Origin of the sequence: Streptomyces roseus, from assembly GCF_001044425.1 — a bacterium.
GTDB classification, from domain to species: Bacteria; Actinomycetota; Actinomycetes; order Streptomycetales; family Streptomycetaceae; genus Streptomyces; species Streptomyces roseus.
This window is the reverse complement of the sequence record NZ_LFML01000161.1, coordinates 51,845-108,485: the sequence shown is the minus strand read 5'-3', so window position 1 is coordinate 108,485 and position 56,641 is coordinate 51,845. Positions and strand designations below refer to the sequence as shown.

General features: G+C 72.4%; 51 protein-coding genes and 2 pseudogenes (1 of these 53 only partly in view). 25 read left to right on the top strand and 28 right to left on the bottom strand.

Going from position 1 to position 56,641, the window contains the following annotated elements:
* From ACS04_RS33580 to ACS04_RS33565, 4 genes are all read right to left on the bottom strand, one after another.
* Positions 1-275 carry the 5' end (the start) of an RNA polymerase sigma factor gene (locus tag ACS04_RS33580; RefSeq protein WP_245236682.1) on the bottom strand. The gene continues 871 nt to the left of window position 1, outside the view, so 275 of the gene's 1,146 nt are visible here — the first part of the coding sequence; it begins with the start codon at positions 273-275; its stop codon lies beyond the left edge, outside the window.
* Positions 276-461: 186 nt separating this feature from the next.
* Positions 462-2,543, bottom strand: a complete 2,082-nt coding sequence (locus ACS04_RS33575) for a molybdopterin oxidoreductase family protein (RefSeq protein WP_048480646.1) — start codon at positions 2,541-2,543, stop codon at positions 462-464.
* 103 nt (positions 2,544-2,646) lie between these two features.
* Positions 2,647-3,411 carry an SDR family oxidoreductase gene (locus tag ACS04_RS33570; protein WP_048480645.1) on the bottom strand — a complete coding sequence of 255 codons (765 nt, stop codon included), beginning with the start codon at positions 3,409-3,411 and terminating at the stop codon, positions 2,647-2,649.
* Positions 3,412-3,473: 62 nt separating this feature from the next.
* Positions 3,474-4,130, bottom strand: coding sequence for a SanA/YdcF family protein (locus tag ACS04_RS33565; protein ID WP_048480710.1), 657 nt, complete (start codon positions 4,128-4,130; stop codon positions 3,474-3,476).
* Between the two features lie 434 nt (positions 4,131-4,564).
* Between ACS04_RS33565 and ACS04_RS33560 the strand changes: the two genes are divergently transcribed.
* From ACS04_RS33560 to dnaG, 4 genes are all read left to right on the top strand, one after another.
* A complete protein-coding gene (locus ACS04_RS33560; protein ID WP_048480644.1) occupies positions 4,565-5,338 on the top strand; it encodes a sirohydrochlorin chelatase in 774 nt (257 codons plus the stop codon).
* A gap of 73 nt (positions 5,339-5,411) precedes the next feature.
* On the top strand, positions 5,412-6,752 hold the full coding sequence (locus tag ACS04_RS33555; protein WP_048480643.1) for a deoxyguanosinetriphosphate triphosphohydrolase: 1,341 nt from the start codon (positions 5,412-5,414) through the stop codon (positions 6,750-6,752).
* Between the two features lie 93 nt (positions 6,753-6,845).
* A complete protein-coding gene (locus ACS04_RS33550) occupies positions 6,846-8,120 on the top strand; it encodes an NAD(P)/FAD-dependent oxidoreductase (RefSeq protein WP_048480642.1) in 1,275 nt (424 codons plus the stop codon).
* A gap of 34 nt (positions 8,121-8,154) precedes the next feature.
* Positions 8,155-10,074 carry a DNA primase gene (dnaG, locus tag ACS04_RS33545; protein WP_048480641.1) on the top strand — a complete coding sequence of 640 codons (1,920 nt, stop codon included), beginning with the start codon at positions 8,155-8,157 and terminating at the stop codon, positions 10,072-10,074.
* A 25-nt stretch (positions 10,075-10,099) separates the two neighbouring features.
* Here dnaG and ACS04_RS33540 read toward each other — a convergent pair whose 3' ends face one another.
* Together ACS04_RS33540 and cutA are read right to left on the bottom strand one after the other, a co-directional pair.
* Positions 10,100-10,579 (bottom strand): gamma-glutamylcyclotransferase family protein, encoded by a 480-nt coding sequence (locus ACS04_RS33540; RefSeq protein WP_048480640.1) that lies wholly within the window; start codon positions 10,577-10,579, stop codon positions 10,100-10,102.
* A complete protein-coding gene (gene cutA / locus ACS04_RS33535; protein WP_398023468.1) occupies positions 10,576-10,881 on the bottom strand; it encodes a divalent-cation tolerance protein CutA in 306 nt (101 codons plus the stop codon). The genes ACS04_RS33540 and cutA overlap by 4 nt, the downstream gene beginning before the upstream one ends.
* 285 nt (positions 10,882-11,166) lie before the next feature.
* Here cutA and ACS04_RS33530 point away from each other — a divergent pair, with 285 nt between their 5' ends.
* The 4 genes from ACS04_RS33530 to ACS04_RS33515 all read left to right on the top strand — a co-directional run bounded on the left by ACS04_RS33530 (position 11,167) and on the right by ACS04_RS33515 (position 14,749).
* Positions 11,167-11,877: a hypothetical protein gene (locus tag ACS04_RS33530; RefSeq protein WP_048480639.1), complete on the top strand. Its 711-nt coding sequence runs from the start codon at positions 11,167-11,169 to the stop codon at positions 11,875-11,877.
* Positions 11,874-13,157 carry a sensor histidine kinase gene (locus tag ACS04_RS33525; RefSeq protein ID WP_048480638.1) on the top strand — a complete coding sequence of 428 codons (1,284 nt, stop codon included), beginning with the start codon at positions 11,874-11,876 and terminating at the stop codon, positions 13,155-13,157. The genes ACS04_RS33530 and ACS04_RS33525 overlap by 4 nt, the downstream gene beginning before the upstream one ends.
* A 245-nt stretch (positions 13,158-13,402) precedes the next feature.
* A complete protein-coding gene (locus ACS04_RS33520) occupies positions 13,403-13,945 on the top strand; it encodes a hypothetical protein (RefSeq protein ID WP_048480637.1) in 543 nt (180 codons plus the stop codon).
* Positions 13,946-14,128: 183 nt separating this feature from the next.
* Entirely contained in the window at positions 14,129-14,749 is a 621-nt protein-coding gene (locus ACS04_RS33515) for a class F sortase (RefSeq protein WP_048480636.1), read from the top strand.
* A 40-nt stretch (positions 14,750-14,789) separates the two neighbouring features.
* Here ACS04_RS33515 and ACS04_RS33510 read toward each other — a convergent pair whose 3' ends face one another.
* On the bottom strand, positions 14,790-15,566 hold the full coding sequence (locus tag ACS04_RS33510) for a sulfite exporter TauE/SafE family protein (RefSeq protein WP_048480708.1): 777 nt from the start codon (positions 15,564-15,566) through the stop codon (positions 14,790-14,792).
* A gap of 273 nt (positions 15,567-15,839) precedes the next feature.
* Between ACS04_RS33510 and ACS04_RS33505 the strand changes: the two genes are divergently transcribed.
* The 3 genes from ACS04_RS33505 to nirD are packed head-to-tail and all read left to right on the top strand — an operon-like array spanning position 15,840 to position 20,049.
* Positions 15,840-17,153, top strand: coding sequence for an NAD(P)/FAD-dependent oxidoreductase (locus ACS04_RS33505; protein ID WP_209441837.1), 1,314 nt, complete (start codon positions 15,840-15,842; stop codon positions 17,151-17,153).
* Positions 17,154-17,155: 2 nt separating this feature from the next.
* On the top strand, positions 17,156-19,708 hold the full coding sequence (nirB, locus tag ACS04_RS33500) for a nitrite reductase large subunit NirB (protein WP_048480635.1): 2,553 nt from the start codon (positions 17,156-17,158) through the stop codon (positions 19,706-19,708).
* Entirely contained in the window at positions 19,705-20,049 is a 345-nt protein-coding gene (nirD, locus tag ACS04_RS33495; protein ID WP_048480634.1) for a nitrite reductase small subunit NirD, read from the top strand. Before nirB ends, nirD begins: the two co-directional genes overlap by 4 nt.
* Positions 20,050-20,055: 6 nt before the next feature.
* Here the strand turns inward: nirD and ACS04_RS33490 are convergent, their stop codons facing one another.
* The 5 genes from ACS04_RS33490 to dusB form a co-directional block, all read right to left on the bottom strand.
* Positions 20,056-20,460 (bottom strand): VOC family protein, encoded by a 405-nt coding sequence (locus ACS04_RS33490; protein ID WP_048480633.1) that lies wholly within the window; start codon positions 20,458-20,460, stop codon positions 20,056-20,058.
* A 133-nt stretch (positions 20,461-20,593) separates the two neighbouring features.
* Positions 20,594-21,058 (bottom strand): group III truncated hemoglobin, encoded by a 465-nt coding sequence (locus tag ACS04_RS33485; RefSeq protein ID WP_048480632.1) that lies wholly within the window; start codon positions 21,056-21,058, stop codon positions 20,594-20,596.
* Between the two features lie 217 nt (positions 21,059-21,275).
* Positions 21,276-22,328 carry an ArsR/SmtB family transcription factor gene (locus tag ACS04_RS33480; RefSeq protein ID WP_053081096.1) on the bottom strand — a complete coding sequence of 351 codons (1,053 nt, stop codon included), beginning with the start codon at positions 22,326-22,328 and terminating at the stop codon, positions 21,276-21,278.
* 388 nt (positions 22,329-22,716) lie between these two features.
* Complete coding sequence (ppdK, locus tag ACS04_RS33475) at positions 22,717-25,425, bottom strand: pyruvate, phosphate dikinase (RefSeq protein WP_048480631.1); 2,709 nt, start codon at positions 25,423-25,425, stop codon at positions 22,717-22,719.
* A gap of 376 nt (positions 25,426-25,801) precedes the next feature.
* The gene (dusB, locus tag ACS04_RS33470; RefSeq protein WP_048480630.1) at positions 25,802-26,944 is read right to left on the bottom strand and encodes a tRNA dihydrouridine synthase DusB; all 1,143 of its coding nucleotides are present in this window, start codon (positions 26,942-26,944) and stop codon (positions 25,802-25,804) included.
* Positions 26,945-27,008: 64 nt separating this feature from the next.
* Here dusB and ACS04_RS33465 point away from each other — a divergent pair, with 64 nt between their 5' ends.
* Positions 27,009-28,460, top strand: a complete 1,452-nt coding sequence (locus ACS04_RS33465; protein WP_209441836.1) for a DHA2 family efflux MFS transporter permease subunit — start codon at positions 27,009-27,011, stop codon at positions 28,458-28,460.
* A gap of 248 nt (positions 28,461-28,708) precedes the next feature.
* Here ACS04_RS33465 and ACS04_RS40570 read toward each other — a convergent pair.
* A pseudogene (locus ACS04_RS40570) lies at positions 28,709-28,909 on the bottom strand (MarR family transcriptional regulator); the annotation flags it as partial.
* Positions 28,910-28,962: 53 nt separating this feature from the next.
* Between ACS04_RS40570 and ACS04_RS33455 the strand changes: the two are divergent.
* The 4 genes and pseudogenes from ACS04_RS33455 to ACS04_RS33440 all read left to right on the top strand — a co-directional run.
* Positions 28,963-29,127 (top strand): annotated as a pseudogene (locus ACS04_RS33455) (DoxX family protein); the annotation flags it as partial.
* 57 nt (positions 29,128-29,184) lie between these two features.
* The gene (locus ACS04_RS33450) at positions 29,185-30,213 is read left to right on the top strand and encodes an aldo/keto reductase (RefSeq protein ID WP_048480628.1); all 1,029 of its coding nucleotides are present in this window, start codon (positions 29,185-29,187) and stop codon (positions 30,211-30,213) included.
* A 21-nt stretch (positions 30,214-30,234) separates the two neighbouring features.
* Positions 30,235-30,828 (top strand): TetR/AcrR family transcriptional regulator, encoded by a 594-nt coding sequence (locus tag ACS04_RS33445; protein ID WP_048480627.1) that lies wholly within the window; start codon positions 30,235-30,237, stop codon positions 30,826-30,828.
* A gap of 143 nt (positions 30,829-30,971) precedes the next feature.
* Positions 30,972-31,697, top strand: coding sequence for a VC0807 family protein (locus ACS04_RS33440; protein ID WP_048480626.1), 726 nt, complete (start codon positions 30,972-30,974; stop codon positions 31,695-31,697).
* 92 nt (positions 31,698-31,789) lie between these two features.
* Here the strand turns inward: ACS04_RS33440 and ACS04_RS33435 are convergent, their stop codons facing one another.
* Entirely contained in the window at positions 31,790-33,172 is a 1,383-nt protein-coding gene (locus tag ACS04_RS33435; protein WP_048480625.1) for a glycine--tRNA ligase, read from the bottom strand.
* A 155-nt stretch (positions 33,173-33,327) separates the two neighbouring features.
* Between ACS04_RS33435 and ACS04_RS33430 the strand changes: the two genes are divergently transcribed.
* From ACS04_RS33430 to ACS04_RS33415, 4 genes are all read left to right on the top strand, one after another.
* Positions 33,328-34,308: a metal ABC transporter substrate-binding protein gene (locus ACS04_RS33430; protein WP_048480624.1), complete on the top strand. Its 981-nt coding sequence runs from the start codon at positions 33,328-33,330 to the stop codon at positions 34,306-34,308.
* 23 nt (positions 34,309-34,331) lie between these two features.
* Positions 34,332-35,123, top strand: a complete 792-nt coding sequence (locus tag ACS04_RS33425; protein ID WP_048480623.1) for a metal ABC transporter ATP-binding protein — start codon at positions 34,332-34,334, stop codon at positions 35,121-35,123.
* A complete protein-coding gene (locus tag ACS04_RS33420; protein ID WP_048480622.1) occupies positions 35,123-35,989 on the top strand; it encodes a metal ABC transporter permease in 867 nt (288 codons plus the stop codon). The genes ACS04_RS33425 and ACS04_RS33420 overlap by 1 nt, the downstream gene beginning before the upstream one ends.
* Before the next feature lie 61 nt (positions 35,990-36,050).
* A complete protein-coding gene (locus tag ACS04_RS33415) occupies positions 36,051-36,488 on the top strand; it encodes a Fur family transcriptional regulator (RefSeq protein ID WP_078865624.1) in 438 nt (145 codons plus the stop codon).
* Positions 36,489-36,613: 125 nt separating this feature from the next.
* Here the strand turns inward: ACS04_RS33415 and ACS04_RS33410 are convergent, their stop codons facing one another.
* The 5 genes from ACS04_RS33410 to leuA all read right to left on the bottom strand — a co-directional run bounded on the left by ACS04_RS33410 (position 36,614) and on the right by leuA (position 43,096).
* Complete coding sequence (locus ACS04_RS33410; RefSeq protein WP_048480620.1) at positions 36,614-37,438, bottom strand: isoprenyl transferase; 825 nt, start codon at positions 37,436-37,438, stop codon at positions 36,614-36,616.
* An 11-nt stretch (positions 37,439-37,449) separates the two neighbouring features.
* Positions 37,450-38,196, bottom strand: coding sequence for a DNA repair protein RecO (gene recO / locus ACS04_RS33405; protein ID WP_048480619.1), 747 nt, complete (start codon positions 38,194-38,196; stop codon positions 37,450-37,452).
* A gap of 86 nt (positions 38,197-38,282) precedes the next feature.
* Positions 38,283-39,851, bottom strand: coding sequence for a nucleobase:cation symporter-2 family protein (locus ACS04_RS33400; RefSeq protein ID WP_167352616.1), 1,569 nt, complete (start codon positions 39,849-39,851; stop codon positions 38,283-38,285).
* Positions 39,852-40,349: 498 nt separating this feature from the next.
* On the bottom strand, positions 40,350-41,045 hold the full coding sequence (locus tag ACS04_RS33395; RefSeq protein WP_048480618.1) for a TerB family tellurite resistance protein: 696 nt from the start codon (positions 41,043-41,045) through the stop codon (positions 40,350-40,352).
* 287 nt (positions 41,046-41,332) lie between these two features.
* Complete coding sequence (gene leuA / locus ACS04_RS33390; RefSeq protein WP_048480617.1) at positions 41,333-43,096, bottom strand: 2-isopropylmalate synthase; 1,764 nt, start codon at positions 43,094-43,096, stop codon at positions 41,333-41,335.
* Between the two features lie 364 nt (positions 43,097-43,460).
* On the opposite strand from leuA, the gene ACS04_RS33385 reads away from it, so the two are divergent.
* From ACS04_RS33385 to ACS04_RS33375, 3 genes are all read left to right on the top strand, one after another.
* Positions 43,461-44,525: a M4 family metallopeptidase gene (locus ACS04_RS33385; protein WP_048480616.1), complete on the top strand. Its 1,065-nt coding sequence runs from the start codon at positions 43,461-43,463 to the stop codon at positions 44,523-44,525.
* 10 nt (positions 44,526-44,535) lie between these two features.
* Entirely contained in the window at positions 44,536-44,805 is a 270-nt protein-coding gene (locus ACS04_RS33380; RefSeq protein ID WP_048480615.1) for a protealysin inhibitor emfourin, read from the top strand.
* A gap of 92 nt (positions 44,806-44,897) precedes the next feature.
* Positions 44,898-45,569 (top strand): class I SAM-dependent methyltransferase, encoded by a 672-nt coding sequence (locus tag ACS04_RS33375; protein ID WP_048480614.1) that lies wholly within the window; start codon positions 44,898-44,900, stop codon positions 45,567-45,569.
* A 135-nt stretch (positions 45,570-45,704) separates the two neighbouring features.
* Here ACS04_RS33375 and era read toward each other — a convergent pair whose 3' ends face one another.
* The 3 genes from era to ACS04_RS33360 all read right to left on the bottom strand — a co-directional run bounded on the left by era (position 45,705) and on the right by ACS04_RS33360 (position 48,956).
* The gene (gene era, locus ACS04_RS33370) at positions 45,705-46,655 is read right to left on the bottom strand and encodes a GTPase Era (protein WP_048480613.1); all 951 of its coding nucleotides are present in this window, start codon (positions 46,653-46,655) and stop codon (positions 45,705-45,707) included.
* Between the two features lie 56 nt (positions 46,656-46,711).
* A complete protein-coding gene (locus ACS04_RS33365) occupies positions 46,712-47,866 on the bottom strand; it encodes a beta-xylosidase (RefSeq protein ID WP_107438779.1) in 1,155 nt (384 codons plus the stop codon).
* A gap of 97 nt (positions 47,867-47,963) precedes the next feature.
* Positions 47,964-48,956 (bottom strand): GlxA family transcriptional regulator, encoded by a 993-nt coding sequence (locus tag ACS04_RS33360; protein WP_048480611.1) that lies wholly within the window; start codon positions 48,954-48,956, stop codon positions 47,964-47,966.
* 71 nt (positions 48,957-49,027) lie between these two features.
* On the opposite strand from ACS04_RS33360, the gene ACS04_RS33355 reads away from it, so the two are divergent.
* A complete protein-coding gene (locus tag ACS04_RS33355) occupies positions 49,028-50,332 on the top strand; it encodes an MFS transporter (protein ID WP_048480610.1) in 1,305 nt (434 codons plus the stop codon).
* A gap of 37 nt (positions 50,333-50,369) precedes the next feature.
* On the opposite strand, the gene ACS04_RS33350 is transcribed toward ACS04_RS33355, so the two are convergent.
* From ACS04_RS33350 to ACS04_RS33325, 6 genes are all read right to left on the bottom strand, one after another.
* On the bottom strand, positions 50,370-50,726 hold the full coding sequence (locus tag ACS04_RS33350; RefSeq protein ID WP_048480609.1) for a cytidine deaminase: 357 nt from the start codon (positions 50,724-50,726) through the stop codon (positions 50,370-50,372).
* Between the two features lie 80 nt (positions 50,727-50,806).
* Positions 50,807-51,160 carry an MmcQ/YjbR family DNA-binding protein gene (locus tag ACS04_RS33345; RefSeq protein ID WP_048480608.1) on the bottom strand — a complete coding sequence of 118 codons (354 nt, stop codon included), beginning with the start codon at positions 51,158-51,160 and terminating at the stop codon, positions 50,807-50,809.
* Positions 51,157-52,464 (bottom strand): hemolysin family protein, encoded by a 1,308-nt coding sequence (locus tag ACS04_RS33340; RefSeq protein WP_048480607.1) that lies wholly within the window; start codon positions 52,462-52,464, stop codon positions 51,157-51,159. The genes ACS04_RS33345 and ACS04_RS33340 overlap by 4 nt, the downstream gene beginning before the upstream one ends.
* Positions 52,461-52,958, bottom strand: coding sequence for an rRNA maturation RNase YbeY (gene ybeY / locus ACS04_RS33335; RefSeq protein ID WP_048480606.1), 498 nt, complete (start codon positions 52,956-52,958; stop codon positions 52,461-52,463). The genes ACS04_RS33340 and ybeY overlap by 4 nt, the downstream gene beginning before the upstream one ends.
* Before the next feature lie 13 nt (positions 52,959-52,971).
* A complete protein-coding gene (locus ACS04_RS33330) occupies positions 52,972-54,018 on the bottom strand; it encodes a PhoH family protein (RefSeq protein WP_078865622.1) in 1,047 nt (348 codons plus the stop codon).
* 186 nt (positions 54,019-54,204) lie between these two features.
* Entirely contained in the window at positions 54,205-55,380 is a 1,176-nt protein-coding gene (locus ACS04_RS33325) for a carbohydrate kinase family protein (protein ID WP_078865621.1), read from the bottom strand.
* Between the two features lie 164 nt (positions 55,381-55,544).
* Here ACS04_RS33325 and ACS04_RS33320 point away from each other — a divergent pair.
* Positions 55,545-56,641, top strand: a 1,097-nt coding sequence (locus ACS04_RS33320; protein ID WP_048480604.1) for an MFS transporter, incomplete at its 3' end; no start/stop codon positions are given.

The following is a 56,641-nucleotide window of genomic DNA, read 5'->3' as shown; positions in this document are numbered from 1 at the left end:
ATCTCGCGCAGGTACTGGCGGAACAGGTCGGCGGAGGGGCCGGCTCCGCCGGTGTCGGCGCGCCGCCGCGGCTCGGGCACCTGCTCGATGAGCTCCAGTACCTCGGGCTCTTCGGGCTCCTCGTCCACGGCCTCCACCTCGGGCTCCTCACGCGTGGTGGCCTCGGTGTCGTGGACGGGCGGGCTCGCGTTGACGGTCAGGATCCGGGTCTGCACGGGGGCGACCTCCAGGGCTCCGAGGACGGGGGCACCGGACCTCAGTGTGGGGTACGGCACATCGCTGCCACGAGGGGCGTGCGAGCACTTTCTGAGTCCGGTGCGTGACCGGATGGTTACCCGTCGCCGGTAATCCCGATGCGGACCGGACACATGTCCGAGAAGCCCGGCGCCGCGCGAACGCCCCCGGAACCCTGGGCCTGGGGGCGCTCGTGCCGGTGTACGGCGGCGGGACGTGACCGGCGCTCAGGCCGGCTCCACGCGGACCGCGCACACCTTGAACTCCGGCATCCGGGAGACCGGGTCGAGGGCCGGGTTGGTCAGGGTGTTGGCGCGGCCCTCGCCCGGCCAGTGGAAGGGCATGAAGACCGTGTCCGCGCGGATCGTGTCCGTGATGCGCGCCGGTGCCACGGCGCGGCCGCGGCGGGAGACGACCGCGAGCGGGGCCCCCTCGACCGCGCCGATACGGGTCGCCAGGCGCGGGTGGAGCTCCACGAAGGGGCCGGGGGCGGCCGCGTTGAGCTCGTCCACGCGGCGGGTCTGGGCGCCCGACTGGTACTGGGCGACGACGCGGCCGGTGGTGAGCAGCAGCGGGTACTCGGCGTCGGGGACCTCGCCGGCCTCGCGGTGGGTGACGGGTGCGAAGCGGGCCCGGCCGTCCTCGGTGGCGAAGCGGTCCAGGAACAGGCGCGGGGTACCGGCGTGGTCCTCGTCCGGGCAGGGCCAGAAGACGCCGTTCTCGGCTTCGATGCGGGCGTAGGAGATGCCCGAGTAGTCCGCCGGGCCGCCGGCGGAGGCGCGGCGGAGCTCCTCGAAGACTTCCTCGGGGTCGGTCGGGAAGCCCTTCCCGGTGCCGAGGCGGGTGGCCAGGTCGTGCAGGACGTCCAGGTCGGTACGGACACCCGGGGGCGGGGTCAGGGCCCGGCGGCGCAGCAGGACGCGGCCTTCGAGGCTGGTGGTGGTGCCGGTCTCCTCCGCCCACTGGGTGACCGGTAGGACCACGTCGGCGAGGGCGGCCGTCTCGGAGAGGACCACGTCCGCCACGGCCAGGAAGTCCAGGGAGCGGATGCGCTCTTCGACGTGGGCGGCGCGGGGGGCCGAGACCACCGGGTTGGACCCCATGAGGAGCAGGGCCTTCACCTCCGTGCCGAGGGCGTCGAGGAGTTCGTAGGCACTGCGGCCGGGGCCGGGCAGGCTCTCGGGGTCGACCCCCCAGACCTCGGCCACGTGCGCCCGCGCGGCCGGGTCGGTGAGCTTGCGGTAGCCGGGGAGCTGGTCGGCCTTCTGGCCGTGCTCGCGGCCGCCTTGGCCGTTGCCCTGGCCGGTGAGGCAGCCGTACCCGGACAGCGGGCGGCCGGCGCGGCCGGTGGCCAGGCAGAGGTTGATCCACGCGCCGACGGTGTCGGTGCCCTTGGACTGCTGCTCGGGCCCCCGGGCGGTCAGCACCATCGCGGAGGCCGGGTCACAGAACAGGGCGACCGCCTCGCGAAGTTTGGGGACGGGCACGCCGGTGATCCGCTCCACCAGCTCCGGCCAGTGCGCCATGGCCGCGGCGCGGGCCTGCGGCCAGCCGGTGGTGCGTCCGGCGATGAACTCCTCGTCGGTGCGCCCCTCGGCGACGACCAGGTGCAGCAGGCCCAAGGCCAGGGCGAGGTCCGTGCCGGGGCGGGGTGCCAGGTGCAGGTCGGCCTGGTCGGCGGTGCGGGTGCGGCGCGGGTCGACGACGATCAGCGTGCCGCCGTTCGCCTGGAGTTCGGTGAAGTAACGCAGGGCGGGGGGCATGGTCTCGGCGGGGTTGGAGCCGACGAGGATGACGCAGCCGGTCCGCGGGACGTCTTCCAGGGGGAAGGGCAGTCCGCGGTCCAGGCCGAAGGCCCGCTGGTGGGCGGCGGCGGCCGAGGACATGCAGAAGCGGCCGTTGTAGTCGATCTGCGAGGTGCGCAGGGCGACCCGGGCGAACTTGCCGAGCGCGTAGGCCTTTTCGTTGGTCAGCCCGCCGCCCCCGAACACCCCGACCGCGTCGGGTCCGTGCGTACGGCCCGTGCGGGCGAGGCCCTCGGCCACGGCGTCGAGCGCCTCCTCCCAGGTGGCCGGCTCCAGCCGTCCGGTGGCGTGGGTGCGGACGAGCGGCCCGGTCAGGCGCACCCGGGAGGAGAGCACGGCGGGGGCGGTCCGCCCCTTGCCGCACAGCGCCCCCCGGTTCACGGGGAAATCGGCCCGCTCCTCCACCACCACGCCCGCGCCACCCGGCAGGGGGCGGAGATTCATCCCGCACTGCAGCGCGCAGTACGGGCAGTGCGTGGCGGTGGCGGAATCCGGGGTGCGCATACGGCCCAGCCTGCGCCGCCGGTGTTACGCAGGCGGCCGCCTCCGGTTACGCCTCCCGTACGGGCGCCTCAGCGCGGCCGCCGCCGCCCGGTGAGGACCGGCGCTACCGCACGCCGGGGTTCGGTATCGGCGGGCCCGCCGTCCAGCCGCCGTCCACGGCCAGCTCGGCGCCCGTCATGTACGCGGCGGCGTCGGAGAGGAGGAAGGCGACGGCCGCGGCCGTCTCCTCCGGGGCACCGACGCGGCCCAGCGGGGCGCCGGGGAACCCGCCCTCGCCGGCCCGGATGCCGATCGGAGCGGTCATCGGGGTCAGCGTCATGCCCGGGTGCACCGAGTTGACGCGGATCCCCGCCTCGGCGAGCTCGACCGCGCCGATCTTCGACAGGCCGCGCACGCCCCACTTGGAGGCTCCGTACCCGGCGGTGAGCGCCAGGCCCATGAGCCCGGCCGCCGAGGAGATGTTGACGATGGAGCCGCCGCCGCTCGCCCGCAGCAGCGGTATCGCGGTCTTGATGCCGATGAAGGTGCCGACCAGGTTGATCTCGACGACCTGCCGGAAGTGCTCGACGCTCTCGTGCTCCAGGAGCTGCCCGGTGGCTATGCCGGCGTTGTTCACCAGGCCGTCGATCCGCCCGAACTCGGCCACTGCGTGGTCGAGGGCGGCCTGCCAGTCGGCCTCGCTCGTGACGTCGTGCCGCAGGAACCGCGCCGCGCCGCCCAGCTTCTCGGCCGTCGAGGCGCCCTCCGCCTCCAGCACGTCGGTGATGAGCACGCTGCCGCCCCCGTCCACGACGGCCCGCGCGGCCGCCGCGCCCAGCCCGCGCGCTCCCCCGGTGATGACGACGGTCTTGCCGGTCAGATCCACCACAGCCATGGTCCACACCCCTGACGAAGCCATATGACTAATCGGCATACCCGGCCGACGGTGCGTCAGTCTGCCAGAGCGGCCAGGACCCGCGACACCCCCTGCTCCTTCGGCCCCAGGAAGCGCGGATCCGGCTTGAAGGCCGCGTCCAGAGCGGCCTTGCCCGCCGCGAACACCTCCCGCGTGCCGCCGTAGTACCAGGTCGCGTCGTGCTCGTCGTCCACCCCGACGCCGTACGCATCCAGCCCCGCCGCGCCGCACAGCGCGACGGCCCGGCGTATGTGGAAGCCCTGGCTGATCAGCACGGCCCGCTCCACCCCGAAGATCTCCTTGGCCCGGATGCAGGAGTCCCACGTGTCGAACCCGGCGTAGTCGCTGACGACGCGCTCGTCCGGCACCCCGTGCGCCGTCAGGTACGTCCGCATCGCGTCGGGCTCGTCGTACTCGGTGCGGCCGTTGTCCCCGGTGACGAGCACGACTTTGACCTTGCCCGTGCGGTACAGCTCCACCGCCGCGTCGAGCCGTCGGGCCAGGTACGGGGTCGGCCGGCCGTTCCACAGCCCCGCCCCGAAGACCATCGCCACCTCGGCGGCCGGAGCGTCGGCCGTGCTCCGCAACCGGTCCGCGGCCGCCGCGTGCGTCCAGGCCGAGGGCAGCAGGAACAGCACGCACGCGGCCACCACCGCCCGGACGGCCCGCCGCCGCCCCGCCACCGTCCTCATCCAGCCCGGCGACGGCTTCCGCTCCCCCGCCGGCTTTCGCCGACCCGCCGGCTTCCGCTCCCCCTCCGGCTTCCGCTCTCCGGCCGGCCCCCACATCCGCTTCATGTCGATCCCCCCGTTGCGCCACACCTCGTTCGCACACATTGACGATCTACGCCCGGGTCACAGTTCCCCGGCCCCCGCCTTTCACTCGTACGAATGAGCGGGTGAGCCGCCGGTAAAGACCCGTCACCCCTGCGCAACGCCACCGACATCTGCGGCCCGCAGGATCGGTGCATGACGGAGCTGGTGCACCCTCCCGAGTCCCTGTCCCTCCCTCTTCCCCCCGCCACCGCCACGGAGCTGCTGACCCGGATCACCGCCCAACTCGGCACACAGCTCAGCGGTCTGCGCCCCTGGTGCCCGGCGGGGGGCCGGTCCGACGGAGCCCCCTCATGCGTCCCACCCTCGTCGCCGTCGCCCACGGCAGCCGCGACCCCCGTGCCCTCCCCGCCGCCTCGGCCCTCCTCGACCGGATCCGCGAGCTCCGCCCCCGCCTCGACGTCCGGCTCGGCCACATCGAGCTGAACCGGCCGCTGCTCGGCGAGGCCCTCCGGGAGGCGACCGGCGCGGCCGTCCTCGTGCCGCTGCTCCTCGGCCGCGGCCACCACGTCAAGCGCGACCTCCCCGCGGCCGCCGCCCGCGCCACCCACCTCGACACCCGCGTCGCCGCCCCGCTCGGCCCGCACCCGCTGTTGGTGGAGGCCCTGTACGAGCGACTCCTGGAGGCCGGCTGGGTCCCCGGGGCCGGCACCGCCGTCGTCCTCGCCGCCGCCGGCTCCCGCGACCCCGAAGCGGCGGCCGACACCCGCCGCACCGCCGTCCTGCTCTCCGAACGCCTCGGCGGCGCACCCGTCGTACCGGCCTACGCCTCCGCCGCCGTCCCCACCGTCCCCGACGCCGTCCGCGCCCTCGCCGCCCGCGGCCACCACCGGATCGCGGTGGCCTCGTACTTCACCGCCCCCGGCCGCTTCGCCGCCCAGTGCGCCGCGTCCGCGCCCGGCCCCGCGTCCGCGCCGCTCGGCGACCACCCGGCCCTGGCCCGCCTGGTACTGCGGCGCTACGACGAGGCGCTGGCCCGGCAGCGCACCTCCCCGCCCTCCCCGCCCTCCCCGCCCTCCCCGCTCTCCCCGCTCTCCGCGACCGCCCTCGAACCGGCCACGGCGTAAGACCCCGCCCGCGCGAATTGCTCAGATTGATCGCATTGTCGGTGTTCCCGGTTACCGTCTGAGCATGGAAGGCATGGAACGCACCGGTACCGCACCCGCCCCGCACCCCGACCCGGACGCCCCCGGCGCCCCGTACGACGCGTCCGACACCGAGCGCTGGGCCGCCGAGCCCGACAAACGGCCCGGCCGGACCGCCTTCCAGCGCGACCGGGCCCGCGTACTGCACTCCGCCGCGCTGCGCCGCCTCGCCGGGAAGACCCAGGTGGTCACCCCCGGCAGCCGCTCGTACGACTGGGACGCCAGCCCCCGGACCCGGCTGACGCACTCCCTGGAGTGCGCCCAGGTCGGCCGCGAGCTCGGCGCGGCCCTCGGCTGCGATCCCGACCTGGTCGAGGCCGCCTGCCTCTCGCACGACATGGGCCACCCGCCCTTCGGCCACAACGGCGAGGAGGCGCTGAACGAGTTCGCCAAGGACTGCGGCGGCTTCGAGGGCAACGCCCAGTCGCTGCGCCTGCTGACCCGCCTGGAGCCGAAGCGGTTCGTGCCCGACCCGGCCACCGGCGAGCTCGTCAGCGTCGGCCTCAACCTCACCCGGGCCTGTCTGGACGCCGCCACGAAGTACCCCTGGGCCCGCGGCGGCCACCCCACCGATCCCGACTCGGTCAAGTTCGGCGCGTACGAGGACGACCTGCCGGTCTTCGAGTGGCTGCGGCGCGGCGCGCCCGCGGACCGCAAGTGCTTCGAGGCGCAGGTGATGGACTGGTCGGACGACGTGGCCTACTCCGTCCACGACTTCGAGGACGGACTGCACGCCGGGCACCTCGACCCGAACCTCCTCTTCGCCGAGCCCGAGCGCACGGCCATCTGGCAGGTCGCGATCGGCCGGTACGTGCCGGCCGACACCGGGCCCGAGGAGCTGCGCGAGGCCCTCGACCGGCTGATGGAGCAGGAGTGGTGGCCCCACGGGTACGACGGTTCGGCCGTGGCCCAGGCCCGCCTCAAGGACGCCACCAGCCAGCTGATCGGCCGGTTCTGCCTGGCCGCCGAGGGCGCCACCCGCGAGGCGTACGGCTCCGGCCGGCTGACCCGGTACGCGGCGGAGCTGGTCGTCCCGCGCGAGGCGCGCAACGAGTGCGCGGTCCTCAAGGCGGTGGCCGACCTGTACGTGATGCAGCGCGACGAGCAGGAGCGGCTCCGCGCCGACCAGCGCATCGTCCTGGCCGAACTCGCCGAGGCCCTCAGCGCCCGCGCCCCCGAGGGGCTGGACCCGCAGTTCCGGGCGATCTTCGACGAGGCGCCCGACGACAGAGCGCGCAAACGGGCGGTCATCGACCAGATCGCGGCGCTCACGGACGCCTCCGCGCGCTCCCTGCACGCCCGGCTCACACGGCGCGCGCGCCGTGCGGTCGGGTGAGCCGATCGGGCCATTCCCCCTTCACGCGGCAGGCTCAGTGCGGGACGCTCGCATGTGGTCGCATGTGGCGGAGAGGTTATGAGGAGGCATCAGGTGGTCGACGCACACCGGACATTCGTCATCGTCGGCGCAGGGCTCGCCGGGGCCAAAGCGGCGGAGACGCTGAGGTCCGAGGGGTTCACGGGGCGGGTGATCCTGGTCGGCGACGAGCGCGACCATCCCTACGAACGGCCCCCGCTCTCCAAGGGGTACCTGCAGGGCAAGGAGGAGCGCGACAGCGTCTTCGTCCACGAGCCGTCGTGGTACGCGAAGGCCGACATCGAGCTGCACCTCGGCCAGCCCGCGGTCCAGCTGGACCGGGAGGCCCGCAAGATCGTCCTCGGTGACGGCACGGCGCTGCACTACGACAAGCTGCTGCTGGCCACCGGGGCCGAGCCGCGCCGCCTCGACATCCCGGGCACGGGCCTGGTCGGGGTGCACCACCTGCGCCGGCTCGCGCACGCCGAGCGGCTGAAGGGCGTACTGGCCACCCTCGGCCGGGACAACGGCCACCTGCTGATCGCGGGCGCCGGGTGGATCGGCCTGGAGGTCGCCGCCGCGGCCCGCGCGTACGGGGCCGAGGTCACCGTGGTCGAGCCGCTGGCCACGCCGCTGCACGCGGTGCTCGGCCCGGAGATCGGCCGCCTCTTCGGTGACCTGCACGCGGAACACGGGGTCCGCTTCCACTTCGGGGCGCGGCTCACCGAGATCGTCGGGCACGACGGCATGGTGCTCGCGGCCCGCACCGACGACGGGGAGGAACATCCGGCGCACGCCGTGCTCGCGGCGATCGGGGCGGCGCCGCGGACGGCCCTCGCCGAGACCTCCGGGCTCGCGCTGGTCGACCGCCAGCACGGCGGCGGCATCGCGGTGGACGCCTCGCTGCGCACCAGCGATCCGAACGTGTTCGCCGTCGGGGACGTGGCCGCCGCGCACCACCCGCTGCTCGGGACCCGGCTGCGGGTCGAGCACTGGGCGAATGCCCTCAACGGGGGCCCGGCCGCGGCGCGGGCGATGCTGGGCCAGGAGGTCTCGTACGACCGGGTGCCGTACTTCTTCTCCGACCAGTACGACGTGGGTCTGGAGTACTCGGGCTACGCCCCGGCGGGCGGCTACGACCAGGTGCTGATCCGCGGGGACGTGGCCAAGCGGGAGTTCATCGCGTTCTGGCTGTCGGACGGGCGGGTGCTCGCCGGAATGAACGTGAATGTGTGGGATGTCACCGAACACATCCAGGCCCTGATCCGGTCGAAGACCCCGGTCGACCGCGAGGCCTTGGCGGACCCGTCCATTCCGCTGGACTCCCTGGTGGGGGCGGAGGGGGCCTGACGGGTTTGCGGGCGCCCGGCCGTAGACTTCACGGGTGGCAGGACGGATCAACGACGACGATGTGAAGGCGGTACGGGACGCGGTCCCGATCGACGCCGTGGTCTCCGACTACCTCCAGCTGCGCAACGCGGGCGGCGGCAACCTCAAGGGCCTGTGTCCCTTCCACGACGAGAAGTCCCCGTCCTTCCAGGTCAGCCCCAGCAAGGGTCTCTACCACTGCTTCGGCTGCCAGGCGGGCGGGGACACCCTCGACTTCATCATGAAGATCGACCACCTCTCCTTCTCGGAGGCCGTCGAGCGCCTGGCCGGGCAGGCCGGCATCACCCTCCGGTACGAGGAGGGCGGGTACACCGCCGGCACCAGCGGGCGTGGCGAGCGCATCCGGCTGGTCGAGGCGCACAAGGCCGCCGCCCAGTTCTACGTCGAGCAGCTGGGCAGCGCCGAGGCCGAGATCGGCCGCAGGTTCCTCGCGGAGCGCGGCTTCGACCAGGCGGCGGCCGAGCACTTCAGCGTCGGGTACAGCCCGGCCGGCTGGGACCACCTGACCCGCTTCCTGCGCGGCAAGGGCTTCAGCGACAAGGAGCTGATCACCTCCGGCCTGGCCCAGGACAGCCGCAGCGGCAAGCCCATCGACCGCTTCCGCGGCCGGCTGATGTGGCCGATCCGCGACATCAGCGGCGAGGTGGTCGGCTTCGGCGCGCGCAAGCTGCGCGACGACGACAACGGGCCGAAGTACCTGAACACCCCCGAGACGGCGATCTACAAGAAGTCCCAGGTGCTGTACGGCATCGACCTGGCGAAGAAGGAGATCGCGAAGACCTCGCGGGCCGTGGTGGTCGAGGGCTACACGGACGTGATGGCCTGCCACATGGCCGGGGTCACCACCGCGATCGCGACCTGCGGCACCGCCTTCGGCGGCGACCACATCAAGATCCTGCGCCGCCTGCTGATGGACAACGCGACGGCCGAGGTGATCTTCACCTTCGACGGGGACGCGGCCGGCCAGAAGGCCGCGCTCCGCGCCTTCGAGGACGACCAGAAGTTCGCCGCCGAGACCTCCATCACCATCGCCCCCGGCGGCATGGACCCGTGCGACCTGCGCCTGGCGCAGGGGGACGCGGCGGTGGCGGGGCTGGTGGAGGCCCGTACCCCGCTGTTCGAGTTCGCGCTGCGGCACATCGTGGCCCGCCACAACCTGGAGAACCCGGCGGGCCGGGCGGCCGCGCTGGACGAGGCGGCCCCGGTCGTCGCCAACATCAAGAACATCGCGATCCAGCACGAGTCGGCGGTCCAGCTCGCCGGGATGCTCGGCATCCGCGACGAGCAGTTCGTCGTCAAGCGGGTCGCGCAGCTGGCGCGCTGGGCGCGGGAGCGGGGCGGCCAGGGCGGCGGGCAGCAGCAGGGCCGCGGCCGGCCCTCGCCGTCGGCCCCGTACGAGGCGGCTCCCGCGCCGAGCGCCCCCGCGGGCGGCGGACCCGCGCTGAACCTGCGCAGCCCCGCGCACCGCACCGAGCGCGAGCTGCTCAAGCTGGCGCTCCAGCGGCCGGCCCTGGTCTCGCCGGCCTTCGACGCGTACGGGGTCGACGAGTTCACGGCCCCGCCGTACGCGGCGGTCCGCGAGGCCATCCAGTCCGCGGGCGGCGCCTCCCTGGGCACCGACGACTACCTGGCCCGGGTCCGCGACGCCGCGCCGAACGACACGGTCCGCGCGCTGGTCACCGAGCTGGCGGTCGAGGCCATCCACGCCAAGACCGTGGACGAGGTGTACGCCGGGGTCCAGCTGGTCCAGGTCCGGCTGCGCGCGGTCGACCGCCGGGTCCACGAGATCCAGGGCACCATGTCGCGCCTGGGCACCCAGGCCCCGCCGGAGCAGCTCGCGGCGGTCCAGGAGGAGCTCTGGACCCTCCAGCAGTACGGGCAGCGCCTGCGCAACCGCGGCGCCGAGGGACTCTGAAGCCGGGGCCTCCACCACAAGGCCTCTACAGCGAGGGCCTCCACAACGAGGGCCTCTCCAGGCCGTCGGCCCGCTGACCTCGCGGCCACCCCCGGCGGAACCAGTCGCCGCCCGGTATCTCGGTGCCGGACGCGCGCAGCTTGCGGGCCAGCAGCGGGGCGGCCAGGTAGACCCAGGCGGCGGTCCGGGTGCCGTCGGGGCGCAGCGCGTCGCGGCGGACCCGGTCGTAGACGTTCAGCGGCCGGTCGGGGCCGTGGTACTCCTCCAGCCGGTCCAGTTCGGCCAGCAGCGTCCCGTACGCGCCGGGGGCCGCGGTGACCAGCTCGCCGACGATCTCCGACCCCGGGTGCGGGACCGCGTACGGGTAGCCGGGGCCGTCGTACAGGAGGGCGTCCGGCAGCCGGGCGGGCTCCTCGGCGGCCGTGCGGCCCCGCAGGAACAGGTCGTGGTTGACCGCGCCCGGGCGCAGGGTCCCGTACACGAAGAAGGGGAGTTCGGCGGTCATCCGGCCTTCACCTCGGCGGCGACCCATGCCAGGTAGCGTTCGCTCCCCCGCACCACGGGGGTGGCGATGATCTCCGGTGTGTCGTACGGGTGGTCGGCGGTCAGCCGGGCCTCCAGGGCCGGGTAGGCGGCCTCCGTGGTCTTGAACAGGACCTGCCACTCCTGCGAGGTCTCCAGCGCGTCCCGCCAGTGGTGGACGGAGGTCACCGGCCCGTTGATCTGCGCGCAGGCGGCCAGCCGCTCCTCCACCGCGGTGCGGGCGAGCGCCGCGGCCTCCTCCGCCGAGTCGACCGTGGTCAGCACGGTCAGGACGGTCGCCTCGGCGGGCGCCGGATCCTGCGACGGGCGCGACGGGCGCTGCGGAGGCTGCGGAGGCTGCGAGTGCGACGGGTGTGGCGGCTGCGGCCGATCGGCTGATGTCACGGGGCCCTCCCTCGGATACGCCGGACAGCACACGGTCCGGGACTTTGGTCCCGATTCTGCCGGTGCCCCTCCACCGTACGCACCGCTGTTACACAACCTCGCGTTGCCCGTGACCGTCGCGGACTACCGTCGTTCCGTCCCGGCTCAGAACCCCTTTGGCTCCTCATGACGCGACCCACCCGCCCCCTCGCCGCCGCCCTCCTGTGCGCCGTCCTCTGCGCGCTCGCCGTCGGCGGCTGCTCCGCACCCGGCGGGCTGGGGACCGGCGAGCCCGCACCGCCCGTATCGGCCCAGCTGCGGCCCGAGTCGCTCTGGCCGCTGTGGACCGACCGGTCCGTCTCGGGGCCGGGCACCTCGGTCGGCACCCGGGAGCTCCCGCCGCAGCCGTTGGAGAACGCGCCCGAGGTGGGGCCCGGCGGGCTCCCCGCGGTGAACGTGCAGGACGTCGTACGCGCCGACCAGCAGATGAAGGCGTTCGCGGACAAGGGCTGGATCAGCGCGCCCGGCAAGGTCGGGATGCGCCCGCCCGTCTTCCGCGACCTCACCGGCGACGGGGACCGGGACCTGATCGTCGCGGCCGACGCCGAGACGGGCCGCACCGCGCTGACCGTCTACACCGCCCGAGCGAACCGGATCGTCCCCATCCTCTTCACCGTCGGCCGCCGGCTGGCCGCCGAGACGATCGGCGGCGACCTCCTGCTGCGCACCGCCGCCGCCGACGGCTCCGAACAGGCGGTCCGCTACCACTGGGACGGCGAGCGGATGCGGGTGGTCAGCGACGAGCGGCGCTACAGCAAGTCGGTGCCGGGCTGCGCCGGCGACCTGGCCACCCCGCAGCCGAAGCGCACCGACACGTACGGCCGGGTGTGCGAATGAGGCCCGCTCTGGTCCGCTGCCGCCACCTCCTGCGGGCCCTCGGCCTGCGCTGGAAGATCTCGATCCTGCTCGCGGTCGGCTGCTCGCTGGTCGCCGTGACCATCGGCGTACTGATCCACCAGGCGCGGGCGCAGCAGGTGGGCGACGGCGCCCGGGAGGGCGCGCTCGCACAGCTGATCCGCGTACGCCAGGTGTACGAGCTGACCGGGCGGCTGGACGAGGACAAGGTCGGCGAGGCCGACGCGCGGATCGACTGCCCGCAGCTGCCGGGGCCGCTGCGCCGGGCGGCCCTGGCGGGTCAGCGCACCACCTATCTGGACCTGGACGGGCCGGATCCGGCGGTGTGGGCGGCCCGGCCGGTCGGCGGGGACCACGTGCTCCACGTGCTGTCCGTCCGCCGGTCGTTGGCCGCCGAGCAGGCCGAACTGGTCGAGCTGGACCAGCAGCTGGCGGCCTCGGGTGCCGGGGTCGTGACGCTCGCGGCGCTCGGCGGCGCGCTGATGGCGAGCCGGCTGAGCAAGGACCTGCGGACGGCCGCCGAGACGGCCCGCCGGATCAGCGAGGGCGAACTGGACGCGCGGATCGGGGGCTCCGGCGTGCCGGGGAGCCGCAACGAGGTCGCCGAGCTGTCCTCGGCGGTCGACACGATGGCGGCCAGCCTCCAGCAGCGGCTGGAAGCGGAGCAGCGGTTCACGGCGGACGTGGCGCACGAGCTGCGGACCCCGCTGACGGGGCTGCACACCGCGGCCGAGCTGCTGCCGGCGGGGCGGCCCACGGAGCTGGTGCGGGACCGGGTCGCGGCGCTGCGGGCGCTTACCGAGGACCTGCTGGAGGTGGCGCGGCTGGATGCGTGCCGGGAGGAGGCGCAGCTCGGGGCGCACGCGCTCGGCCCGCTGGTGGCGGCCATCACGCAGCGGTCGGGGGTGACGGCGCGGGTGCTCGGCGCGGACAGCCCGGAGATGGTCCGCACCGACGTCCGGCGCCTGGAGCGGATCCTGACGAACCTGCTGGTAAACGCCCGTCGGCATGGCGTGGGGCCGGTCACGGTGACGGTCTGCGGGAACGCGGTGACGGTACGGGACCACGGTCCGGGCTTCCCCGTGAAGCTGCTGCGCGAGGGGCCGCAGCGGTTCCTGACGGGCGCGGCCGAGCGGGGGCAGGGGACGGGGCTGGGCCTGACGATCGCGTTCGGTCAGGCGCAGGTGATCGGGGCGCGGGTGACGCTGTCGAACCCGGCTCCGGCGGGGGCGGCGGCGACGGTGACACTGCCCGCCGCGTGAGCCGCGAGCCGGGACGGGACGGGACTGCCCGGCGGTGTCCGCGCGGTCCCGCCCGTCCGCGCCGCCCGGAACACGCTGCCGGCCCTGCCTCACCCGGACGGCGCGACTCCCCCCGATGGCCGCATTCGAGGTCGTGACCTGCGGAAACGGCACCGGTGCGGCTGGACCTGACGAAACATCAGCAGGCGAGTTGCGGCCGGGCCGGGTTTGCTCGGGATCACGACCCCGTGTCTCCAGGAGCCTCCATGCGCCGACGCACCGCCCACGTGCTCACCGCCACCGCGCTCACCGCCGCCGCGTTCACGGGCCCGGTCGCCGGGGCGGTCGCCGCCGCGGAGCTCGGTACGGCGGGTTTCGCGCCCGGCGACTTCGCGAAGCTCGAAGTCTGGCCGAAAAACGCCGTTCCCGGGGCCAGTGTCACCGTAAACACCACCGCCTGCGGCGTCGGCGGCCACGCCGACGGAGATGCCACCACGGTCGGCGGTGGCCGTTTCAAGCTGGTCCCCGGCACCCATAAAGAAGTGGTCATCGGACAATTCCAAATCGCCCGCGGCATTCGCCCGGGCACGTACAGCATTGGCGCGACCTGCGCCGACGGGAAATACGCCACCGGCGATCTCGTCGTCACCGAACGCGGCCCCAAGGGCCACGTCCGTACCGGGGTGGGTGGCGGTACGACCACCACCGTCGACCCCACCAAGATCACGGCGGGAGCGGTCGTGCTGGCCGCGGCCGCCGTGGGCGGTACCTGGCTCCTGCGTCGCCGGGCGAGCGGCACGCGGAGCTGACGGGCGCCCACCGCGGCTGCGGCCGCGGTCCGACCGGTACCGTCCCCCGTCGCCCGCCCCGCGAGGTCCCCCCGTTCGCGGGGCGGGCGACGGCCTGCCGACCGGAGGGCCGCCGCGCGGGGAGACGCCGTGCCAGGCCCGCCACACGGAACACGGACCGGAACTCACCGCCAGGGGGCACCCATGGGCAGAGGCCAGGCCGGCCGCGGCGGACTCGTCGCGCTCGCCGCCTGCGTCGGCGTCTGGCTCGTCGGCAGCGGCTCCAGCCAGTCGATCGGACCCCCGCTGCCCTCCCCCGCCGACGCACTGGGCACACAGGGGCACTATCCCGGCAGTATCGACCCGCTCCCCGGATCCCCGCCGAGCCGGATCAGGATCCCCTCCATCCGGGTCGACGCGCCGCTGACCGGGCTGGGCCTCGGCCCCGACGGGAGCATCGAGGTACCGCCGCCCGCCCGCCGCGACCTGGCGGGGTGGTACCGGGACGGCACCACCCCCGGAGCGGTCGGCACGGCCGTCGTCGTGGGCCACGTCGACCACGCGACCGGCCCCTCCGTCTTCTACCACCTGGGCGCACTGCACCGCGGAGCCTCGATCGAGGTGCCGCGCGCGGACGGGCGTACCGCCGTGTTCACCGTCCACGCGGTCGAGGTGTACGAAGCCGACCGCTTCCCCGACTCCCGCGTGTACGGGCCCTCACCGCGCGCCGAGCTCCGGGTCATCACCTGCGGAGGGGGTTTCTCGCCCCGCACCGGCTACCAGGGCAACGTGGTCGTCTTCGCCCACCTCACCGGCACCTATTGAGGGGTCCGCTGAGGCTGTCCGGCTGTCCGGCACCGACCGGTCAGCCCCACTGCTCCAGACCGAGCTTGATCACGAGTGCGCCCACCACCGTCAGCAGCACGCCGCGCACGAACCCGCTGCCCTTCTTCAGCGCCATCCGGGCTCCGACCATGCCGCCCGCCAGGTTGAACGCCGCCATCAGCGCGGCCAGCTGCCACAGCACCATGCCCTGGTACGCGAACATCGCGAGCGCCCCGGCGTTCGTGCAGCAGTTGACGATCTTGGCGGTCGCGGAGGCCCTCACCAGGTCGAGGTGGAGCAGCGCGGTCAGGGCGAGCACCAGGAAGGTGCCGGTGCCGGGCCCGATGAGACCGTCGTAGAATCCGATGCCGAGGCCGGCGAGCCCGATGGCGAGCAGCACCCGCTGCCGGCTGACGGGCGCGGCCGAGGGGGCGGTGCCGAAGCCCGGCTTGAAGATCACGATGCCCGCGACGACCACGAGCACGCCCATGATGAGCGGTCGCATGGTGTCCTTGCTGATCCCGCCGGCCAGCGCGGCGCCGCCCATGGAGCCGGCGAGCGCGGCGAGGCCGATCCGGACGGCGAGCTTCACGTCCACCGGCGCCTTGCGCACGTACGTCACCGCCGCGCCCGCGGTGCCGACGATGGCCACGGCCTTGTTGGTGCCGAGCACGGCGGCGGGCTGGGCGTTCGGCAGGCCGAGGAGCAGGGCGGGCAGGAGCAGCAGTCCGCCGCCGCCCACCACGGCGTCGATCCAGCCGGCCGCGGCGGCGGCCACGCACAGCACGATGATCATGGTCGTTGATATGTCAGGCACGGTCACGACCCTATGGAGCCGATGGGTGCACGGCCCATCGATCCCCTGAAAGTTGCGCAAAGGTTGAGCTTTGCCGGGCCACGGCCACGAGCGGCGGGGGCGGGGGACGGCACCGGGGGCGCCGGCCGGCACGGACCGGGACGGGGAGACCGGTCCCCGGGCCACACCCGAGGGGACGCCTCACCGCCCCCTGACCCGGGCGCTGAGGTACGCGTTCCGTCCGGGTAACAGCGGCGATGCGGCGGGGAAACAGCGGACGCGGACGCTCGTCCCATGACCTCGGAACAGCAGCGTGTGGTGGTGATCGGCGCAGGCCTCGCGGGCCTGCGGCTCGCCGCCCGGCTGGGCGCGGGTACGGGTGCCGACACGGGTAGGCGGGTGACCGTCCTCGGCGAGGAGCGGCACGCCCCGTACAACCGGGTCCTGTTGGCTGAGGTGCTGGCCGGCCGGTACGCACCGGGGGTGACCGCCCTCCCGGACCCCGGCCCGGCGCTGCGGCGGGGCGTGCGGGCGGTCCGCGTCGACCGCGCCGACCGGACGGTCCACTGCGACGACGGCAGCGCGGAGCGGTACGACGCGCTGGTCCTGGCCACGGGCTCGAACGCGGTCCTCCCGCCGCTGCGCGGGCTGTTCGAGCCGCGAGGGCGGGAACTGCCCGACGGGGTCCACGCGTTCCGCACCATGGACGACTGCCTCGCGCTGTCGGCCGCGGTGGCCGTACGGTCCGGGGTGCGCGCGGTGGTGATCGGCGGCGGCCTCCTCGGTGTCAGCGCGGCCCGCGCCCTGGCCGAGCGCGGCGCCCAGGTGGTGCTGGCCCAGCAGGGCGAGCGCCTGATGGAGCGCCAGCTGGATGCGGACGCCTCGGCGCTGCTGCACGCCCATCTGACCGCGCTCGGCATCGAGATCCACACCCGGTGCCGGGTGCGCGGCCTGAGGACCACGCGCGGCCCCGCGGGCGGGCGGCGCGTCGACGGCGTCGAGTTCGCCGACGGGTACCGGCTCGATGCCGAGGTCGTCGTACTCGCCTGCGGCGTGCGCCCGCGCACGGGTCTCGCGCTCGCCGCGGGGCTCGACGTACGCACCGGGATCGTCGTGGACGACCGGCTGCGCACCTCCGACCCCCTGGTGCACGCCATCGGCGACTGCGCCGAGCACGCCGGCCGGGTGTACGGCCTCGCGGGCCCGGCGCTGGACCAGGCCGACGCCTTGGCGCGACAGCTGGGCGGCGCCACCGCCCCCGGCTACACCGGAACCCGCGCCCTCACCCGCCTCACCCTCACCACCCCGGCCGCAAGCACGACCACCTCAGGCACCGCCACCTCAGGCACCGCCACCGCCACCTCAGGCACCGCCACCCTCGACCTCGCAGTCTTCGGCGAGACCACCGCGCTGCCCGGCGACGACGTGGTCAGCCTCGCCGACGCCACCCGCCGGACCTACCGGAAGGTCGTCGTGCGCGGCGACCGCCTCGTCGGCGGGGTCCTGCTCGGTGAACTCTCCACCGTGGGCGCCCTCGCCCGCAGCTGGCAGGACGCCGAGACCCTGACCGACCTGTCCCACCTGCTCACCGACGACGGAGGCTCCTGATCATGGCCGCAGCCACGCCCACGCCCACCCCCGCCATCGTGCTCATCGGCCACGGCATGGTCGGCCAGCGCTACCTGGAGGCCCTCGCCGAGCGCGGGGCCACCGCCACGCACCGGATCACCGTGCTCTGCGAGGAGCCCCGGCCCGCGTACGACCGCGTCCACCTCACCTCGTACTTCTCCGGCAGCACCCCCGAGGACCTCTCCCTCACCCCGGCCGGCTTCATGGAGCAGCACGGGATCGAGCTGCACCTGGGCGACCCCGCCGAGTCCATCGACCGCGACGCCCGCACCGTCACCTCCCGCTCCGGGCGGGTGATCCCGTACGACGTGCTGGTCCTCGCGACCGGCAGCCAGCCCTTCGTGCCACCGGTCCCCGGCAAGGACGCCCCCGGCTGCTTCGTCTACCGCACCATCGAGGACCTGCTCGCGATCGAGGATTACGCCAGGACCCGCACCTCCGGCGCGGTCGTCGGCGGCGGGCTCCTCGGGCTGGAGGCGGCCGGCGCGCTGAGCGGTCTCGGCCTCGCCACCCGCGTCGTCGAGTTCGCCCCGCGCCTGATGCCCGTCCAGGTCGACGAGGGCGGCGGCGCGGCCCTGCTGCGCACCGTCGAGTCGATGGGGCTCACCGTCCATACCGGGGTCGGCACCCAGGAGGTGCTCACCGGATCGGACGGCTCCGTGACCGGCATGCGGCTCTCCGACGGCTCCACCGTCGATGCCGACCTCGTCGTCTTCTCCGCCGGGGTCCGCCCCCGCGACCACCTCGCCCGCGCCTCGGGGCTGACCGTCGGCGAGCGCGGCGGCATCGGCGTCGACGCCCGCTGCCGCACGTCCGACCCGCGCGTCTACGCGATCGGCGAGTGCGCGCTGGCCGTCGACGGCCGGGTGTACGGGCTGGTCGGCCCCGGGTACGAGATGGCCGAGACGGCCGCCGAGGACCTGCTGGGCCGGGACAAGGAGTTCACCGGGGCCGACCTCTCCACCAAGCTCAAACTGCTCGGCGTGGACGTGGCCTCCTTCGGCGACGCCCACGGCACGGCCCCCGACAGCCTCGACGTCGTCTACTCGGATTCCCGCTCCGGGGTCTACAAGAAGCTGGTCGTCTCCCCCGCCGGGGTCCTCCTCGGCGGGGTGCTGGTCGGCGACGCCGAAGCGTACGGCCTGCTGCGCCCGCTCACCGGCAGCGTCCCGCCGGTCAGCCCCGACCGGCTGGTCCTGCCCGCCGGCCTCGGGGCGCCCGTCGCGCTCGGCCCGTCGGCGCTGCCCGACTCCGCGGTGATCTGCTCCTGCCACAACGTCACCAAGAAGGAGATCACCGCCTGCGCGACCCTCCCCGAGGTCAAGCGGTGCACCAAGGCGGGCACCGGTTGCGGCAGTTGCGTCAAGACGATCGGCCTGCTGCTGCCCGCGGCCACGGACAGGGGGCTGTGCGGCTGCTTCCCCTTCACCCGGGCGGAGCTCTACGAGATCGTCCGCACCCGCCGGCTGACCTCGTTCGAGCAGCTCCTGGACGGCCACGGCCGGGAGAAGGCCCGCGGCGGCAACGGCTGCGAGGTCTGCAAGCCGACCGTCGGCTCGATCATCGCCTCGCTCGCCCCGACCCTCGGGGCGAGCGGCTACGTCCTCGACGGGGAGCAGGCCGCCCTCCAGGACACCAACGACCACTTCCTGGCGAACCTCCAGCGCAACGGCTCGTACTCGGTGGTCCCGCGCATCCCCGGCGGCGAGATCACGCCCGACAAGCTCATCGTGATCGGCGAGGTGGCCCGCGACTTCGGGCTCTACACGAAGATCACCGGCGGTCAGCGCATCGACCTCTTCGGGGCCGGCGTGGACCAGCTGCCGCAGATCTGGGCCCGGCTCGTGGAGGCCGGATTCGAGTCCGGACACGCGTACGGAAAGGCGCTGCGCACGGTGAAGTCCTGTGTGGGCCGGAGCTGGTGCCGGTACGGGGTCCAGGACTCGGTCCGCATGGCCATCGACCTGGAGCTGCGCTACCGGGGCCTGCGCGCCCCGCACAAGCTCAAGTCGGCGGTCTCCGGCTGCGCGCGCGAGTGCGCGGAGGCGCAGAGCAAGGACTTCGGGGTGATCGCCACGGCGCAGGGCTGGAACCTGTACGTCGGCGGCAACGGCGGGGCCAGCCCGCGCCATGCCGATCTGCTGGCCCAGGACCTGTCGGACGCCGAACTGGTCCGGCTCATCGACCGGTTCCTGATGTTCTACATCCGCACGGCGGACCGGCTGGAGCGCACCTCCACCTGGCTGGACCGGCTGGAGGGCGGCCTGGACCACCTGCGGGAGGTGATCGTGTACGACTCGCTCGGGCTGTGCGCGGAGCTGGAGGCGCTGATGGCCGACCATGTGGCGCACTACCGCGACGAATGGGCCGAGACACTCCGGGACCCGGAGCGGCTGCGCCGCTTCGTCTCCTTCGTGAACGCGCCCGGCGCCCCGGACCCGACCGTCAAGTTCGTCCCCGAACGCGACCAGGTCAAGCCCGACCTGGCCGTTCTCGACATCCGGCCGCTGGAGGCCGTGGGAGGCACCCGATGACCGTGGAACTGCTGGCGCCCGAAGGCTGGCTGACGGTGTGCGAGCTGTCCGCCCTGACCCCGGGGCGGGGGGTCGCGGTCCTGCTCCCCGACGGGAGCCAGGCCGCGGTGTTCCTCACCCGGTCGGGGAGTGCGTACGCCATCGACAACCGGGATCCGTTCACCGGGGCGGCCGTGCTCTCGCGGGGGCTGATCGGGTGCGCGGACGGCCGGCCCTTCGTGGCCTCCCCGCTGCTCAAGCAGCGCTTCGACCTCGGGTCGGGGCGCTGCCTGGACGACGGGGAGGCGGCGGTCCGGACCTACCCGGTGCGGACCGCCGTGACCTCGGCGGCGGTGGCGTAGCGGGCGTCAGCCCTGGACGGCCGCCGGGTCCATCCAGACGTACTCCCAGACGTGGCCGTCGAGGTCCTCGAAAGCCCGGCCGTACATGAAGCCGAGGTCCTGGGCCGGACGGGGCTCGGTGGCGCCCGCCGCGAGGGCGGCGCCGACCACCTCGTCGACCTGCTCCCGGCTCTCCGCGCTCAGGGCGAGCATGACCTCGGTGGTCTTGGTGGCGTCCGCGACCTCCTTGGTGGCGAAGTCCTTGAAGCGGGCCTCGGTCATCAGCATCGCGAAGATCGTGTCGCTGATGACGAGGCAGCCGGTCTTGTCATCGCTGAACTGGGGGTTGAAGGAGTAGCCGAGCTTGACCCAGAACGCCTTGGCGGCCTCGATGTCCTGGACAGGCAGGTTGACGAAGATCATGGTGGGCATCTCGGCGCCTCTTCTCTCGTGTGTGCGTCCCGTGTGCGCTTTCGAGGGGTAGACCGGGGGCTCCGGGAAAACTCATCGCTCCCGCGGAAGACTTTTCCACGAGCCGCACGGCGGGGCACCACCCGCGTCCGGGTCAGGCCGGGAAGCGCAGCTCCAGGGCGGCGAGCGGGACGAAGCCTTGGGTGTCCCGGCGCCGGAGCAGCGCCTGGTCGGGGCCGGCGAGCCGCTTGTGCAGGGCCAGGGCGATCCGCTCGCCCGTCGCCTTGGCCCGCTCCGCGTTCGGCCCGCGGTGCAGGCCGTCGACGGCGGCGTTCCAGAGCTGCACCCAGCGCCCGAAGTCCTCGGCGGTCATCGCCCGCGCCGCGTGCAGGGCGGCGTGCGGGGCGAAGGCGTCGCGCCCGTAGGCGGCCGTACGGAACAGGGCCCGCTCCCAGAAGTCCGTGATGCGCGGCAGGTGGGCCTCCAGGTCCGTACCGGCGATCTGGGTGAAGAACGGCCCGATCCGCCGGTCGGCGAAAGCGGCGGTGTAGAAGCGGCGCAGCACGACGGTGAGGTCGGCGCGGCCGCAGATGTCGTGGTCCGCGGCGAACTGGCTCATGGCTCCACCATCCTGGCGTACCCGGGGGCCCGCCAGGGCGGAAAGTCCCGCCGTTCGTCACTTCGTGCGGATCGCGGGCGAACGTCCCACCCGGGCGGGCCCCCACCCGTAGAAGAGGGGCAAGGGCCCTCGGCGGGGGCCGGGAGGCCTCCTGCCGGGCCGGGAGGGCCTGACAGGGCCGGGAAGGCCCCGGCCGTGCCGGAAGGCCCAGGAAGGGCTAGGAGGCCACCGCTCCGCCCTTCAGCAGCGCGGCCCCCAGCGGGGTCACCGTGTGCAGCACGGCGTTGCCCCGGCGCAGCGTGGTGACGAGGCCCGCCTCGCGCATCACGCAGGCGTGCTGGCTCGCGGAGGCCAGCGAGACCCCGGCCCGGCGGGCCAGCTCGCTGGTGGTGGCCCCGTCGCCGATGGCCCGCAGCACCACCGAGCGGGTGTGCCCGACGAGCTTGCCCAGCGTGCGCTGGCGCTGCTCCTCCAAGGGCCGAATCGATTCGGCCGAGCCCGGGGCCGAAGCCAGCTGCGCCGCGGCCGGGTAGACCAGCACCGGCGGCAGCTCCGGGTCGCGCAGGGTGACGGCGGTGCGCCGGCAGAAGAACGACGGCTGGAGCAGCAGCCCGCGCCCCCGCAGCCGTACGTCCCGGTCCACCGGGTAGTCGCACTCCAGGACGGGCGCCCGCCAGCGCAGCATCGGCGGCAGCGAGGCCAGCAGCTCGTCCGCGCCCCCGTCCAGCAGGGCCCGGCCGCGCGCGGCCCGCTCGGCCTCGATCTGGGCCTGGATGTGCGTCCAGTACGGCTCCACGGCCGCCCGGTGGTAGCCCCGCAGCTCTCCCAGCAGCCTGGGCAGGTGCTTGGTGCCGCCTTCCATGAAGTCCCGCAGCCGCCGCGGGACCGACGCGTCGGTGCCCCCGCTGACGGCCGAGGGCATGCCGAACGCCGCCCCCACGCCGGTGCCGGCGCCGAGCAGCGTCAGCTCGCGCCGCATCCGCTCGGGACGGATCCCGCGCAGGGCGTCGAGGCCCACGTCCCACCCGTACTGCCCCTCCACGGGGGTCAGGAAATCGGGAAAATAACCACGACTCGGTATGAGCGCACCGAGCAAACGTGTTTCACTATTCAACCTGCTCCGGGTTTCCGTACGCCATTCACCGAAGAGCCGCGCATCACGCCGGTCTCTTAAGCGGTGAAAACTCAGAATCGTTTCCCACAACGCATCGGGACGCCCTGCCATCCGTACGCGTGCCAGGTCCACTCCAGTGAAATGGATACGCAGCACCGAACCCCCACCTGTGCAACCGCAATCCCCCCGCTCCATGAGTATGCACGCCGTCACACGACGTCACCACGCCCTTTCAGCCACAGTTGAAACCCCTTTCGGCGGGGGCGTGACAACCGAAATCCTGTACTCCGCCAGGCACACTCCGATGCGACCGAAACGCTCCGTGAAGGCCGTGGGGGGCTTTGCGGGGCCTGGCGGTCGGTCGCACCGGGAAGCGCCGACGTGCCTGGCAGATTGCCGGCAGGCGGTGGACGGGTGGGGATCCGTCCACCGCCTGCTGGCGTAAAGATTTGTTGAACAACATAAAGATGCGCGTCCGCCCTCGGGGGTCAGGGAACCCGGGGGCGGACGCGCGGTCAGCGGGCCGTGTCAGGCCTGGCGGGGCTCAGCGGCTGTCGCTGCCCTTCGACTCGGCGGCGGCGCGGCCGGCCTCCAGGCGCGCCACCGGGATCCGGAACGGCGAGCAGGAGACGTAGTCGAGGCCCACCTCGTGGAAGAAGTGGACGGACTCCGGGTCGCCGCCGTGCTCGCCGCAGACGCCGAGCTTGAGGTCGGGACGGGTCTCCCGGCCGGCCTGGGCCGCGCTGCGGACCAGCGCGCCGACGCCGTCCTTGTCGATGGTCTCGAACGGCGAGACCCCGAAGATGCCCTTCTCCAGGTACGCGGTGAAGAAGCTGGCCTCGACGTCGTCGCGGGAGAAGCCCCACACCGTCTGGGTCAGGTCGTTCGTGCCGAAGGAGAAGAACTGCGCGGCCTCGGCGATCTGCCCGGCCGTGAGGGCGGCGCGGGGCAGCTCGATCATCGTGCCGATGGACAGCTTGAGGCTGGTGCCGGTGGCGGCCTCGACCTCGGCGATGACCGCGTCGGCCTCCTCGCGCACGATCTCCAGCTCCTGAACGGTGCCCACGAGCGGGACCATGATCTCGGCGCGCGGGTCGCCCTTCGCGTTCTTGCGCTCGGCCGCGGCCTCGGCGATCGCCCGGACCTGCATCGCGAACAGGCCGGGGATGACCAGGCCGAGGCGGACACCGCGCAGACCCAGCATCGGGTTCTGCTCGTGCAGCTTGTGCACGGCCTGGAGCAGGCGCAGGTCGTTCTCGTTGGCGTCCTTGCGGGCCTCGGCGAGGGCGACGCGCACCGACAGCTCGGTGATGTCGGGCAGGAACTCGTGCAGCGGCGGGTCGAGGAGGCGGACGGTCACGGGCAGTCCGTCCATCGCCTCGAACAGCTCGACGAAGTCCTTCTTCTGGAGCGGCAGGAGGGCACTCAGTGCCTCGTCGCGCTCCTTGTCGGTGTCGGCGAGGATCAGGTGCTCGACCAGCTCGCGGCGCTCGCCGAGGAACATGTGCTCGGTGCGGCACAGGCCGATGCCCTGGGCGCCGAAGCGGCGGGCGCGCAGCGCGTCCTCGGCGTTGTCGGCATTGGCGCGCACCCGCAGCCGGCGGACGCGGTCCGCGTAGGCCATGATCCGGTGCACGGCCTGGACCAGCTCGTCGGCGTCGTCGGCGCCGGCGTGCATGCGGCCCTCGAAGTACTCGACGACCGGGGACGGTACGACGGGTACCTCACCGAGGTAGACCTTGCCGGTGGAGCCGTCGATCGAGACGACGTCGCCCTCCTCGATCACCTTGCCGCCGACCGTCATGCGGCGGCGCTTGGTGTCGACCTCCAGGTCCTCGGCGCCGCAGACACAGGTCTTGCCCATGCCGCGGGCCACGACGGCGGCGTGCGAGGTCTTGCCGCCGCGCGAGGTCAGGATGCCCTCGGCGGCGATCATGCCGTCCAGGTCGTCCGGGTTGGTCTCGCGGCGGATCAGGATGACCTTCTCGCCGGAGCGCGACCACTTGACGGCCGTGTACGAGTCGAAGACGGCCTTGCCGACGGCCGCGCCCGGGGAGGCGGCGATGCCGCGGCCGAGCAGCTCGGTGCTGGCGCCCTCGTCGAAGCGGGGGAACATCAGCTGCGCGAGCTGGGCGCCGTTGACGCGCTGGAGGGCCTCGGCCTCGTCGATGAGGCCCTGGTCCACGAGCTGAGTGGCGATGCGGAAGGCGGCGCCGGCGGTGCGCTTGCCGACGCGGGTCTGCAGCATCCACAGCTGGCCGCGCTCGATCGTGAACTCGATGTCGCAGAGATCCTTGTAGTGGGTCTCCAGCGTCGTCATGATCGTCATGAGCTGGTCGTAGGAGGCCTTGTCGATGGTCTCCAGGTCCGCCAGCGGGACGGTGTTGCGGATGCCGGCGACGACGTCCTCGCCCTGGGCGTTCTGCAGGTAGTCGCCGTAGACGCCCGCGTGGCCGCTGGCCGGGTCGCGGGTGAAGGCGACGCCGGTGCCGGAGTCGGGGCCCAGGTTGCCGAAGACCATGGAGCAGATGTTGACCGCGGTGCCCAGGTCGCTCGGGATGCGCTCCTGGCGGCGGTAGAGCTTGGCGCGGTCGGTGTTCCAGGAGTTGAAGACCGCCTCGACGGCGAGGTCGAGCTGCTCGCGGGCGTCCTGCGGGAACTCCCGGCCGGCCTGCTTGGCGACGATCTTCTTGAAGCGGGTGACCAGCTTCTTGAGGTCGGCGGCGTCGAGGTCGGTGTCGACGGCGACCTTCTTGGCGGCCTTGGCCTCGTCGAGGGCCTCCTCGAAGAGCTCGCCGTCCACGTCCAGGACGGTCTTGCCGAACATCTGGATGAGGCGGCGGTACGAGTCCCACGCGAAGCGCTCGTTGCCGGCCTGGGAGGCGAGGCCGGCGACCGACTCGTCGGAGAGGCCGATGTTGAGGACCGTGTCCATCATGCCCGGCATCGAAAACTTGGCGCCGGAGCGCACGGAGACCAGCAGCGGGTCGTCCGACTGGCCGAGCTTCTTGCCCATCTTCGCTTCGAGGGCCGCCAGGTGGGCGCTGACCTCGTCGCGCAGTGCGGCCGGGGCCTCACCGCTGGCGAGGTAGACCTTGCAGGCCTCGGTGGTGATGGTGAAGCCGGGAGGGACCGGCAGACCCAGGTTGGTCATCTCGGCGAGGTTGGCCCCCTTGCCGCCGAGAAGGTCCTTGAGGTCGCGGTTTCCCTCGGTGAAGTCGTAGACGAACTTCTGATCTTTGTTTTCCGACACGGGTCTCGACTCCTCGAGGACTCGGTGGCTGCCCTGACGGCCAGGAACATACCCAGATCGAAGGCTTCTGGGTACGTCCACTTGGTCGTCATGTGGCTGTAACCACCCGTGCGCCACCAGATCGAAAGTAACCGATGAGTAGCCGAAACCTACGAAGAGCGTTCACCTCCCGAAGGGGGAAGGGCCTCCCGAGGCCTGTTTGCGCTCGGATGAGCGATCATCGATACATTTGCGTTCAAGTCTTGAACGCACAAAGGGTGGCACCCAGTGCCACCCTTTGGAAGTCATAGCCGTGATTTTCGCGCTCATGTGAGCGCAACCCCACCCATGCGTGGCGTATGTCACGCCGCCGGTGGCAGAGTTTGTCAGCTGATTCTCAGCCCCCGGACGTGTCCAGTTCCGCGTCCTCGCTCACACCGGCACAGTCGTAGGGATCCTTCAGCCAGCCATCCGGGAGGACAACCCGGTTGTTTCCGGACGTCCGGCCACGAGGGCCGTCCGCGCTCTCCGGCCACGACTGGTCCAGGTCCAGCTCGCTCAGATGAGCGTTCAACTCGGCCAGCGACGAGGTGACCGCCAGCTTCTTCCGCATCTCGGAACCCACCGAGAAGCCCTTCAGGTACCAGGCCACGTGCTTACGGAAGTCGATCACCCCGCGCGCCTCGTCGCCGATCCACTCCCCCAGCAGCTGGGCGTGCCGGTGCATGGTGCCCGCGACCTCGCGCAGCGTGGGCTTGTGGAAGTCCTCGGGGCGCCCCTCGAAGGCCGCGACCAGGTCGTTGAACAGCCACGGGCGGCCCAGGCAGCCGCGTCCGACGACCACGCCGTCGCAGCCGGTCTCGCGGACCATGCGCAGCGCGTCCTCGGCGCACCAGATGTCGCCGTTGCCGAGCACGGGGATCTCCGGCACGTGCTCCTTGAGCCGCGCGATGGCGTCCCAGTCGGCCGTGCCGCCGTAGTGCTGGGCGGTGGTGCGCCCGTGCAGGGCGATGGCGGTGACGCCCTCCTCGACGGCGATGCGGCCGGCGTCCAGGTAGGTCAGGTGGTCGTCGTTGATGCCCTTGCGCATCTTGATCGTGACCGGCAGGTCGCCGGCGCCCGCGACGGCCTCGCGCAGGATCGCGCGCAGCAGGTTCCGCTTGTACGGGAGGGCCGAGCCGCCGCCCTTGCGGGTCACCTTGGGGACGGGGCAGCCGAAGTTGAGGTCGATGTGGTCGGCGCGGTCCTCTTCGACGATCATGCGGACCGCCTTGCCGACCGTCGCCGGGTCCACTCCGTAGAGCTGGATCGAGCGGGGCTTCTCGGTCTCGTCGAAGTGGATCAGCTGCATGGTCTTCTCATTGCGCTCGACCAGGGCGCGGGTCGTGATCATCTCGCTCACAAACAGACCCTTGCCGCCGCTGAACTCCCTGCAGAGCGTGCGGAACGGGGCATTGGTGATGCCGGCCATGGGGGCGAGCACCACAGGGGGCTGCACGGTGTGCGGGCCGATCGCGAGCGGCGGGGGGAGCGTGGTCATCCCCCCATTGTGGCTCAGCCGGACCGGGGCACGCATCTCTTTAGTTAGGCGTACTATCGGAAACATGCCCGAGCTGAGCCTCCGACGGAGGATCCTGGTCCTGGCGATCTGCTGCATGAGCCTGCTCATCGTCAGCCTCGACGTGACCGTCCTGAACGTCGCGCTGCCCTCGATGCGCCGGGAGTTCGGCGCCTCGGTGGCCGGCATGCAGTGGACGATCGACGCGTACACGCTGGTCCTGGCCTCGCTGCTGATGCTGGCGGGGTCCACGGCGGACCGGATCGGGCGCCGCAGGGTCTTCGGCGCAGGCCTGCTGTTCTTCACGGCCGGCTCGCTGCTCTGCTCACTGGCGCCGACCCTGGAGTGGCTGATCGCCTTCCGGATGGTCCAGGCGGTGGGCGGCTCGATGCTCAACCCGGTCGCCATGTCGATCATCACCAACACCTTCACCGATCCGCGCGAGCGGGCCCGCGCCATCGGTGCGTGGGGCGCGGTGGTCGGCATCTCCATGGCCGTGGGCCCGCTGATCGGCGGGCTGCTGGTGGAGTCGGTCGGCTGGCGCTCCATTTTCTGGATCAACCTCCCGATCGGACTGCTGGCCCTGGCGCTGACCCTGCGGTACGTCCCCGAGTCACGCGCCGCCCGCCCGCGCCGCCCGGACCCGGTGGGCCAGGTACTGGTCATGGCCCTGCTCGGCTCCCTGACGTACGGGATCATCGAGGCGCCGAGCGCGGGCTGGAACGCTCCGGTCATCCTGGGCTGCGCGGCGCTGGCCGTGGCCTCGCTGGTGGGGCTGCTGGTGTACGAGCCGCGGCGGGCGGAGCCGCTGATCGACCCGCGGTTCTTCCGGAGCGCTCCGTTCAGCGGCGCGACGCTGATCGCGATCGGCGCCTTCGCCGCGCTGTCCGGGTTCCTGTTCCTGAACACCCTGTACCTCCAGGAGGTACAGGGGCTCAGCGCGCTCCAGGCCGGGCTCCACATGCTGCCCATGGCCCTGATGACCTTCCTGTGCGCGCCGTTGTCGGGCCGGCTGGTCGGCAACCGCGGACCGCGGCCGTCCCTGCTGATCGCGGGGACGGCCATGGCGGCGAGCGGGGTGCTGTTCGCCGCGTTCTCGGCGGAGACCTCGACCCCGCTGATGTTCATCGCGTACGTGCTGTTCGGGCTCGGGTTCGGCATGGTCAACGCGCCCATCACCAACACGGCGGTCTCCGGGATGCCCCGGGCCCAGGCGGGGGTGGCGGCCGCGGTCGCCTCCACCAGCAGGCAGACCGGCGGCACGCTGGGCGTGGCCGTGATCGGCGCGGTGCTCGCGGCGGGGACGGCGGGCGGCGCCGGATTCGTCGAGGCGACCCGGCCGGCCTGGTGGATCATCACGGGCTGCGGACTGCTCGCGCTCGTGGTGGGCGCCGCGACCAGCGGCCGGTGGGCGATGGGGACGGCGGAGCGGACGGCCCGGACCCTGGAACGGGCGGCGGCGGGACCCTCGCGGGCGACCGCGCCGCCGCGCGGCTGAGCCCCGGGCCGCGGCCGGGCCGGGGGTGGGGAGCCGGTGGGGAGCCCCTGTCCCCTACTCCGCTCCTCCCCGCAGTGGAAGTGCTCGGGGTTCGAGTCGATCCGGGCCGGCAGGGCGCGCAGCGCCTCCTGGTCGGCCGCCGAGAACGCGGAGAACAGCGGGAGTTCGACCTCGTCCAGGGCCGCGTTCGTCTTGGCCAGGGCGGTCGAGCCGGCCTCGGTGATCGCCACGTTGTGGCGGCGGCGGTCGGCCGGGTCCCGGCGGCGGACGGCCAGGCCCTCGCGCTGCAGGTCGTTGAGGATGCCGACCAGCACGCTCGGATCCACCTCCAACCGCTCGGCGAGCACCCGCTGGCCGATGGGGCCACCCTCCGGATGCATCAGCGTCATCGCGTGCGGCGGGGTGAGCCCGGCCGCGCTGAGCGCCTTCTTCCCGAGGGTCTCGGTGATCGAGCCGTGCCAGGCCAGGAGCAGGCCCAGCCGCTGCGGGGGGGTGCGGGGCGGGCTTGTGGGTGAGGCCGCTCGGCGTGGCCGCCTCCGTCGGCGTGACGCTCTACTTCGTCGGCGCGGTCATCAGCCACCTGCGCGTCAAGGACTTCGACCTCGCCCCCGCGGCCGTCCTCACCCTGGTCGCGGGGGCCGCACTGGTCCTCCACGTCGCGGCGTAATCATCCTGACGGGTGACAGATATTGAAATCTGTCACCCGTCATGCCATGGTTGTTCCATGACCACGAACGAGAACACCCGCACCCTCGGCTCCACCGGCCCCGCCGTCTTCCCGCTGGGGCTGGGCTGCATGGGCATGTCCGCCCTGTATGGCGAGGCCGACCGCACCGAGTCGATCGCGACCATCCACGCCTATCTGGACGCCGTCCCCGAGGGCGCGGCCGCGCTGCTCGACACCGGCGACTTCTACGGCATGGGGCACAACGAGATGCTGATCGGCGAGGCCCTGCGTTCGGCGCCCGCCGAGGCCGCTGAGCGGGCGCTGATCAGCGTGAAGTTCGGCGCCCTGCGCACCGTCGAGGGGGGCTTCACCGGATATGACGGCCGCCCCGAGGCCGTCAAGAACTTCCTGGCCTACTCGCTCCAGCGCCTGGGCCGGGACCACATCGACGTCTACCGGATCGCCCGTGTCGATCCGGACGTCCCGATCGAGGAGACCGTCGGCGCCATCGCCGAGGCCGTCGAGGCCGGGCACGTGCGGCACATCGGCCTCTCCGAGGTCGGAGCGGACACCCTGCGCCGGGCCGCGGCCGTGGCGCCGATCTCGGACCTCCAGATCGAGTACTCGCTCATCTCCCGCGGCATCGAGGCGGAGATCCTGCCGACCGCCCGCGAGCTGGGCATCGGGGTCACGGCGTACGGGGTGCTGAGCCGCGGTCTGATCAGCGGGCACTTCAGCCGCGACCGGGAGCTGGCGCCGGGCGACTTCCGCGGGATGAGCCCCCGCTTCCAGGGCGAGAACCTGCAGCGCAATCTCGACCTGGTCGACGCCCTGCGCAAGGTCGCGGAGGAGAAGGGGGTCAGCGTCGCGCAGACCGCCATCGCCTGGGTGCTCTCGCGCGGCGAGGACATCGTGCCGCTGGTGGGAGCCCGCCGCCGCGACAGACTGGCCGAGGCACTGGGTGCCATGACCGTGGAACTGACGGCCGCGGACCTGGCGGCCATCGAGGAGGCGGTCCCGGCGGGAGCCGCGGCCGGCGAGCGATACCCGGAAGCGCAGATGGCCCACCTCGACAGCGAGCACTGAGCGGGCGGTACGGTCGTACTCATGCCCCCCGCTGCTGCCGAGCCCCTGACACCCGAGCGCATCCTCGAAACCACCGAGGAGGTGCTGCGCCGCTTCGGCCCCACCAAGGCGACCGTGGTGGACGTGGCCCGCGCCCTGGGCGTCAGCCACGGCAGCGTGTACCGGCACTTCCCCTCGAAGGCGGCCCTGCGCGAGGCCGTCACGGACCGCTGGCTCGCCAAGAGCGTCGTCCGGCTGGACGAGATCGCCTCGGCCGCCGGCGGGAGCGCGCCTTCCAAACTGGAGGCGTGGCTGGAGGCCCTGTTCGAGGCCAAGCGCCACAAGGCGGGCGACGATCCGGAGCTGTTCGCCACGTACACGGTGCTGCTCGCGGAGAGCAGCGGCGTGGTGGACCAGCACCTGAACCAGCTGATCGACCAGCTGGGCCGGATCATCGCGGAGGGGGTCGAGGCGGGCTCGCTCAGCGCGCCCGACGTACCGGCCGCCGCCCGGGCGGTGTTCGACGCCACCGGCCGTTTCCATGATCCGCAGTACGCGGCGGAGTGGCTCAAGCCCACGATCACCACCGAGTTCGAGGCCGTCACCGCGCTCGTGATCCGGGGCTTGCGCGCCTGACCGCCTGACCGCCCGAGAACGTCCGGAACGGGCCATTCCGGACGACTTGATGATCATTTGGCACGAGCCCACCTTGTCCGTGCCCCGTCAAACTCCTTACGTTCCCCCTACCACCCTTCATCAGGCACGTTCCAGGGGGAACCTTGTCCGCTCAGCCACCTCAGGCGACACAGCCCAAGCCTCCGGCCCGTTCGGGCGGCGCCGCCGCTCTCGGCTGGATCCTGACCATCGGCCTCAACGTGGTCGCGCCGATCCTCACGTACAACCAGCTGCACGACCACGGCTGGAGCGAATTCAGCGCACTGCTGGTCAGCGGCGCGTGGCCGGTGCTCGACAGCGCGATCAGCCTGGCCTGGCGCCGCAAGCTGGACGAATTCGCCGTCGTCACCCTGGTGTTCCTGGTGATCACGGCCGTCGTCTCGCTCGTCGGCGCGCACTCGGCGCGCGCGCTGCTCATCAAGGACTCGGGAGTGACGGGGCTGTTCGGACTTCTCTGCCTCGCCACCCTGCTCGCGCCGCGTCCGCTGATGTTCTACTTCGGCCGCAAGTTCGCCACCGACGGCACCCCCGAGAGCACCGCCTGGTGGAACGGCCTGTGGCAGTTCGACGGCTTCCGCCGCACGATGACCGTCATGACCACGGTGTGGGGCATCGCCTACCTCGCGGAGGCCGCCGTGCGCGTGGGCCTGGTCTTCGTCCTGCCCACCGACACCATGGTGGTCGTCAGCCCGATCCTGATCTACGGGACGCTGGGCCTGCTGGCCCTGTGGACCGCGCGCTACGCGAAGCGCTCGCAGGCGGCGGGCGAACGGCGCGCCGCCGAGGCGGCCGCGGCCGAGGCCCGGGCCCAGGCCCAGGCCCAGGTCTGAGCCGAGGCGGAAACGACGGTGGCCCGGTGCGCGTGACGCGCACCGGGCCACCGGCCGTTCCACCCCGCTCGGGCAGGGGCCCGGGCAGGGACCTAGCAGCCGAGCAGACGGCTGCCGAGGTAGCTCTGGATCTGGTCCAGGGAGACACGCTCCTGCTTCATCGTGTCGCGCTCGCGCACCGTCACCGCGTTGTCCTCGAGGGTGTCGAAGTCGACGGTGACGCAGAACGGCGTGCCGATCTCGTCCTGGCGGCGGTAGCGGCGGCCGATGGCGCCCGCGTCGTCGAACTCGATGTTCCAGAACTTGCGCAGGTCGGCGGCGAGGCCCTTGGCCTTCGGCGACAGCTGCGCGTTGCGGGACAGCGGCAGGACGGCGACCTTGATCGGTGCGAGGCGCGGGTCGAAGCGCATCACGGTGCGCTTCTCCATGACGCCCTTGGCGTTCGGGGCCTCGTCCTCGACGTACGCGTCGAGCATGAAGGCCAGCATGGCGCGGTTCACACCGGCCGCCGGCTCGATGACGTACGGCGTGTACTTCTCCTTGGACTCCTGGTCGAAGTAGACCAGGTCCTGGCCGGAGGCGGCCGAGTGCGCCTTCAGGTCGAAGTCGGTGCGGTTGGCGATGCCCTCCAGCTCGGAGAACTCACTGCCACCGAAGTTGAAGCGGTACTCGATGTCCGCGGTGCGCTTCGAGTAGTGGGACAGCTTCTCCTTCGGGTGGTCGTACCAGCGGATGTTCTCCTCGCGGATGCCGAGGTCGCGGTACCAGTTCCACCGCTCCTGCATCCAGTACTCCTGCCACTGCTCGTCCTCGCCCGGCTTGACGAAGAACTCCATCTCCATCTGCTCGAACTCGCGCGTGCGGAAGATGAAGTTGCCCGGCGTGATCTCGTTGCGGAAGGACTTGCCCATCTGCGCGATGCCGAACGGGGGCTTCTTGCGCGCGGTGGTCTGCACGTGGGCGAAGTTGGTGAAGATGCCCTGGGCGGTCTCCGGGCGCAGGTACGCCTTCGAGCCGGTGTCCTGGGTCGGGCCGAGGTGGGTCTCCAGCATGCCGGAGAACTGCTTGGGCTCGGTGAACTGGCCCTTCACGCCGCAGTTGGGGCAGTTGACGTCGGCGAGGCCGTTCGCGGGCAGGCGACCGTGCTTGGCCTCGTACGCCTCCTCCAGGTGGTCGGCGCGGTGGCGCTTGTGACAGGAGGTGCACTCGGTCAGCGGGTCCGAGAAGGTCGCGACGTGGCCGGAGGCCACCCAGACCTCGGGGGCCAGGATCACGGAAGAGTCGAGGCCGACGATGTCCTCGCGCCCGGTGACCATGGCCTTCCACCACTGGCGCTTGATGTTCTCCTTGAGCTCGACACCCAGCGGACCGTAGTCCCAGGCAGCCCTGGAGCCGCCGTAGATGTCACTGCACGGGAAAACGAAGCCACGGCGCTTGCTCAGGCTGACGATGGTTTCGATCTTGTCGGCGGCCACGGTGCTCTCTTCATTACGAGGACGAACGGCGAAGGCTTTAGGTTACCGGCGCCCGCACCCCCCCTTTCAAATCGGTTCCCGTTCGAGGGCGCCTCTCCCGGGCCTCCCACCTGGGTTTTTGACAATCGTTTCCATCTTTGATGAAAATGGATGTCATGAACGTACGACGCCTCATACCCGCCGCCGCCCTCGCCGGAGCCGTAGCCCTCGGCGCCACGGCCCTCACCGCGTGCTCCGGAGCCTCCGCCGGAACCGGCAGGGACGGCAAGCTGCACGTCATGTCGTCGTTCTACCCGATGCAGTTCCTCGCCGAACAGATCGGCAAGGACCACGTGAAGGTCGACACCCTGACCAAGCCGGGCGTCGAACCGCACGACCTGGAGATCACCCCGAAGCAGACCGGGCAGCTGGGCGAATCCGACGTCGTCCTCTACCTCAAGGGCCTGCAGCCCGCCGTCGACAAGGCCGTCGCCCAGTCCGGCGTGAAGAACGTCGTCGACGCCGCCAAGCTCACCAGGCTGGAGGTCCACGGCTCCTCGGGCCACGACCACGCCCACGAGGGCGAGGAGAGCCCCGCGGGCGAGGAGGGCCACGACCACTCCCACGGCGAGGCCGGCGAGGACCCGCACATCTGGCTGGACCCGGTGAAGTACGCCGAGGTCGCCAAGGGCGTAGGCGCGGCCCTGGAGAAGGCCGACCCGGACCACGCGGCGGACTACCGCAAGAACACCGACGAGCTGCTCGGCAAGCTGACCGCGCTCGACACGGAGTTCAAGGACGGCCTGAAGAACACCGCCACGAAGACCTTCATCACCACGCACTCCGCCTTCGGCTACCTCGCCGAGCGCTACGGGCTCGACCAGGAGGGCATCTCCGGCGTCGACCCCGAGTCCGAGCCGAGCCCGGCCCGGATGAAGGAGCTCCAGGCCGTCGCGAAGAAGGACAACGTCTCGACCGTGTTCTTCGAGACCCTGGCCAGCGACAAGACCGCCAAGACGCTCGCCGCCGACACGGGCCTGAAGACCGACGTCCTCGACCCGCTCGAGGGAATCACCGACAAGTCCCAGGGCGCTGACTACCTCGGGGTCATGCGGTCCAACCTGAAGAACCTGCAGAAGGCGCTCGGTAGCAAGTGATGGCAGTAACGGAGGCGCGTGCCATGAAGTCACAGCCCGCGGAGGCAGCGGACCAGCCCGTCATATCCCTGCGCGGGGCCACGGCCTCGCTCGGCTCGCGCCCCGTGCTGCGCGGCGTCGATCTCACCGTCCGGCGCGGCGAGGTCGTCGCCCTGCTCGGCGCCAACGGCTCCGGCAAGTCCACGGCCGTGCGCGCGATCGTCGGACAGGTACCGCTCTCCGACGGCGCGCTGGCCCTGTTCGGCACCGATTTCAAGCGCTTCCGCGCCTGGTCGCGCATCGGGTACGTCCCGCAGCGCACCACCGCCGCCAGCGGGGTCCCGGCCACCGTCCGCGAGGTCGTCTCCTCGGGCCGGCTCGCCCGCTCCCGATTCGGCATCCTGCGCAGGACCGACAAGGCGGCCGTCGAGCGGGCCCTGGCCCTCGTCGACATGAGCCAGTACGCCGACGCTTCCGTAAACGCCCTCTCCGGCGGCCAGCACCAGCGCGTGCTCATCGCGCGGGCACTCGCGGTGGAGCCCGAACTCCTGATCATGGACGAGCCGATGGCCGGCGTCGACCTCGCCAACCAGGAGGTCCTCGCGGGCGCCCTGCGCGAGCAGGTCGCCGCCGGCTCGACCGTCCTGCTCGTCCTGCACGAGCTGGGCCCGCTGGAGCCGCTGATCGACCGCGCCGTCGTCCTGCGCGACGGCTGCGTCGTCCACGACGGGCCGCCGCCCGAGGCCGTGGGGCAGCACGCCCTGCCCGGCCACGACCACGTACACCCCCACGCGGCGCACGACGCCGAGCCGCTCCGGACGGGATTGCTGAGCTGATGGAACTCCTCCACTACGCCTTCATGCAGCGGGCCCTGCTCGCGGCCGTCCTGGTCGGCGTCACCGCCCCCGCCATCGGCACGTACCTCGTCCAGCGCCGCCAAGCCGTGATGGGCGACGGCATCGGCCACGTGGCCATGACCGGCGTCGCGCTCGGCTTCCTCTTCAACGCGAGCCCGGTGTGGACGGCGACCCTGGTCGCGGTGATCGGCGCGGTCGGCATGGAACTGATCCGCTCCCGCGGCAAGACCAGCGGCGACATCGCCCTCGCCATGCTCTTCTACGGCGGCCTGGCCGGCGGAGTGATGATCATCAACCTGGCCCCGGGCGGCTCGACGGCCAACCTGACCAGCTACCTCTTCGGCTCGATCACCACGGTCTCCGCCGAGGACGTCACGGCCGTCGTGATCCTCGCGGCCTTCGTCATCGCCGTCACCCTCGGACTGCGCCGCCAGCTGTTCGCCGTCTGCCAGGACGAGGAGTTCGCCCGCGTCACCGGCCTGCCGGTGCGCTTCCTGAACCTGCTGATCGCGGTCACCGCCGCCGTCACCGTCACCGTGGCCATGCGGATCGTCGGCCTGCTGCTGGTCAGCGCCATGATGGTGATCCCGGTCGCGGCAGCGCAGCGCGTCACGCGCGGGTTCACCGCGACCCTGACGGTGGCCATGGTGATCGGCGTGCTGGTCTCGCTCTCCGGCACGACCCTGACGTACTACATCGACGCCCCCTCGGGCGGCACGATCGTGCTGCTCGCCATCGGGGTCTTCATGGTGATGACCGCGGTGTCCACCCCCCTGGCCAGGCGCCGGGCGAACGCGGCCCGCGCCGCCGAAGAGGTCTGCACGCGCGATGATGTGAAGGTCTAGGGCGGCCTGGGCGCTGCGGCCGCCTGGCACAATGGGCCGAGGCCGATACGAGGAGGAACCGGTGGCGACTGCGCCTGGCGAGATGAATACCGCGCCAGTACGAGGACGATCCACCCGGCAGCGGGCAGCCGTCGCCGCGGCACTGGACGAGGTGGACGAGTTCCGCAGCGCCCAGGAACTGCACGACATGCTCAAGCACCGCGGCGACTCCGTGGGCCTGACCACCGTGTACCGCACCCTCCAGTCGCTCGCCGACGCCGGTGAGGTGGACGTGCTGCGCACCAGCGACGGGGAGTCGGTCTACCGGCGCTGTTCCACCGGGGACCACCACCACCACCTGGTCTGCCGCAAGTGCGGCAAGGCGGTCGAGGTGGAGGGCCCGGCGGTGGAGAAGTGGGCCGAGTCCATCGCCGCGGAGCACGGCTACGTGAACGTCGCCCACACGGTGGAGATCTTCGGCACCTGCGCCGACTGCGCCGCAGCCTCGGCCTCCGCCTAGTCGAGCCGGCTCCCCCCGGAAGCCCGGCCCCCGGGCGGCATGGGCCCGGCCGGGGCCGGGCGAGGGTTTCTCCCCTGCCGCCTCGGCCCCCGCCTGCCCCACCGGCCACCGGCCGGGCAGGCCGGTCAGGCCTTCGGGCCCGGCTCCGGCTGGTTCGGGACGGCGCCGCCGAAGCGGCGGTCGCGCTGGGCGTACTCCAGGCAGGCCGCCCACAGGTCGCGGCGGTCGAAGTCCGGCCACAGCACGTCCTGGAAGACCATCTCGGCGTACGCGCTCTGCCACAACAGGTAGTTGGAGGTGCGCTGCTCGCCGCTCGGCCGCAGGAACAGGTCCACGTCCGGCATGTCCGGGTAGTACATGTACTTCGCGAAGGTCTTCTCGTTGACCTTCGACGGGTCCAGCCGGCCCGCGGCCACGTCCCGGGCGATCGCCTGCGCCGCGTCCGCGATCTCCGCGCGGCCACCGTAGTTCACGCAGAAGTACAGGGTCATCGCGTCGTTGTCGACGGTCTGCTCCTGGGCGACCTGGAGCTCCTGGACGACCGACTTCCACATCTTCGGCATGCGGCCGACCCAGCGGATGCGGATGCCCAGCTCGTTCATCTCGTCGCGGCGGCGCCGGATGACGTCGCGGTTGAAGTTCATCAGGAAGCGGACCTCGTCGGGCGAGCGCTTCCAGTTCTCCGTCGAGAAGGCGTACAGGGAGAGGTTCTTGACGCCCATCTCCAGGCAGCCCTTGAGCACGTCGAGCACGACGCCCTCGCCGACCTTGTGGCCCTCGGTGCGGGGCAGGCCGCGCTCCTTGGCCCAGCGGCCGTTGCCGTCCATGACCACCGCGACGTGGTTCGGGACGAGTTCGCCGGGGATCTTCGGCGGACGCTCACCGGACGGGTGCGGCTCGGGAACCTTGTACTCCCGGCGAGAGCGCCCCAGAATCCCGCGTCGTGCCATGTGTCCAGCTCCTATTTCTCGACGTATCGCAGGGAGCGTAGCCCGCGCTCCAGATGCCAGTGCAAATAGGCGGAGACGAGCCCACTGCCCTCCCGCACGTACCGCGCCTCGCAGGCGTCCGCATGCCCCCAGTCGCCCGTCAGCAGCGCGCTGAGCAGGGCGATGGCCTCCGACGAGGGTACGACGCTGCCGGCGACGCGGCAGTCACCGCAGACGACCCCGCCCGCGGCGACCGAGAAGTGCCGGTTGGGGCCGTGGATCCCGCACTTCGCGCAGTCCGTGAAGCTGGGCGCGTAGCCGTTCACGGCGAGGGAGCGCAGCAGGAACGCGTCGAGGATGAGGTTCGGCTCGTGCTCGCCGCGCGAGAGCGTGCGCAGGGCGCCGATCAGCAGCAGGTACTGCTGTACGGCGGGCTCGCCCTCGTTCTCGGTGAACCGCTCGGCGGTCTCCAGCATCGCGGTGGCGGCGGTGTACCGGGCGTAGTCGATGACGATGCCGTTGCCGTACGGGGCGATGATCTCGGTCTGGGTGCATAGCGGGAGGCTGCGGCCGACCAGCTCGCTGCCTCGCGCGAAGAACTGCACGTCGGCGTGGGAGAAAGGTTCCAGCCCGGCGCCGAACTTGGACTTCGTACGCCGCACCCCGCGGGCGACGGCCCGCACCCGGCCGTGGCCGCGGGTGAGGAGCGTGATGATGCGGTCCGCCTCACCCAGCTTCTGGGTGCGCAGCACGATGCCGTCGTCGCGGAACAGACTCATGCGCCCATTGTCGCCTGCCCGGGCACGGCGCACGGCCCTCCGCCCGGACACCGGTCCGGACGGAGGGCCATCGCCCCTCGGGAGGGTCAGGAGGCGGGCGCGGCCCCCTCGTCCGCGCCGGCCTTCACGGCGACGGCGGGCGCCGTGCTGACGGCGGAACCGACGGCGGCCTCGGCCACCGTCTCCGCGTCCGCGTCCGCGTCGGCGTCGGCGTCGGCGGGCGCCTCGGCCGCGGCTTCCGGGGCGTCCGGGGCCGCCGCCTGGGCGGGCACGGCGGCCGTCACGGCGCCGTGCGCATCGTCCTTGGCCAGGCCGTTGAAGATCAGGTTGAGTACGATCGCGGCCGTGGCGCCGAGCGTCACCCCGCTGTTGAGGAGCGAGGACAGGTCCGCGTCCATGTGGTCCTTGAAGAGCACCGGGACGGTGGCCGGCAACAGGGCGAAGGCCAGCGAGACGCCCACGACCAGCGCGTTCTTCTCCTCCTTGAGGTCGACCTTGGCCAGGGTCTGGATACCGGCCAGCGCCACCATCGCGAACATCACCGTCGCCGCGCCGCCGAGCACTCCGTGCGGGACAGCGGCGACGATCGCGGCGGCCTTCGGGATCAGCCCCAGCACGATCATGAAGACGCCCGCGGCGACCACGACGAAGCGGCTCTTGACCTTGGTCATGCGGACCAGGCCGACGTTCTCGGCGAAGGCCACGTAGGGGAAGGAGTTCAGGACGCCGCCGAGGGCGGTCGCGGCCCCGTCGGCGCGCAGGGCGCGGGCCACGGTCTCGCTGTCGATCTCCTTGCCGACGATGTCGCCGACGGCGTACGTGTCACCGGTCGTCTCGACCATGGTGATCAGCATGACGATGAGCATCAGCAGGATCGGGAACCAGGCGAACTTCGGCGCTCCGTAGTGGAACGGGGTGGTGATGCCGATCCAGTCCGAGTTGCCCACGTCGCCGAACTTGGCGTCGCCGAGCAGGAAGGCGACCACGGTGCCGCCGACCAGGCCGAGCAGGATCGCGATGCTGGACAGGAAGGGCTTGCCGAGCTTCATCAGGACGAGGATGAAGAGCATCGTCCCGCCGGCGTACGCGAAGTTCTTCGGGTCTCCGAAACCCGGGCTGCCGAGGCCGCCCGCGGCGTCGTTGAGGCCGACGGGGATCAGGACGATGCCGAGGACGGTGATGACCGTGCCGGTGACGACCGGCGGGAAGAGCCTCATGACCGCGCGGAAGGCCTTGGGGGGCAGCCAGGCGAAGGCGAAGGTCGCGATGCCGGCCGTGATGACCGCGCCGTAGATGACGAGCAGGCCCGCCGTGCCGCCGCCGGCTCCGAGCCCGATGGCGATCATCGGGGAGACCGCGGTGAACGTGACGCCCTGGATCAGCGGCAGGCGGGCGCCGATCCGGCCGATGCCCCACGCCTGGATGATCGAGGCGATGCCGCAGGTCAACAGGTCGGCGTTGATCAGGTAGACCAGCTGCTCGGTGGTCAGGCCGAGGGCACCGCCCACGATGATCGGGACGATCACCGCACCGGCGTAGAACGCGAGTACGTGCTGGAAGCCGTACAGCGCCAGCTTGGGGAGGGGGAGCACCTCGTCGACCGGGTGCGTGCTGGGCTCTCCGCTGACGGGGAACCGGACGGCGACACGTGCCATCTCTGCCTTGCCCTTCAAGAGGTAGGTAAACGAGAGGAATCTGGTTATCCCTGGGCGAAGTGGGTCGCTATCCCGTTGGTTCGCCAGGGTTGTCAGTGCGTTCACGTGAATCGAAGCCCCGCTGTGTTACCGGCGGCGTCTCGTCGTGTGACCGGAATTGAACGCCTGTGGGGGTGCTCACAGATATCGTGGACTTCCACAAAGTGTTGACGTCTGGAGACGTCAGGTCTGTGGGTATCTCCACTGGCGGATGTCTCCGCAGGGGCGTAATGCCGGCCGCCGCGAACCGCGTAGGCGCAGGTCACGGCTGCGCGCGGGTGTCCAAGGGGTGGACGGCCGGTGCCGGAACGCACGACTCCCCCCTTCACGCCGGGCGTGGAGGAGGGAGGATTCAGCCGCGCGAGGCCGGATCGTTACCGCGCCGAGGGCCCGTCGAGCCCGTACCGAGGCCGTACCGAAGCCGTACCGAGCCCGTACCGAGGCGGTTTCGGTCAGGGACTACGGAGCACGGACCGCCGACAGCAGACGGGTCACGTCCTCGGAGGCGATCCGCAGCGCGGCGCCCACCGTCGCGAGCACCTCGCGCTCGGCCGGGGTGTACGGGCCGTCCGCGAGGGCGATCCGGGCGCCCTGGAGCAGGATCGATTCCCGACCGGGCCCGGCCAGATGCGGCGCCAGCGGCTCCAGGACCTCGTGGAGCTCGATCGCCAGCGCGGCGCCGCAGCACTCGGGTACGTCGTACAGCCCGAGCCGGCCCTCGTCGGTGGCCAGCGCCTCCACGAGGGACTCCAACTGCTCCTCCGTACAGTCCTGGAAGCCCGCCGCCCGTACGGCCGACACGGCGGCCTCCAGCGCTCCGCGCGAGGCGGTCCCGCCGGCGGCCAGCACCGCCAGCGTCACGGTGTGCACGGCGTCGCGCAGCATCGCCGAGAAGCGGGTGGTCGTCAGGTGGTCGAGGACCTCGGTCTCGAAGCGCTCCCGGCAGCCCTGGCACTCGATGACGGGCCCGGCCGCTCCGCGCGGCAGCAGCGGGACGCCGAGGACCGTGAACCGGCGGCGCCCTGTGCGCCGGCGGTAGTTGCGGTCGCCACCGCAGTCGGGGCAGAAGAACTCCCCGTCACCCACGGTGCTCCAGGTGGTACGGATGCCCCAGACCGTCAGCTTCCGGCCGTCCCCACCCCGAACTGGCAGCACGTCGCACCTCCGTCACCGTCCGGCAGCATCGCCGGCTTGGCGTGATGTTAGCCACATCGGTGAGGATCCGTCAGTCGTGTGACAAGACAACCTGCGCCGCTCCGGGGGACTTGGCCGAACTGCGCCCCCGCCGGGCTCCGCGCGGCGGGGCCGACCGGGCACCCGGCCGGAGAGCGGGCGGGGCGCGGGATCCGGGTCAACGCGGTGGCAGCCGGCACCATCCGTACGGAGCGGACGCCGAGAGCCCCGCCCCTCCGCGGGGAGGGACGGGGCTCTCGTACGAGGGGTCAGCGGCCGGCGCGGTTGACGGCGGAGATGACCGCCTTCAGGGAGGCGCGGGTGGTGTTGGCGTCGATGCCGATGCCCCACAGGACGCGGCCGTCGATCGCGCACTCGATGTACGAGGCGGCGACGGCGGATGCGCCCTCGCTCATCGTGTGCTCGCTGTAGTCCAGCAGGCGGGCGTCGACGCCGATGCCGGCCAGGGCGTCGAAGAAGGCCGAGATCGGACCGTTGCCGGTGCCGTTCAGGACCGTCTCCACGCCGTCCACGACCGCCTCGACGGTCAGCGTGTCGGTGCCGTCCTTGTCGGTGGCCGTCGAACCGGAGCGCAGCTGGATGCGCCCCCACGGGTTCTCGGGGTTCGGCAGGTACTCGTCCGCGAACACGTCCCAGATCGCCTTCGGCGTGACCTCGCCGCCCTCGGCGTCGGTCTTGGCCTGGATGATCCGCGAGAACTCGATCTGCATGCGGCGCGGCAGGTCCAGCTTGTGGTCGTTCTTCAGGACGTAGGCGATGCCGCCCTTGCCGGACTGCGAGTTGACCCGGATGACGGCCTCGTAGGAGCGGCCGACGTCCTTCGGGTCGATCGGCAGGTACGGGACCGCCCACTCGATGTCGTCGACCGTCTTGCCCCGGGCGGCCGCGTCGGCCTCCATGGCGTCGAAGCCCTTCTTGATGGCGTCCTGGTGGGAGCCGGAGAAGGCGGTGTAGACCAGGTCGCCCGCGTAGGGGTGGCGCGGGTGGACCTCCATCTGGTTGCAGTACTCGCTGGTGCGACGGATCTCGTCGATCTGCGAGAAGTCGATCTGCGGGTCGATGCCCTGCGAGAACAGGTTCATGCCCAGCGTGATCAGGTCGACGTTGCCGGTGCGCTCGCCCTGGCCGAACAGGCAGCCCTCGATGCGGTCCGCGCCGGCCATCAGGGCCAGCTCGGCGGCGGCGACGGCGGTGCCGCGGTCGTTGTGCGGGTGTACGGAGATGCAGATGTGCTCGCGGCGGGTCAGGTTGCGGGCCATCCACTCGAAGCGGTCCGCGTGCGTGGAGGGCGTCGAACGCTCCACGGTGGCGGGCAGGTTCAGGATGATCTCGCGGCCCTCGGAGGGCTGCCACACGTCACAGACGGCCTCGCAGACCTCCAGGGCGAAGTCCAGCTCGGTGTCGGTGAAGATCTCCGGGCTGTACTGGTAGCCGAACGTGGTCTCCGGGCCCAGCAGCTTCTCGGCGTACTCCATGACCAGGCGGGTGCCGTCGACGGCGATCTGCTTGATCTGCTCCTTGGAGCCGCGGAAGACGACCCGGCGGAAGGTGGGGGCGGTCGCGTTGTACAGGTGCACGGTGGCGCGCTTGGCGCCGACCAGCGACTCCACGGTCCGCTCGATCAGGTCCTCGCGGGCCTGGGTCAGTACGGAGATGGTGACGTCGTCCGGGATCGCGCCCTCTTCGATGATGGAACGCACGAAGGCGAAGTCGGTATCGCCGGAGGAGGGGAAGCCGACCTCGATCTCCTTGTAGCCCATGCGCACCAGCAGGTCGAACATCTCGCGCTTGCGGGCGGGGGTCATCGGGTCGATCAGCGACTGGTTGCCGTCGCGCAGGTCGGTGGAGAGCCAGCGGGGGGCCTTGGTGACGCGGGCGTCCGGCCAGGTGCGGTCCGCGATGTCGACCTGCTCGTACCGGCCGTACTTGTGGATCGGCATTCCGGAGGTCTTCTGGGTGTGGGTCGCGTTGGTGATGGGCGTGGGGCGACCGACAAAAGGCTGCTGGCTCATGGCGTTGGGCTCCTCGCGTGTCCGCGTGTAGTTCGCTGGGACGGCCGACGGCGGTCGTAAAAACCGCAACACCAAACTCCGCGGGGAGGGGGTCGGCCTACGACTACAGACCCTCGCCGCGGCAGCTAAGGAGAAGCAGCCCGAAACGCATGATGGGCCGAGCCTAACCGAGCCGCGCCGTATCGCGAGGACCTGTTTCAGTATGCGGGACCGGCCTGTCCGATTTGCACCTCTTGTGAGTTAAATCGCTTTCGCCGATACAGGTCCGGCCGATCCGTCAACGCGGCGTGACCGCTTTCAGACAACCGAATGAATCATGGTTGCAGGTAGTGACAGGATGATGACCCACTGCCACATTGCCGGGATGGATGCCTCCCACGTTTCCCGCCACCCCGTGTTCTGCACGGTGGTCCCGCCCCACCTTCTCGACAGGATCGCCCGGTCCGAGCGGCTCCCGCGCGCCGACGCCGCCCAGCGCACCCTCGAACAGGACGCCCTGCTGCGCACCCGGCGCAGCGTCACCACCCTGCGCGGGATCGCCCCCGCCGCGGGGACGCCCGTCTCCGACGAGCCCAGCCGGACCGTCTACGACGCCCAGCACCGCACCCGGTTGCCCGGGAAGAAGGTGCGCGGGGAGGGCGAGGGGGCGAGCGGCGACGCCACCGTCAACCGCGCCTACGCGGGGCTCGGCGCCACGTACGAGCTGTTCCTGAAGGGCTTCGGCCGGCACTCGATCGACGACGCCGGGCTGGCCCTGGACGCGAGCGTGCACTACGGGCAGGACTACAACAACGCCTTCTGGGACGGGCAGCAGATGGTGTTCGGCGACGGGGACGGGGACATCTTCCTCGACTTCACCGTGTCGATCGACGTCATCGGGCACGAACTCACCCACGGGGTCACCCAGTACACGGCGAACCTCGACTACCACGGGCAGTCGGGCGCCCTGAACGAGTCGATGTCCGACGTCTTCGGCTCGCTGATCAAGCAGTACTCGCTGGACCAGACGGCCCAGGACGCGGACTGGCTGATCGGCGCCGGCCTGCTGGGACCCGACGTCAGCGGGGTCGCGCTGCGCTCGATGAAGGCGCCGGGCACGGCGTACGACGACGACGAGCTCGGCAAGGACCCGCAGCCGGCGACGATGGACGGCTACGTGAAGACCTCGCGGGACAACGGCGGGGTGCACATCAACTCGGGCATCCCCAACCACGCCTTCTACCTGGTGGCGACCGAGCTCGGCGGCAAGGCCTGGGAGCGGGCCGGGCGGATCTGGTACGACACGCTGACGGGCGGCGAACTGGCCTCGGACGCGGACTTCAAGGACTTCGCCCGGCTGTCGGTGGCGGCCGCGGTGGCCCGGTACGGGGACGGCGGCGCGGAGCACCAGGCCCTCCAGAAGGCGTGGTCGACGGTCGGCCTGGGGTAGGACGCAGGGCATGCGGATTCTGGTGGTGCGGACGGGCGGCTTCGCGGGCATCGAGCGCCGGGCCGAGGTGGACACCTCGGGCCGGTCCGACGAGGAGGAGTGGGAGGCCCTGGCCCTGCTGGCGCTGCGGCCCGTCCCGCCCTCCCCGGGCTCGGACCGGATCCGGGACGGGTTCTCGTACCGGATCACCGTCGACGGCCGGACCGTCTCCTGCCGGGAGCCGGACCTCACGCAGGCCCAGCGGTCGCTGATCTCCCGGCTGCTGAAGGAGGGCGCCTGAGCGGCGTTGCCGGAACGGCAACAGGGTTTGCCCGGACGGGCGGGCCGGGCGGAGCATCGCCCGTACCGGCACCCGTACGGGAAGAGGAACCCATGACCGAGCACGCGCACACCCACACTCACACGCAGCACCACCCGGCGGCCGGGCCGCCGGCGGGAGAGGAGTTCTGGGACGGCCGCTACGCGCAGAGCGACCGGATCTGGAGCGGCGAGCCCAACGCCGTGCTGGTGCACGAGGTGTCCGCCGTCGCCCCGGGCCGGGCCCTGGACCTCGGCTGCGGGGAGGGCGGCGACGCCGTCTGGCTGGCCCGCCGCGGGTGGACCGTCACCGGGACCGACATCTCCGGAGTCGCCCTCGGCCGGGCGGCGCAGCACGCGGCGGACGCCGGGGTCGGGGAGCGGGTCTCCTTCGCACGGCACGATCTGACCGAGTCCTTCCCCGAGGGGGAGTTCGACCTCGTCTCGGCCTGCTTTCTGCACAACTACGGGGACTTCCCGCGAGACGCCGTCCTGCGCAGGGCCGCCGCTGCCGTGGCCCCCGGCGGCACCCTGCTCGTGGTCGGCCACGCGGGGTGGGCGCCGTGGCAGGAGGACCGGGAAGAGGCGCACTTCCCCACCCCCGAGGAGGTCCTCGCACAGCTGGAGCCGGTCACGGCGGGCTGGGAGGTGCTGCGCGCCGAGGAGACCGAGCGGGTCCAGGCGCAGCCCGACGGGACCCCGGGGCACCGTACGGACAACGTGGTGCGGGTGCGCCGGCCCGCGTAGCCGGACGGTACGACGGACCGCCCGGCGGACGGCCCCGGGGACGGCCCCGGCGGACGGCAGGACGACGCACGGCCGCGGCCCCCGAGCGGGGACCGCGGCCGTGCGTCTTGCTGCGGCGGCGCGGGAGCGCGCGCCTCAGAACCCCAGCTTGCGCAGCTGCTTGGGGTCGCGCTGCCAGTCCTTGGCGACCTTGACGTGCAGGTCGAGGAAGACCGGGGTGCCGAGCAGCGCCTCGATGTGCTTGCGCGACTTCATCCCGACCTCCTTCAGCCGGGAGCCCTTCGGGCCGATGATGATGCCCTTCTGGCTGGGCCGCTCGATGTAGACGTTCGCGTGGATGTCCAGCAGCGGGCGGTCGGCCGGGCGGTTCTCCCGCGGGATCATCTCCTCGACCACGACGGCGATGGAGTGCGGGAGCTCGTCCCGTACGCCCTCCAGCGCGGCCTCGCGGATCAGCTCCGCGACCATCACCATCTCGGGCTCGTCGGTGAGGTCGCCCTCCGGGTACAGCGGCGGGCTCTCGGGCAGGAGCGGCGCGATCAGGTCGGCCAGCAGCTGGACCTGGCTGTCGCCGACCGCCGAGACGGGGACGATCTCGGCCCACTCGAAGCCGAGCTCGGCGCCGAGCTGGTGCACGGCCAGGAGCTGCTCGGCCAGCTGCTTGGACTCGACCAGGTCGGTCTTGGTGATGATGGCGATCTTGGGGGTCTTCTTGATCCCCGCGAGCTCCTTGGCGATGAATTTGTCGCCGGGGCCCAGCTTCTGGTCGGCGGGCAAGCAGAAGCCGATCACGTCGACCTCGGCCCAGGTGGTGCGCACGACGTCGTTCAGCCGCTCGCCGAGGAGCGTGCGCGGCTTGTGCAGGCCGGGCGTGTCGACGAGAACGAGCTGGGCGTCGGGGCGGTGCACGATGCCGCGGACGGTGTGGCGGGTGGTCTGCGGCCGGTTGGAGGTGATCGCGACCTTGGTGCCCACGAGTGCGTTGGTCAGGGTCGACTTCCCCGCGTTGGGGCGGCCGACGAAGCAGGCGAAGCCCGCACGGTGCGGGCTGGTGGACTCGGGGGAACGATCGCTCATACGGGCCATTCTCCCCGATGCGGGTCCCGGCGCCGACCAGTCCGCCCCGAGCGGGGCCGCAAGGGTCACGAGAGGGTCAGGGTCAGGACCGCCCGGTAGGCGCCCGGCGGGGTGTACGGCGGCAGCGTGAGGGTGACGGCCGCGTCGATGGTGAAGGTGCCGCCCACCGAAGCGGCGTCCGGTACGGAAGCCAGCACGGCCCCCTCCGGTCCGACCGCCCCCGCCCTGCCCGCCGCGCACCGGCTCGCGCTGCCCGGCGCGGCCGTGCAGGTCGGGGTCCAGCTCAGCGAGGCGCCCGGGATCGCGGCGCCGCCCGGACCCGTGAAGGCCGTGACCCTGCCCATCAGCGACCAACCCCTGGTTCCGCCCCGGGCGTCCTCGACCGTGACCGTCCCGATCCGGCCGGGGGCCGCGCCGCCCGCCCCGTAGGGGAGCGCGGCCAGGGTGACCGAGGCGCCGCTCTGGGTCAGCGACAGGGCGCCCGGGTCCGCCGCCGGCGCCGCCACCACCTCCCGCGTGGCCGCCGCGCCCGGGCCGGAGCCCGCGCCGGTGACCTCGGCGGCCGCTCCCGGTGTCCCGGGGGCCGCGCCGGGCGCCACCGCGCGCGGGTCGGCCGGGGCCGGGGTCCCCTCCGCGGTGTCCGGGGGAGGGCTCGCGGTGATCCGTGCGGACACCGGCGCCCCGGTGGCGGTGCAGGTGGTGTCCAGGTCCAGCAGGTGGCTGGTGTGGAGCGTGTAGCCGCCCGGGGCGAGGGTGATCCCGCCCGGCGCGGTGACGGTGAAGGTGCCGGTCATGGTGACGGCGGGCAGCTCCGCCCCCGCCCGGACGGGGTCGTTGCGCCGCGCCCCCACGACGGTGACCTCGCCGCTCTGCGCACCGCCGAGCAGGATCCGCCCGGTCGGGGTCAGCACATCGGCCGGGAGGGCGCCGGCGAGCGGGTTCACGGCGGGGGTCCGGGTCACCTGGTACGTCACGGTGACCGTCTTCCCCACCTCGGGCGCCGGATCGTCCACGGTGATCCGCGCCGTGGTCGGTCCCTCGGCGGGTGCCGAAGCGGCCTCCTGCGGCGGCAGGCACCGCGTCGGGAACTCCACCTGGCCTGAGGGCGCCGGGGATTCGGCGGCGGCGGGCGGGCCCGGCGCTGCCCCGGCCGTCGCCGCGAGCGCGGCCACGCCCAGGGCCGCCGACCATCTCCTGCTGCTGCCCGCCCGTGTTCGCACGGCCCGCCCCCTGGGTTCCCTCGCGCCGACAGGGGGCCATTCACGAGCGGGCGGCGGGAGAAGTCAAGGCACGGGAACGGCAATAACTGATGACCCATCAGGAGGGGGCGGATTCCCCCTGCCCGCCGGCCGAGCGGAACGTGCGCCGGTACGCCGTCGGACTCACCCCCAACGCCGCCTGCACGTGCTTGCGCAGGGACTGCGCCGTCCCGAAACCCGTCTCCCGCGCCACCTGTTCCATCGGCAGCTCCGTCCTCTCCAGCAGCCGCCGGGCCCGCTCCACCCGCTGCCCGACGATCCACTCCCCCGGACTGACCCCCGCCTCCTCCCGGAAGCGGCGCGTGAACGTCCGTACCGACATGGCCTCCTGCCGGGCCAGGTCCACCAGCCGCACCGGCTCGTGCAGCCGCTCCAGCACCCACGCGCGGGCCGCCGCCGTGCTGGCCAACTGCGGCTGCGGTACCGGGCGGTCGACGAACTGGGCCTGCCCGCCGTCCCGGTGCGGCGGTACGACGGTCCGCCGGGCCACGTCGTTGGCGACCGCCGCGCCGTGGTCGCGGCGCACGATGTGCAGGCACAGGTCGATGCCGGCGGCGACCCCCGCCGAGGTCAGCACGTCCCCGTCGTCGGTGTACAGCACGTCCGCGTCCACCCGGACGTCCGGGAAGAGCCCCTGGAAGTGCTCGGCGTGCGCCCAGTGGGTGGTGGCGGGGCGGCCGTCCAGGAACCCGGCGGCGGCCAGGACGTACCCGCCCGTGCAGATGGAGACCAGCCGCGTCCCGGGCCGGATACGGGCGAGCGCGGCGGCGAGTACGCCGGTCAGCCGGCCCTCCTCGTACACCGGCCCCAGCTCGTACGAGGCGGGCACGACCACGGTGTCGGCGGTGGCCAGCAGCTCGGGGCCGTGCTCGACGTGGACCGCGAAATCGGCGTCCGTGCGGACCGGCCCGGCGGCCAGGGCGCAGGTGAGGATCTCGTACAGCGGCGCACCGGCCGGATCCTTGGCGCGGCCGAAGATCCGGTGCGGGATGCCGAGCTCGAAGGGCAGCAGCCCGGTGAGCGCGAGGACGACGACACGATGAGGGGCCATGGCCCGATCGTATCGAAGGGTGTCGGTCAGGCCACTGTCGTACGGGGGCCCGACGGCCGGAAGCTGGCGGCGTGACACAGACAGCCTCCGACGCAGCCCCCGCCCCCGCTCCCCCGGCCTCCGCCCCGAACCCCCCGGGCCGCCTGCACCGCGCCTGGTCCGTGGCGGCCGTCGCCTTCGTGACGATCATCGGCGCCGCCGCCTTCGCCTCCCTGCCCGGACTGCTCATCGAGCCGCTGCACGAGGAGTTCGACTGGTCGCGCGGCACGATCGGCTTCGCCGTCTCCGTGAACCTCGCGCTCTACGGGCTCACGGCGCCCTTCGCCGCGGCGCTCATGGACCGCTTCGGCATCCGCAAGGTGGTGGCGCTGGCCCTGCTGGTCATATCCGGCGGCACGGCGGCAACCGTGTGGATGACGGCCTCCTGGCAACTGGTGCTGTTCTGGGGCGTGCTGGTGGGCCTCGGCAGCGGCTCCATGGCACTGGCCTTCGCGGCGACGGTGACCAACCGCTGGTTCACCGCCCGGCGCGGGCTGGTCACCGGCATCCTGACCGCGGCCGGCGCCTCCGGCCAGCTGATCTTCCTGCCGCTGCTGTCCTGGCTGGTGGTGCACCACGGCTGGCGTCCGGCGGCCGTCACGGTCTCGCTGGCGGCGCTGGCGGTCGTCCCGTTCGTCTGGCTGCTGCTGCGCGACCACCCGGCCGACGTGGGGCTCGCGCCGTACGGGGGCAGCTACGCCGAGAAGCCCGCACCGGCCCCCGGGGCGGCGCGGCGGGCGGTGACGGTGCTCTTCAAGGCGGCCCGTAGCGGCCCGTTCTGGCTGCTGGCGGGCACCTTCGCGATCTGCGGCGCCTCGACCAACGGGCTGGTCAAGACCCACTTCGTACCGGCGGCGCACGACCACGGCATGCCGGTGACGGCAGCCGCCGGGCTGCTCGCGGTGATCGGCGTGTTCGACGTGATCGGCACCATCGCCTCGGGCTGGTTCACGGACCGCTTCGAGGCGCGCCGCCTGCTGGCGGTGTACTACGCGCTGCGCGGCGTCTCGCTGATGCTCCTGCCGATGCTGCTGGCGCCGTCCGTACACCCGCCGATGGTCTTCTTCATCATCTTCTACGGGCTGGACTGGGTCGCGACCGTCCCGCCGACCATCGCGCTGTGCCGCGAGCACTACGGGGAGGACAGCGCGATCGTCTTCGGCTGGGTCCTGGCCTCGCACCAGGTGGGCGCGGCGCTGGTGGCCTTCCTGGGCGGTCTGGCCCGCGACGCCTTCGGCAGCTACGACCTGGTCTGGTACGCGTCGGGCGCGATGTGCGCGATGGCGGCCCTGATGGCGATGGTGATCCGGCGCCGCCCCGCCGCCCTCACGGCGTGACCGGGGCGGCCGCGGGCCGCCGCGGGCCGCCGTGAGGTCAGGCGCCCGCCGGCGTCGTGGACTTGAGGGTGCCGTCCGGGCCCGCCAGCAGGACCGGGGTGGCCGGCCCGCCGAGGTCGCCGACCGCCGCGCGATCGGCGTCGGCGACCGTCTCCGCCGCGCTGACCACGGCCGCGGCCTCCAGGGACTCGGCACCGCTCGCCACCGCCATCGCGACCGCCGTCTGCAGCGCGCTCAGCTTCAGGGAGGCCAGCTCCACCGTCCCGGCGACGTACGTGCGCCCGGTCTCGTCCCGCACCGCCGCGCCCTCGGGCACCCCGTTGCGGGCCCGGGCGCTGCGCGCCAGCGTGATGATCTTGCTGTCCTCGGGGGTGATCCCGGTGCTGTCGGTCATGGGCGAAAGCATAGGGAGCGCCTCGGCGCGGCCGCACGACGGCCCCGCCGAGGCGCTCGCCCCGTCTGCGCTTCCACCCCTCAGGGGCGGTCGAGCCGGAGCCGCTCCGCCCTCGGCAGACCCGCGACCACCAGGTCGTACGAATCCTCGACCAGCTCCCGCACCAGCGCGTCCGGCAGCGCGCCGACCGTCACCGTGTTCCAGTGCCGCTTGTTCATGTGCCAGCCCGGCACGATCGCCTCGTGCTCCTCCCGCAGCCGCACCGCCAGCTCCGGTTCGCACTTGAGGTTGACCTTGAGCGGATCCGCGTCCAGCGCGCTCAGCGCGAACACCTTGCCCAGCACCTTGAAGACCGAGGTCTCGGGAGTGAAGGGGAACTCCTCCACCGCCGCGTTGAACCCCAGGCAGAACGCGCGCAGCTCCGCCGGCGTCACGCCGCGCCCTCCCCGTCCTCGCCGGGCGCCGGGGCCAGCGGCTCCACCAGCACCGTCACGATCTTGTTCCGGCGGCCCGCGGGGGACTCGGCCGTCAACCGCAGCGGCCGCCCGTCCGGCAGTTCCACGACCGCCGAGGCGCCCGCGATCGGCACCCGGCCCAGCGCCTTGGCGAGCAGGCCGCCGACCGTCTCCACGTCCTCGTCGTCGTAGTCCTCGACCTTGAACAGCTCGCCGAGGTCGGTGATGTCGAGGCGCGCGGTCACCCGGTAGCGGTCCTCGCCCAGCTCCTCGACGGGCGCGAGCTCGCGGTCGTACTCGTCGGTGATCTCGCCGACGATCTCCTCCAGGATGTCCTCGATGGTGACGATGCCCGCCGTGCCGCCGTACTCGTCGATGACCACCGCCACGTGGTTGCGCACCTGCTGCATCTCGCGCAGCAGATCCCCCGCGTTCTTTGTGTCCGGTACGAACACCGCCGGCCGCATCGCGGTCGTGACCAGGTCGGCCTCGGCCTCCCGGCTGATGTGGGTCTTGCGGACCAGGTCCTTCAGGTACACGATGCCGACGATGTCGTCCTCGTTCTCCCCGGTGACCGGGATGCGCGAGAAGCCCGACCGCAGCGCCAGCGTGGTCGCCTGACGGATCGTCTTGTACCGCTCGATGCAGACCAGGTCGGTGCGCGGCACCATCACCTCGCGCACCAGCGTGTCGCCCAGCTCGAAGACCTGGTGCACCATCCGGCGCTCCTCGTCCTCGATCAAAGACTCCTTCTCCGCCAGGTCGACCATCGCGCGCAGCTCCGCCTCGGAGGCGAACGGCCCCTTGCGGAAGCCCTTTCCGGGCGTGAGCGCGTTGCCGATGAGGATCAGCAGCTGCGGGATGGGTCCCATGACGCGGGCGAGCGGGACCAGGACGTACGAGGCGGCCGTCGCCGTGTTGAGCGGGTGCTGGCGGCCGATGGTGCGGGGGGAGACCCCGACGGCCACGAAGGACACCAGCACCATCACGGCGATCGCGACGAGCAGCGCCTTCCAGTTGTCGCCGAACTCGTCGAGGCAGACGTACGTGACGAGCACGCCGGCCGCCATCTCGCAGGTGACCCGCACGAGCAGCGCCACGTTGAGGTAGCGGGTGGGGTCGGCGGCGACCTGCGCCAGCTTCGCGCTGCCGCGCCGGCCCTCCCGTACGGCCTGCTCGGCACGGAAGCCGGAGATCCGGGCGATGCCGGACTCGGCGCACGCCGCGAACCAGGCCACCACCACCAGCAGCACCGCGCCGGTGATCAGCTGCGGGGCGGTCACGAGACGGTCGGGGCCGGGGACGGGCCGGTCATGCCGCGCTCGGCGCGCCAGCCGTCGACGATCGCCGCCTGGAGGCCGAACATCTCGGCCTTCTCGTCCGGCTCCTCGTGGTCGTACCCGAGCAGGTGCAGCACCCCGTGGACGGTCAGGAGCTGGAGCTCCTCGTCCATGGAGTGCTGCGTCGGGGCCTCCTCGCCCTGCTTCTTGGCGACCTCGGGGCAGAGCACGATGTCGCCGAGGAGGCCCTGCGGGGGCTCCTCCTCGTCCTTCGCCGGCGGACGGAGCTCGTCCATCGGGAAGGACATGACGTCGGTGGGTCCGGGCAGGTCCATCCACTGGATGTGGAGCTGCTCCATGGCGTCCTCGTCGATGACGATGACGGAGAGCTCGGACAGCGGGTGGATCCGCATCCGGGTGAGCGCGTAGCGGGCGATGTCGAGGATCGCCCGCTCGTCGACCTCGGTTCCGGACTCGTTGTTGACGTCGATCGACATGGTGCGCTGGGTTCTACTTCCGCTGGTAGCCGTTCCGGGACTGCTGGGCGTCCTGGCTGTCGTCGTACTTCTCGTACGCATCGACGATACGGCCGACGAGCTTGTGCCGGACGACATCCTCGGACGTGAGCCGCGAGAAGTGGATGTCCGGGACCCCCTCCAGGATCTTCTGGACCTCCCGCAGACCGCTCTTGGCGCCACCCGGCAGGTCGATCTGCGTGATGTCACCGGTCACGACGATCTTCGAGTCGAACCCGAGCCGGGTCAGGAACATCTTCATCTGCTCGGCGGTGGTGTTCTGCGCCTCGTCGAGCACGACGAACGCCTCATTAAGCGTGCGACCCCGCATATACGCCAGCGGTGCGACCTCGATCGTGCCCGCCGCCATCAGGCGCGGGATCGAGTCCGGGTCGATCATGTCGTGCAGGGCGTCGTACAGCGGGCGCAGGTACGGGTCGATCTTGTCGAAGAGCGTGCCCGGGAGGAAGCCGAGGCGTTCGCCCGCCTCGACCGCCGGGCGGGTCAGGATGATCCGGCTGACCTGCTTGGACTGCAGGGCCTGGACCGCCTTGGCCATGGCGAGGTAGGTCTTGCCGGTACCGGCGGGGCCGATGCCGAACACGATCGTGTTCTTGTCGATCGCGTCGACGTACCGTTTCTGGTTGAGGGTCTTGGGGCGGATGGTGCGGCCGCGGCTGGAGAGGATGTTCTGGGTGAGCACCTCCGCCGGGGTCTCGTCCGGCCCGTCGCCGTTGCCGCTCGCCTTGAGCATGGCGATCGAGCGTTCCACTGCGTCCTCCGTCATCGGCTGCCCGGTGCGGAGCACCAGCATCATCTCGTCGAACAGGCGCTGGATCAGCGCGACTTCCGCCGCGCCTCCGGTCGCGCTGACCTGATTGCCCCGGACGTGGATGTCCACCTTCGGGAAGGCCTTCTCGATCACGCGCAACAGGGCGTCACCAGAGCCGAGCACCGCGACCATCGGATGCGTGGCCGGAACGGTGAAGTGGGCTCGCGCCTGCCCCGGCGCCGGGTTCTGGGCTGTGGGTGTCTGAGTCATGGGCCGGCACTGTGGCCTGCACATACCTCCCGCTGAGGGGCCGCGCCGATCGACGACCTCCGGAGTACCAAGGGTACGACTCCGCCGCGCCGTCCCCGAGGGGTTTTCCACCGCGCCCCGCACCCGCCCCTCACCCCCCGCCCCTCACCCGCCCCGCACCCGCCTCCGCCCGTTCGCGCGCCGGACTCAGACGGGGTGCCGGAAGCCGATGGTCGGGACCGCGCGGCGCCGCAGGGCCGGCTCGCCGCCCGGCGGGACCAGCGCGTCCAGGAACCCGTAGCGCGGCCGCAGGTCCTCGGGGGCGGTGCGCCACCAGTGGGCCACCTCCGGCCACCCCGGCGCCGACAGGGAGCCGCCGAACTCCTGGACCGACAGGGCCGCCGTCAGCCCCGCGAAGGCCAGCCGGTCCGCCAGCGGCCACCCCGCCAGGCTGCCGGTGACGAACCCCGCCACGTAGACGTCCCCCGCCCCCGTCGGGTCCAGTGCCTCGACCGCGATGCCGGGGACCTCCGCCGTCTCCCCGGTCCGCCCGTCCACCGCGTACGAGCCCTCCGCGCCCATCGTCACCACCGCGACCGGCACCTTCTCCGCCAGTGCCCGGGCCGCGGCTCTCGGACAGTCGGTCCGGGTGTACCGCATCGCCTCCCCCGCGTTCGGCAGGAAGGCCTCGCAGTGCTCCAGGTCCGGCAGGGCCGCCAAGTCCCAGCGGCCGCTCTCGTCCCACCCCACATCAGCGAAGATCCGCGCCCCGCGGCGCGCCGCCTCCGCGATCCACGGCTCCGCCCGTCCCCGCGCCAGCGAGGCCACGGCGGCCCGGGTGCGCGGCGGGCACTGCGGGAAGGGGCCGGGGCCCGCCGGGGGCGGGGCCTCGTGGCCGTGCGAGACCATCGTGCGCTCGCCCTCGTACGCCATCGAGACGGTGACCGGGCTGTGCCAGCCGGGTACGGTCCGCGAACTCGACAGGTCGATGCCCTCGCCCTGCTCCAGCGCGTCCCAGCAATACTCGCCGTAGTGGTCGTCGCCGAACGCGGCCGCCAGCGAGGTGCGCAGGCCCAGCCGGGCCAGGGCGGTGGCCATGTTGGCCACTCCGCCGGGGCTGGAGCCCATGCCGCGCGCCCAGGACTCCGTACCGCGCACCGGGGCCGAGTCGAGGCCGGTGAAGATGATGTCGAGGAAGACCGTGCCGGTCAGGTAGACGTCGAAGCCCGGCTCCAGGGGGTCCCGCAGGGGGCCGAGCGGGTCGAGGTCTGCGGCTGCGCTGTCGAGCGCGTCCAGGTCTGCGCTGCGGCTGGTGCGGCTGTCCCGACTGGTCACGGTGTACTCCCGGCTCTGGTGCTGAGACTCGTTTCCGCACGCGGGCATGCGGGGGAAAGCTGGCAACCTTGCCCGCCCCGGGCAGGGCCAAAACACAGTGTGGCGCACATCACTCTCGTGGCGCTCTTCTCCGGGTCGCGGAGCACTTGATAGACAAGGGGCCCGCGGCCTCGCGGAAATCCCGCCCCACCTGCGCATCACCGGGAAGAGCCGTGTCCGACACCACCCCCGCGCCGCCCGCCGCCTGGCCCCTGGTGGCCCTCTTCACGGCCGGGTACGTCGCCCCCTATCTGCTCCCCACCGTCGTCGGACGCCTCGACGCCCACCTCCCGCTGAGCCCCGCCCAGGCCGGGCTCGTCGGCACGGCCCTGCTGCTGGGCTCCGCCACGGCCGGATTCACCCTGGCCTCCCGGATCCCGCGCCGCGGACCGCGCCCCCTGGCACGGCTCGGCCTGCTGCTCGCCGTCCTGGGCTACGGCACGGCGGCCTCGACCACGCTGGTCCCGCTCGTGGTCGCGGGCGTGGTGGTCGGCGGCTTCGGCTCCGGCAGCGCCACCGCCGTGGCGGCGGCCGGGATCGCCGGACACCGTGATCCGCACCGGATCTCCTCGGTCGGGCTGCTGTCGGTCTCGGCGACCGCGGGGGCCCTGTACCTGACCCTGCCGCACCTCGGCGGCGGGCACGGGCTGCCGTTCGCGGCCATCGCCCTGGTCGCGGCGCTGGCCTGGCCGGCCACCGGCCGCCTCGGCGGGGCGAGCCGTCCCGGTCCGGCCGCCGTACGGAGCGCCGGGCGGCCGCCGTACCCGCGCGCCGGGGCGGTGCTGGCGGGCTGCCTGCTGTTCTGGTCGCTGACCCAGGAGGCCCTGTGGGGCGTCAGCGGGCGGATCGGCGCCGAGCAGGCGGGGCTCTCCGAGGCCACGCTGGGCGTCGTCTTCGCGGTGGCGCTGGGCGCGGGCCTGGTCGGGGTCACGGGCGCCTCGGCATTCGGCACGCGGCTGGGGCGGGCCGTCCCGATCGGGGCGGGCACGGCGGCCATCGCGGGCTGCGTGGTGCTGACCGCGTCCGCGGACGGGCTCCCCGGTTTCGCCGCCGGGGAGATCCTGTGGAACGCGGTCTACCCCGTCGTCCTCTCGTACCTGATCGGCCTCGCGGCGGCCCTGGATCCGCGCGGCCGCTGGGCGGTGTTCGCGGGCGCCGCCTCATCGCTGGGCACGGCCTGCGGGCCGGTGGTGGGCAGCCTGCTCGCCGAGGCCTTCGGGCTCCCGGGCATGGGGCTGGTGCTGGGCGGGCTGCTGCTGGCCGTGGCGGG

What these genes read in the sequence shown, in the direction of transcription:
- ACS04_RS33575 (WP_048480646.1), bottom strand. Translation starts at nt 2,543, where the DNA reads ATGCGCACCCCGGATTCCGCCACCGCCACGCACTGCCCGTACTGCGCG.
- ACS04_RS33565 (WP_048480710.1), bottom strand. Translation starts at nt 4,130, where the DNA reads ATGAGGACGGTGGCGGGGCGGCGGCGGGCCGTCCGGGCGGTGGTGGCC.
- ACS04_RS33560 (WP_048480644.1), top strand. Translation starts at nt 4,565, where the DNA reads ATGCGTCCCACCCTCGTCGCCGTCGCCCACGGCAGCCGCGACCCCCGT.
- ACS04_RS33555 (WP_048480643.1), top strand. Translation starts at nt 5,412, where the DNA reads ATGGAACGCACCGGTACCGCACCCGCCCCGCACCCCGACCCGGACGCC.
- ACS04_RS33540 (WP_048480640.1), bottom strand. Translation starts at nt 10,579, where the DNA reads ATGACCGCCGAACTCCCCTTCTTCGTGTACGGGACCCTGCGCCCGGGC.
- ACS04_RS33530 (WP_048480639.1), top strand. Translation starts at nt 11,167, where the DNA reads ATGACGCGACCCACCCGCCCCCTCGCCGCCGCCCTCCTGTGCGCCGTC.
- ACS04_RS33525 (WP_048480638.1), top strand. Translation starts at nt 11,874, where the DNA reads ATGAGGCCCGCTCTGGTCCGCTGCCGCCACCTCCTGCGGGCCCTCGGC.
- ACS04_RS33520 (WP_048480637.1), top strand. Translation starts at nt 13,403, where the DNA reads ATGCGCCGACGCACCGCCCACGTGCTCACCGCCACCGCGCTCACCGCC.
- ACS04_RS33515 (WP_048480636.1), top strand. Translation starts at nt 14,129, where the DNA reads ATGGGCAGAGGCCAGGCCGGCCGCGGCGGACTCGTCGCGCTCGCCGCC.
- ACS04_RS33505 (WP_209441837.1), top strand. Translation starts at nt 15,840, where the DNA reads ATGACCTCGGAACAGCAGCGTGTGGTGGTGATCGGCGCAGGCCTCGCG.
- nirB (WP_048480635.1), top strand. Translation starts at nt 17,156, where the DNA reads ATGGCCGCAGCCACGCCCACGCCCACCCCCGCCATCGTGCTCATCGGC.
- nirD (WP_048480634.1), top strand. Translation starts at nt 19,705, where the DNA reads ATGACCGTGGAACTGCTGGCGCCCGAAGGCTGGCTGACGGTGTGCGAG.
- ACS04_RS33490 (WP_048480633.1), bottom strand. Translation starts at nt 20,460, where the DNA reads ATGCCCACCATGATCTTCGTCAACCTGCCTGTCCAGGACATCGAGGCC.
- ACS04_RS33485 (WP_048480632.1), bottom strand. Translation starts at nt 21,058, where the DNA reads ATGAGCCAGTTCGCCGCGGACCACGACATCTGCGGCCGCGCCGACCTC.
- dusB (WP_048480630.1), bottom strand. Translation starts at nt 26,944, where the DNA reads ATGACCACGCTCCCCCCGCCGCTCGCGATCGGCCCGCACACCGTGCAG.
- ACS04_RS33465 (WP_209441836.1), top strand. Translation starts at nt 27,009, where the DNA reads ATGCCCGAGCTGAGCCTCCGACGGAGGATCCTGGTCCTGGCGATCTGC.
- ACS04_RS33450 (WP_048480628.1), top strand. Translation starts at nt 29,185, where the DNA reads ATGACCACGAACGAGAACACCCGCACCCTCGGCTCCACCGGCCCCGCC.
- ACS04_RS33445 (WP_048480627.1), top strand. Translation starts at nt 30,235, where the DNA reads ATGCCCCCCGCTGCTGCCGAGCCCCTGACACCCGAGCGCATCCTCGAA.
- ACS04_RS33430 (WP_048480624.1), top strand. Translation starts at nt 33,328, where the DNA reads ATGAACGTACGACGCCTCATACCCGCCGCCGCCCTCGCCGGAGCCGTA.
- ACS04_RS33425 (WP_048480623.1), top strand. Translation starts at nt 34,332, where the DNA reads ATGAAGTCACAGCCCGCGGAGGCAGCGGACCAGCCCGTCATATCCCTG.
- ACS04_RS33420 (WP_048480622.1), top strand. Translation starts at nt 35,123, where the DNA reads ATGGAACTCCTCCACTACGCCTTCATGCAGCGGGCCCTGCTCGCGGCC.
- ACS04_RS33410 (WP_048480620.1), bottom strand. Translation starts at nt 37,438, where the DNA reads ATGGCACGACGCGGGATTCTGGGGCGCTCTCGCCGGGAGTACAAGGTT.
- recO (WP_048480619.1), bottom strand. Translation starts at nt 38,196, where the DNA reads ATGAGTCTGTTCCGCGACGACGGCATCGTGCTGCGCACCCAGAAGCTG.
- ACS04_RS33400 (WP_167352616.1), bottom strand. Translation starts at nt 39,851, where the DNA reads ATGGCACGTGTCGCCGTCCGGTTCCCCGTCAGCGGAGAGCCCAGCACG.
- leuA (WP_048480617.1), bottom strand. Translation starts at nt 43,096, where the DNA reads ATGAGCCAGCAGCCTTTTGTCGGTCGCCCCACGCCCATCACCAACGCG.
- ACS04_RS33385 (WP_048480616.1), top strand. Translation starts at nt 43,461, where the DNA reads ATGGATGCCTCCCACGTTTCCCGCCACCCCGTGTTCTGCACGGTGGTC.
- ACS04_RS33380 (WP_048480615.1), top strand. Translation starts at nt 44,536, where the DNA reads ATGCGGATTCTGGTGGTGCGGACGGGCGGCTTCGCGGGCATCGAGCGC.
- ACS04_RS33375 (WP_048480614.1), top strand. Translation starts at nt 44,898, where the DNA reads ATGACCGAGCACGCGCACACCCACACTCACACGCAGCACCACCCGGCG.
- era (WP_048480613.1), bottom strand. Translation starts at nt 46,655, where the DNA reads ATGGCCCGTATGAGCGATCGTTCCCCCGAGTCCACCAGCCCGCACCGT.
- ACS04_RS33360 (WP_048480611.1), bottom strand. Translation starts at nt 48,956, where the DNA reads ATGGCCCCTCATCGTGTCGTCGTCCTCGCGCTCACCGGGCTGCTGCCC.
- ACS04_RS33350 (WP_048480609.1), bottom strand. Translation starts at nt 50,726, where the DNA reads ATGACCGACAGCACCGGGATCACCCCCGAGGACAGCAAGATCATCACG.
- ybeY (WP_048480606.1), bottom strand. Translation starts at nt 52,958, where the DNA reads ATGTCGATCGACGTCAACAACGAGTCCGGAACCGAGGTCGACGAGCGG.
- ACS04_RS33330 (WP_078865622.1), bottom strand. Translation starts at nt 54,018, where the DNA reads ATGACTCAGACACCCACAGCCCAGAACCCGGCGCCGGGGCAGGCGCGA.
- ACS04_RS33325 (WP_078865621.1), bottom strand. Translation starts at nt 55,380, where the DNA reads ATGCCCGCGTGCGGAAACGAGTCTCAGCACCAGAGCCGGGAGTACACC.